Origin of the sequence: Nocardioides agariphilus (assembly GCF_015352445.1) — a bacterium.
In the GTDB taxonomy this organism is placed as follows: domain Bacteria; phylum Actinomycetota; class Actinomycetes; order Propionibacteriales; family Nocardioidaceae; genus Nocardioides; species Nocardioides agariphilus.
In genome coordinates this window covers 55,108-111,714 of the sequence record NZ_JADKPO010000014.1, presented here as the reverse complement: position 1 = coordinate 111,714, position 56,607 = coordinate 55,108, and the positions used below count along the sequence as shown (strand labels likewise).

The 56,607-nt window shown below is 70.0% G+C and carries 57 protein-coding genes, 1 tRNA gene and 1 pseudogene (2 of these 59 cut by a window edge); 40 read left to right on the top strand and 19 right to left on the bottom strand.

Translation table 11 applies throughout. The features are described from left to right. The 5 genes from ISU10_RS12225 to ISU10_RS12205 all read right to left on the bottom strand — a co-directional run. A protein-coding gene (locus tag ISU10_RS12225; protein ID WP_194696669.1) for a peptidoglycan D,D-transpeptidase FtsI family protein crosses the window boundary here: on the bottom strand, positions 1-937 show its 5' portion. Its footprint begins 536 nt before the window's first position; the window shows 937 of its 1,473 coding nt (coding positions 1-937); the start codon lies at positions 935-937; its stop codon lies off the left edge, out of view. 229 nt (positions 938-1,166) lie between these two features. Then, complete coding sequence (locus ISU10_RS12220) at positions 1,167-2,555, bottom strand: FtsW/RodA/SpoVE family cell cycle protein (RefSeq protein ID WP_194696668.1); 1,389 nt, start codon at positions 2,553-2,555, stop codon at positions 1,167-1,169. Further along, positions 2,552-3,877 carry a PP2C family protein-serine/threonine phosphatase gene (locus ISU10_RS12215; RefSeq protein ID WP_194696667.1) on the bottom strand — a complete coding sequence of 442 codons (1,326 nt, stop codon included), beginning with the start codon at positions 3,875-3,877 and terminating at the stop codon, positions 2,552-2,554. Before ISU10_RS12215 ends, ISU10_RS12220 begins: the two co-directional genes overlap by 4 nt. 3 nt (positions 3,878-3,880) lie before the next feature. Beyond that, positions 3,881-4,354: an FHA domain-containing protein FhaB/FipA gene (locus ISU10_RS12210; RefSeq protein ID WP_194696666.1), complete on the bottom strand. Its 474-nt coding sequence runs from the start codon at positions 4,352-4,354 to the stop codon at positions 3,881-3,883. Further along, positions 4,347-5,081, bottom strand: a complete 735-nt coding sequence (locus ISU10_RS12205) for an FHA domain-containing protein (RefSeq protein WP_194696665.1) — start codon at positions 5,079-5,081, stop codon at positions 4,347-4,349. Before ISU10_RS12205 ends, ISU10_RS12210 begins: the two co-directional genes overlap by 8 nt. A gap of 234 nt (positions 5,082-5,315) precedes the next feature. On the opposite strand from ISU10_RS12205, the gene ISU10_RS12200 reads away from it, so the two are divergent. The 8 genes from ISU10_RS12200 (at position 5,316) to ISU10_RS12170 (ending at position 10,013) form a co-directional block, all read left to right on the top strand. After that, positions 5,316-5,399, top strand: a tRNA-Leu gene (locus ISU10_RS12200). 508 nt (positions 5,400-5,907) lie between these two features. Further along, a complete protein-coding gene (locus ISU10_RS23575) occupies positions 5,908-6,036 on the top strand; it encodes a hypothetical protein (RefSeq protein WP_267239152.1) in 129 nt (42 codons plus the stop codon). A 163-nt stretch (positions 6,037-6,199) separates the two neighbouring features. Beyond that, positions 6,200-7,177 (top strand): hypothetical protein, encoded by a 978-nt coding sequence (locus tag ISU10_RS12195; RefSeq protein ID WP_194696664.1) that lies wholly within the window; start codon positions 6,200-6,202, stop codon positions 7,175-7,177. Between the two features lie 217 nt (positions 7,178-7,394). Continuing rightward, a complete protein-coding gene (locus ISU10_RS12190) occupies positions 7,395-8,027 on the top strand; it encodes a hypothetical protein (RefSeq protein ID WP_194696663.1) in 633 nt (210 codons plus the stop codon). A gap of 333 nt (positions 8,028-8,360) precedes the next feature. After that, positions 8,361-8,774: a RelB antitoxin-like protein gene (locus ISU10_RS12185; RefSeq protein WP_194696662.1), complete on the top strand. Its 414-nt coding sequence runs from the start codon at positions 8,361-8,363 to the stop codon at positions 8,772-8,774. 7 nt (positions 8,775-8,781) lie between these two features. Beyond that, entirely contained in the window at positions 8,782-9,213 is a 432-nt protein-coding gene (locus tag ISU10_RS12180) for a cytotoxic translational repressor of toxin-antitoxin stability system (RefSeq protein ID WP_194696661.1), read from the top strand. A gap of 165 nt (positions 9,214-9,378) precedes the next feature. Further along, positions 9,379-9,606 carry a hypothetical protein gene (locus tag ISU10_RS12175; protein ID WP_194696701.1) on the top strand — a complete coding sequence of 76 codons (228 nt, stop codon included), beginning with the start codon at positions 9,379-9,381 and terminating at the stop codon, positions 9,604-9,606. 5 nt (positions 9,607-9,611) lie between these two features. Then, entirely contained in the window at positions 9,612-10,013 is a 402-nt protein-coding gene (locus ISU10_RS12170) for a type II toxin-antitoxin system VapC family toxin (RefSeq protein ID WP_370865260.1), read from the top strand. Positions 10,014-10,033: 20 nt separating this feature from the next. Here ISU10_RS12170 and ISU10_RS12165 read toward each other — a convergent pair whose 3' ends face one another. After that, positions 10,034-10,561, bottom strand: a complete 528-nt coding sequence (locus tag ISU10_RS12165; protein WP_194696660.1) for a carboxypeptidase-like regulatory domain-containing protein — start codon at positions 10,559-10,561, stop codon at positions 10,034-10,036. A gap of 309 nt (positions 10,562-10,870) precedes the next feature. Here ISU10_RS12165 and ISU10_RS12160 point away from each other — a divergent pair, with 309 nt between their 5' ends. Beyond that, entirely contained in the window at positions 10,871-11,071 is a 201-nt protein-coding gene (locus ISU10_RS12160) for a hypothetical protein (RefSeq protein ID WP_194696659.1), read from the top strand. Between the two features lie 32 nt (positions 11,072-11,103). Here ISU10_RS12160 and ISU10_RS12155 read toward each other — a convergent pair whose 3' ends face one another. Both ISU10_RS12155 and heR read right to left on the bottom strand, forming a co-directional pair. After that, a complete protein-coding gene (locus ISU10_RS12155; RefSeq protein ID WP_228500666.1) occupies positions 11,104-11,613 on the bottom strand; it encodes a SigE family RNA polymerase sigma factor in 510 nt (169 codons plus the stop codon). A gap of 93 nt (positions 11,614-11,706) precedes the next feature. Then, complete coding sequence (gene heR / locus ISU10_RS12150) at positions 11,707-12,477, bottom strand: heliorhodopsin HeR (RefSeq protein WP_194696658.1); 771 nt, start codon at positions 12,475-12,477, stop codon at positions 11,707-11,709. Between the two features lie 194 nt (positions 12,478-12,671). Between heR and ISU10_RS12145 the strand changes: the two genes are divergently transcribed. Then, the gene (locus tag ISU10_RS12145; protein WP_194696657.1) at positions 12,672-13,634 is read left to right on the top strand and encodes a TerC family protein; all 963 of its coding nucleotides are present in this window, start codon (positions 12,672-12,674) and stop codon (positions 13,632-13,634) included. Between the two features lie 39 nt (positions 13,635-13,673). Here ISU10_RS12145 and ISU10_RS12140 read toward each other — a convergent pair whose 3' ends face one another. After that, entirely contained in the window at positions 13,674-13,973 is a 300-nt protein-coding gene (locus ISU10_RS12140; RefSeq protein ID WP_370865257.1) for a helix-turn-helix transcriptional regulator, read from the bottom strand. A gap of 129 nt (positions 13,974-14,102) precedes the next feature. Between ISU10_RS12140 and ISU10_RS12135 the strand changes: the two genes are divergently transcribed. The 4 genes from ISU10_RS12135 to ISU10_RS12120 are packed head-to-tail and all read left to right on the top strand — an operon-like array spanning position 14,103 to position 16,904. Beyond that, complete coding sequence (locus ISU10_RS12135) at positions 14,103-14,972, top strand: ABC transporter ATP-binding protein (RefSeq protein WP_194696655.1); 870 nt, start codon at positions 14,103-14,105, stop codon at positions 14,970-14,972. Further along, positions 14,969-15,832 carry a hypothetical protein gene (locus ISU10_RS12130; RefSeq protein ID WP_194696654.1) on the top strand — a complete coding sequence of 288 codons (864 nt, stop codon included), beginning with the start codon at positions 14,969-14,971 and terminating at the stop codon, positions 15,830-15,832. The genes ISU10_RS12135 and ISU10_RS12130 overlap by 4 nt, the downstream gene beginning before the upstream one ends. 54 nt (positions 15,833-15,886) lie before the next feature. After that, positions 15,887-16,243, top strand: a complete 357-nt coding sequence (locus ISU10_RS12125; RefSeq protein ID WP_194696653.1) for a hypothetical protein — start codon at positions 15,887-15,889, stop codon at positions 16,241-16,243. Continuing rightward, positions 16,233-16,904, top strand: a complete 672-nt coding sequence (locus ISU10_RS12120; RefSeq protein ID WP_194696652.1) for a hypothetical protein — start codon at positions 16,233-16,235, stop codon at positions 16,902-16,904. The genes ISU10_RS12125 and ISU10_RS12120 overlap by 11 nt, the downstream gene beginning before the upstream one ends. Here ISU10_RS12120 and ISU10_RS12115 read toward each other — a convergent pair. Both ISU10_RS12115 and ISU10_RS12110 read right to left on the bottom strand, forming a co-directional pair. Beyond that, positions 16,830-18,164, bottom strand: coding sequence for a HAMP domain-containing sensor histidine kinase (locus ISU10_RS12115; protein ID WP_194696651.1), 1,335 nt, complete (start codon positions 18,162-18,164; stop codon positions 16,830-16,832). The two genes, ISU10_RS12120 and ISU10_RS12115, sit on opposite strands and share 75 nt — an antisense overlap. Before the next feature lie 3 nt (positions 18,165-18,167). Further along, positions 18,168-18,845 carry a response regulator transcription factor gene (locus ISU10_RS12110; RefSeq protein WP_194696650.1) on the bottom strand — a complete coding sequence of 226 codons (678 nt, stop codon included), beginning with the start codon at positions 18,843-18,845 and terminating at the stop codon, positions 18,168-18,170. Between the two features lie 112 nt (positions 18,846-18,957). On the opposite strand from ISU10_RS12110, the gene ISU10_RS12105 reads away from it, so the two are divergent. After that, positions 18,958-19,299 (top strand): PepSY domain-containing protein, encoded by a 342-nt coding sequence (locus ISU10_RS12105; RefSeq protein WP_194696649.1) that lies wholly within the window; start codon positions 18,958-18,960, stop codon positions 19,297-19,299. On the opposite strand, the gene ISU10_RS12100 is transcribed toward ISU10_RS12105, so the two are convergent. Further along, positions 19,233-20,396 carry a hypothetical protein gene (locus tag ISU10_RS12100; RefSeq protein WP_194696648.1) on the bottom strand — a complete coding sequence of 388 codons (1,164 nt, stop codon included), beginning with the start codon at positions 20,394-20,396 and terminating at the stop codon, positions 19,233-19,235. The two genes, ISU10_RS12105 and ISU10_RS12100, sit on opposite strands and share 67 nt — an antisense overlap. Then, the gene (locus ISU10_RS12095; RefSeq protein WP_194696647.1) at positions 20,393-21,043 is read right to left on the bottom strand and encodes a hypothetical protein; all 651 of its coding nucleotides are present in this window, start codon (positions 21,041-21,043) and stop codon (positions 20,393-20,395) included. The genes ISU10_RS12100 and ISU10_RS12095 overlap by 4 nt, the downstream gene beginning before the upstream one ends. 83 nt (positions 21,044-21,126) lie before the next feature. On the opposite strand from ISU10_RS12095, the gene ISU10_RS23840 reads away from it, so the two are divergent. The 11 genes and pseudogenes from ISU10_RS23840 to ISU10_RS24125 all read left to right on the top strand — a co-directional run. Further along, a complete protein-coding gene (locus ISU10_RS23840; protein ID WP_194696646.1) occupies positions 21,127-22,617 on the top strand; it encodes a LuxR C-terminal-related transcriptional regulator in 1,491 nt (496 codons plus the stop codon). Positions 22,618-22,710: 93 nt separating this feature from the next. Continuing rightward, positions 22,711-23,928, top strand: coding sequence for an ATP-grasp domain-containing protein (locus tag ISU10_RS12085; protein ID WP_194696645.1), 1,218 nt, complete (start codon positions 22,711-22,713; stop codon positions 23,926-23,928). A gap of 3 nt (positions 23,929-23,931) precedes the next feature. Beyond that, the gene (locus tag ISU10_RS12080) at positions 23,932-24,843 is read left to right on the top strand and encodes a Type 1 glutamine amidotransferase-like domain-containing protein (RefSeq protein WP_194696644.1); all 912 of its coding nucleotides are present in this window, start codon (positions 23,932-23,934) and stop codon (positions 24,841-24,843) included. Positions 24,844-24,904: 61 nt separating this feature from the next. Next, complete coding sequence (locus ISU10_RS12075; protein WP_194696643.1) at positions 24,905-26,065, top strand: alpha/beta hydrolase-fold protein; 1,161 nt, start codon at positions 24,905-24,907, stop codon at positions 26,063-26,065. A 19-nt stretch (positions 26,066-26,084) separates the two neighbouring features. Further along, complete coding sequence (locus ISU10_RS12070; protein ID WP_194696642.1) at positions 26,085-26,810, top strand: esterase family protein; 726 nt, start codon at positions 26,085-26,087, stop codon at positions 26,808-26,810. Further along, positions 26,807-28,096: a M20/M25/M40 family metallo-hydrolase gene (locus ISU10_RS12065; RefSeq protein WP_370865254.1), complete on the top strand. Its 1,290-nt coding sequence runs from the start codon at positions 26,807-26,809 to the stop codon at positions 28,094-28,096. Before ISU10_RS12070 ends, ISU10_RS12065 begins: the two co-directional genes overlap by 4 nt. Next, a complete protein-coding gene (locus ISU10_RS12060; protein WP_194696641.1) occupies positions 28,093-29,010 on the top strand; it encodes a putative periplasmic lipoprotein in 918 nt (305 codons plus the stop codon). The genes ISU10_RS12065 and ISU10_RS12060 overlap by 4 nt, the downstream gene beginning before the upstream one ends. Before the next feature lies 1 nt (position 29,011). Then, positions 29,012-29,671, top strand: a complete 660-nt coding sequence (locus tag ISU10_RS12055; RefSeq protein WP_194696640.1) for a hypothetical protein — start codon at positions 29,012-29,014, stop codon at positions 29,669-29,671. 180 nt (positions 29,672-29,851) lie between these two features. Then, positions 29,852-30,880: a hypothetical protein gene (locus tag ISU10_RS12050; RefSeq protein WP_194696639.1), complete on the top strand. Its 1,029-nt coding sequence runs from the start codon at positions 29,852-29,854 to the stop codon at positions 30,878-30,880. A gap of 146 nt (positions 30,881-31,026) precedes the next feature. Continuing rightward, positions 31,027-32,418 carry an NAD-dependent malic enzyme gene (locus ISU10_RS12045; RefSeq protein WP_194696638.1) on the top strand — a complete coding sequence of 464 codons (1,392 nt, stop codon included), beginning with the start codon at positions 31,027-31,029 and terminating at the stop codon, positions 32,416-32,418. Beyond that, positions 32,415-32,669 (top strand): annotated as a pseudogene (locus ISU10_RS24125) (glutathione peroxidase); the annotation flags it as partial. The gene ISU10_RS12045 and the pseudogene ISU10_RS24125, both read left to right, overlap by 4 nt. 43 nt (positions 32,670-32,712) lie before the next feature. Here ISU10_RS24125 and ppgK read toward each other — a convergent pair. After that, positions 32,713-33,480: a polyphosphate--glucose phosphotransferase gene (gene ppgK, locus ISU10_RS12035; protein ID WP_194696637.1), complete on the bottom strand. Its 768-nt coding sequence runs from the start codon at positions 33,478-33,480 to the stop codon at positions 32,713-32,715. Positions 33,481-33,579: 99 nt separating this feature from the next. On the opposite strand from ppgK, the gene ISU10_RS12030 reads away from it, so the two are divergent. Further along, positions 33,580-34,110, top strand: a complete 531-nt coding sequence (locus ISU10_RS12030; protein WP_194696636.1) for a DUF4232 domain-containing protein — start codon at positions 33,580-33,582, stop codon at positions 34,108-34,110. Positions 34,111-34,238: 128 nt separating this feature from the next. On the opposite strand, the gene ISU10_RS12025 is transcribed toward ISU10_RS12030, so the two are convergent. Continuing rightward, the gene (locus tag ISU10_RS12025) at positions 34,239-34,433 is read right to left on the bottom strand and encodes a hypothetical protein (RefSeq protein WP_194696635.1); all 195 of its coding nucleotides are present in this window, start codon (positions 34,431-34,433) and stop codon (positions 34,239-34,241) included. Positions 34,434-34,491: 58 nt separating this feature from the next. Here ISU10_RS12025 and ISU10_RS12020 point away from each other — a divergent pair, with 58 nt between their 5' ends. The 4 genes from ISU10_RS12020 (at position 34,492) to ISU10_RS12005 (ending at position 39,050) form a co-directional block, all read left to right on the top strand. After that, a complete protein-coding gene (locus ISU10_RS12020; protein WP_370865251.1) occupies positions 34,492-35,256 on the top strand; it encodes a maleylpyruvate isomerase family mycothiol-dependent enzyme in 765 nt (254 codons plus the stop codon). A gap of 116 nt (positions 35,257-35,372) precedes the next feature. Further along, on the top strand, positions 35,373-36,950 hold the full coding sequence (locus ISU10_RS12015) for a vWA domain-containing protein (RefSeq protein ID WP_194696634.1): 1,578 nt from the start codon (positions 35,373-35,375) through the stop codon (positions 36,948-36,950). A 55-nt stretch (positions 36,951-37,005) separates the two neighbouring features. Further along, positions 37,006-38,418, top strand: a complete 1,413-nt coding sequence (locus tag ISU10_RS23835) for a fatty acid desaturase (protein ID WP_194696633.1) — start codon at positions 37,006-37,008, stop codon at positions 38,416-38,418. Between the two features lie 71 nt (positions 38,419-38,489). Next, positions 38,490-39,050 (top strand): TetR/AcrR family transcriptional regulator, encoded by a 561-nt coding sequence (locus tag ISU10_RS12005; protein ID WP_370865250.1) that lies wholly within the window; start codon positions 38,490-38,492, stop codon positions 39,048-39,050. Positions 39,051-39,103: 53 nt separating this feature from the next. Here ISU10_RS12005 and ISU10_RS12000 read toward each other — a convergent pair whose 3' ends face one another. Next, on the bottom strand, positions 39,104-39,733 hold the full coding sequence (locus ISU10_RS12000) for a maltokinase N-terminal cap-like domain-containing protein (RefSeq protein WP_194696632.1): 630 nt from the start codon (positions 39,731-39,733) through the stop codon (positions 39,104-39,106). A 37-nt stretch (positions 39,734-39,770) separates the two neighbouring features. On the opposite strand from ISU10_RS12000, the gene ISU10_RS11995 reads away from it, so the two are divergent. From ISU10_RS11995 to ISU10_RS11975, 5 genes are all read left to right on the top strand, one after another. After that, entirely contained in the window at positions 39,771-41,204 is a 1,434-nt protein-coding gene (locus ISU10_RS11995) for an MFS transporter (RefSeq protein ID WP_370865248.1), read from the top strand. 63 nt (positions 41,205-41,267) lie between these two features. Beyond that, on the top strand, positions 41,268-42,473 hold the full coding sequence (locus ISU10_RS11990; RefSeq protein WP_194696631.1) for a M15 family metallopeptidase: 1,206 nt from the start codon (positions 41,268-41,270) through the stop codon (positions 42,471-42,473). A 27-nt stretch (positions 42,474-42,500) separates the two neighbouring features. Next, complete coding sequence (locus tag ISU10_RS11985) at positions 42,501-43,514, top strand: NADPH:quinone oxidoreductase family protein (RefSeq protein WP_194696630.1); 1,014 nt, start codon at positions 42,501-42,503, stop codon at positions 43,512-43,514. 11 nt (positions 43,515-43,525) lie between these two features. Then, a complete protein-coding gene (locus ISU10_RS11980; RefSeq protein ID WP_370865246.1) occupies positions 43,526-45,472 on the top strand; it encodes a M13 family metallopeptidase in 1,947 nt (648 codons plus the stop codon). A 228-nt stretch (positions 45,473-45,700) separates the two neighbouring features. Continuing rightward, a complete protein-coding gene (locus ISU10_RS11975) occupies positions 45,701-47,818 on the top strand; it encodes a RecQ family ATP-dependent DNA helicase (RefSeq protein ID WP_194696629.1) in 2,118 nt (705 codons plus the stop codon). Between the two features lie 61 nt (positions 47,819-47,879). Here ISU10_RS11975 and ISU10_RS11970 read toward each other — a convergent pair whose 3' ends face one another. Next, positions 47,880-49,448: a DHA2 family efflux MFS transporter permease subunit gene (locus ISU10_RS11970; protein WP_370865244.1), complete on the bottom strand. Its 1,569-nt coding sequence runs from the start codon at positions 49,446-49,448 to the stop codon at positions 47,880-47,882. A 281-nt stretch (positions 49,449-49,729) separates the two neighbouring features. Between ISU10_RS11970 and ISU10_RS11965 the strand changes: the two genes are divergently transcribed. Then, a complete protein-coding gene (locus ISU10_RS11965) occupies positions 49,730-52,441 on the top strand; it encodes a DEAD/DEAH box helicase (protein WP_370865242.1) in 2,712 nt (903 codons plus the stop codon). A 5-nt stretch (positions 52,442-52,446) separates the two neighbouring features. Further along, entirely contained in the window at positions 52,447-53,148 is a 702-nt protein-coding gene (locus tag ISU10_RS11960) for an SWIM zinc finger family protein (protein ID WP_194696691.1), read from the top strand. Positions 53,149-53,171: 23 nt separating this feature from the next. Here the strand turns inward: ISU10_RS11960 and ISU10_RS11955 are convergent, their stop codons facing one another. After that, positions 53,172-53,927: a peptidoglycan-binding protein gene (locus ISU10_RS11955; RefSeq protein WP_194696628.1), complete on the bottom strand. Its 756-nt coding sequence runs from the start codon at positions 53,925-53,927 to the stop codon at positions 53,172-53,174. A 32-nt stretch (positions 53,928-53,959) separates the two neighbouring features. Beyond that, positions 53,960-54,517, bottom strand: a complete 558-nt coding sequence (locus ISU10_RS11950; protein ID WP_370865240.1) for an SACE_7040 family transcriptional regulator — start codon at positions 54,515-54,517, stop codon at positions 53,960-53,962. Positions 54,518-54,576: 59 nt separating this feature from the next. Here ISU10_RS11950 and ISU10_RS11945 point away from each other — a divergent pair, with 59 nt between their 5' ends. After that, positions 54,577-56,148, top strand: a complete 1,572-nt coding sequence (locus ISU10_RS11945; protein WP_194696626.1) for a carboxyl transferase domain-containing protein — start codon at positions 54,577-54,579, stop codon at positions 56,146-56,148. Positions 56,149-56,153: 5 nt separating this feature from the next. Continuing rightward, positions 56,154-56,607, top strand: the 5' portion of a protein-coding gene (locus ISU10_RS11940; protein WP_370865238.1) for an acetyl/propionyl/methylcrotonyl-CoA carboxylase subunit alpha. The gene runs 1,493 nt beyond the window's last position; the window shows 454 of its 1,947 coding nt (coding positions 1-454); the start codon lies at positions 56,154-56,156; the stop codon falls past the right edge of the window.

Genomic DNA, 56,607 nt, shown 5'->3' with positions numbered 1-56,607 from the left:
GGTAGTGCTCGTTGAAGCCGAACGCCTCGGCCTGCTTCTGCATCGCCTCGGCACCGACCTCGATGGCCAGCTGGGCGAAGGTGGTGTTGCACGACCACTCCATCGCCACCTCGAACGGGATCCGCTTGGGGTTGCACTGGCTGCGGCCCTCGTTGTCGACCAGGCCGGTCTCGCCGCTGGTCAGCGGCAGCTGGTAGGTCGCCCCGGCCGGCACCATCGACGACGCGTCGTAGTTGCCGCTCTCGATCGCGGCGGCGGCGGTGACGAGCTTGAACGTCGAGCCCGGAGGCAGCGTGGTCTGGATCGCGCGGTTGAGCAGCGGCTTGGCCGGGTCCTGGTTGAGGCGGTCGTAGTTCTCCGAGACCGACGCGAAGTCGTGGGAGGCCAGCACGTTGGGGTCGTAGGTCGGCAGCGAGACGTTGGCCAGGATCTGACCGGTGGTCGGGTTGATCGCGACCACGGCGCCCTGCACGTCCTCGCCCAGCGCGCGCAGTCCGTCGTAGGCCGCCTTCTGCGCCTTGGGGTCGAGGGTCAGCGAGACCCGTCCGCCCTTGGTGTTGTTGCCGTTGACCAGGTCGACCAGCCTTGTGACGAACAGCCGCGAGTCGTCGCCGGAGAGTACGTCGTTCTGGGTCTGCTCGATGCCGGTCTGGGAGTAGTAGGAGAACCAGCCGGTCACGGGCGCGTAGCGAAACGGCGTCGGGTAGGTGCGCTGGAACTTGTACGCGTCGTCGGACTTCACGCTCAGCGCGACCGTCTCGCCGTCGACCAGGATCGGCCCGCGCTCGCGCGAGAACGCCTCCTGGATGATCCGCCGGTTGCGGCCGTCCTTGTTGAGCGCGTCGGCCTGCCAGTACTGCAGGTACGTCGCGTTGGCCATCAGCGCGATGAACAGGAGCATGCAGAACAGCGAGATGGTGCGGATCGGCTTGTTCATGCCAGACCCCACCCGTTGGTCTCGAGACCCCGCTCGTTGGTCGAGGAAGGCGCGCTGGCGAGACCCCGCACGTTGGTCGAGGAAGGCGCGCTAGCGCCTGTCTCGAGACCCCGCACGCTGGTCGAGGAAGGCGCGCTAGCGCCTGTCTCGAGACCCGGTGAGGGGTCAGCGGTCCTGTGCAGAGGTCTCGAGACGGTCGCTGCGCGACCTCCTCGACCAACAGCAGGCGTCATGCCATCTTCACCACCTGGGTGGCCTCCTGGTCGGCGTCGTCCTCGGTGGACAGCGTCGGCGCGGGCCGGCGGGCGTAGTCGGAGATGCGCAGCAACAAGGCGATCAGTACCCAGTTCGCGACCAGTGACGAGCCGCCGTAGGAGAGGAAGGGAGTGGTCAGGCCGGTCAGCGGGATCAGGCGGGTCACGCCGCCGATGACGACGAACACCTGGAGCGCGACGACGCCGGCCAGGCCGACGGCGACCAGCTTGCCGAACCCGTCACGGCAGATCAGCGAGGCTCGCAGCGCGCGTTCGACGATCAGGCCGTAGAGCAGGATCACCGCGATCACGCCGGTCAGCCCCAGCTCCTCGCCGAGCGCCCCCATGATGAAGTCGGACTCCGCGCGCGGGATGCGCTCGGGCATCCCCAGCCCGAGGCCGCGTCCGAGCAGGCCGCCCCACCCCATCCCGAACATCGACTCCACGAGCTGGAAGCTGGTGGCCCCCTGCGCGTCGGAGTAGTAGTCGAACGGGTGCAGCCAGGTGTCGACCCGCACGCGCACGTGGGGCTCGAACCGGTAGGCCATCAGGGCGCCGCCGATGAACAGGCCGGTGCCGAGCACCAGCCAGCCGGCGCGCTCGGTGGAGACGTAGAGCATGATCAGGAACAGCCCGAAGAACAGCAGGCTCGAGCCCAGGTCGGTCTGGAAGACCAGGATCCCGAGACTGACCAGCCACATCAGCAGGATCGGTCCCAGGTCGCGCCCGCGCGGCAGGTCGACGAAGAGGACCCGGCGCCCGGCCAGGGCCAGCGCGTCGCGGTGCAGCACCAGGTAGCCGGCGAAGGTGACCACCAACAGCAGCTTGGCGATCTCACCGGGCTGGAAGCTGAACGGGCCGAGGTGGATCCAGATCCGGGCGCCGTTGATCTCGGTGCCCAGCCCGGGAACCATCGGCAGGAGCAGCAAGATGATGGCGAGCAGTCCGCTGGTGTAGGTGAACCGCTGCAGCACCCGGTGGTCGCGCAGCACCAGGAGCGCGATCACGAACAGCGCGACGCCCAGGCTCATCCAGGTCAGCTGTTGGCGGGCGAACGTCGTGTCCTCGGCGAGGTCGAGCCGGTAGATGACCGCGAGGCCCAAGCCGTTGAGGGCGGCCACGACCGGCAGCAGGACCGGGTCGGCGTACGGCGCCACGAACCGCACCACCAGATGGGCGATGACGACCAGCGCGGCCAGCCAGCCGCCGTAGGTGATCAGGTCGGTGGGTACCTCGCCGTCGACACCCAGACCCACCGCGGCGTAGGCGCCCACGCCGACGGCCAGGGCGAGCACCAGCAAGAACAGCTCCGCGCCCCGCCTGCGGCGGTGCACGAACTCCATGATCATCCCCGCCTGGCTCATGGCGTCTCCGTGGGAGCGCCGGTCCCGGCGGTCGAGTCGGTCTGGTCGGTCGAGCTTGTCGAGACCCCCTCGTCGACCGACTGGTTGGCAGCGAGGCGGTCGACGGCGCGCTTGGCGTCGGCGAGGCTGGAGGCGTCGATGCCCTCGCGGACCGTCGAGGCGTCGTAGTCGGAGAGCCGGTCGAGGCTGACGTTGGTGGTCTCGTAGGGACGCGAGAGACTCACGCCCGGCAGGTCGGCGTTGAGGCCGCGGAAGATCGTGACGGAGCCGTCGTGCTCGCCGACGTAGTACTGCTGCTGGCTCCAGGAGTAGGCGGCAGCGCCACCCATCCAGACCACGCCGAGGACCGCCACGCCGGCGAGCACGCGGCGGGTGACGACGTAGCGGCGCGGTGGGCGCGGCGCGTAGCGCGCCTCCTCGGGGTCGACGGGGTCCGACTCGATCGCGTAGGGCAGCGAGTCGGGGATCTCGGCGCGCACCGGCTCGAGCTCGCCGGTGTCGCCGCTGCGGTGTCCGCGGAACAGGTGCGGCCTGGTCGGCACCACGCGCCTCTTGAGATCCGCCGCCGCGCCGACCAGCAGCGGCGTCTGGTCGAGCAGCTCGACGTCTTCGCCCACAACGTCGGCCACCAGGCACGTGACGTTGTCGGTGGTGCCGGCATCGAGGCTGGCGCGCACCAGCTCGACGGCCGCGTAGTCGGGCGTGCCCATGGAGAGGATGTCGGCGAGCCGCCCGTCGTTGAGCACTCCGCTCGCGCCGTCGCTGCACAGCAGCACGCGGTCGCCGGGCTCGAGCTCGACGTCGAAGAGGTCGGCGTCGATGTCGTGCACGCCGTCGACCGCGCGCAGGATCAGGTTGCGGTGCGGGTGGGTGCGGGACTCCTCCTCGGTGATGCGCCCCTCGTCGATGAGGCTCTGCACGAAGGTGTGGTCCTTGGTGAGCTGGCGGATCGCGTCACCACGGAAGAGGTAGGCCCGGCTGTCGCCGACGTGGCCGAAGGTCAGCCTTTCCCCGTCGAAGAGCGCCATGGTGGCGGTGGTGCTGGTGCCGCTCAGCGACGGGTCGTCATCGACCAGCTCGGCGATGCGGTCGTTGGCACGATGCAGCGCGCCGGCGACGGCGGTCCTCATCTCACCGTTGGGCTTGGCGTCGAGCTTGCGCAGCTGGCCGATCGCGGTGCTCGAGGCCAGGTCGCCCCGGACCGCACCGCCGACCCCGTCGCAGACCGCGAGCATCCAGGGTCCGGCGTACCCGGAGTCCTGGTTGTCCTTGCGCACCCGGCCCACGTCGGAGATCGCGGCGTAGCGCAGACGGAACGTCATCGGCTACTTCCTCAGCTCGATCACCGTCTTGCCGACCCGCACCTGGGTGCCGATGGTGAGCGTGGTCGGCTGGGTGATGCGGGCGTTGCCGATGTAGGTGCCGTTGGTGGAGCCGAGGTCCTCGACGAACCACTGGTCGCCGGACGCGGCGATGCGCGCATGTCGCGTGGACACGTAGTCGTCGTCGAGACGGATCGCGGCGTCCGGCCCGCGGCCGATCAGGATCGGCGCCGCCGAGAGCTCGGCGCGCTCTCCCAAGTTGTCGCCGTCGACGACCAGCACGTGGGTCGGTGCGCCGCGCCGCGCCCTGGCCGGCTTGGGCGGCCGCTGCTCGCGCTTGGCGGCGGCCTGCCGCGCACCCTCGGGCATCCGCGCGCCGAACATGTCGGAGCGGATGACCGACAGCGCCGAGAGCACGAAGATCCAGAGGATCGCCAGGTAGGCCAGGCGGATCAGGAACAACGTCAGCTCAGACACCCGTGGCCCCCGGGTAGTGCGGATCCTCGTCGTCGACCACGCGCACGTTGATGGTCGTCGCGCCGATCTTGACGCGGCTGCCGTCGTGCACGTGCGTGCGCTGGATGCGGTGGCCGTCGACCAGCATCCCGTTGGTCGAGCCGAGGTCGCCGACCTCGATGTCGATCTCGCCGTCACGGTTGAACACCAAGAACTCGATGTGCCGCCTGCTGACCCCCGGGTCGTTGATGCGTACGTCGGCCTCGGTGCCACGCCCGATCACCAGCCCCGGTGGCATCAGCGGGTGCTCGGTGCCGTTGACCTCGATCAGCGCGCGCGGCCGGCGCGACCGGGTGAGGTTGCTGTTGCTGGTCACCGACGCCTGGGCGCGGCTCTTGATCCGGAACCGGCCCGTGGACAGGTCCTCGGCGCTCTCGAACCCGATCGTCACCGGCCCGGGAAACACGTAGTGCTGCTGCTGGGCGTGCTCCATGAGCTGGTCGGTGAGGTCCTTGACCAGGGTGGAGTCGTACGGCGAGAGGCGGTCGAAGTCGGTCGAGGCCAGCTCGACGTGGAAGTCGTTGGGCACTGCTCGCCGCTGGCGGCTCAGGATCTGCGCGTTGTTGTCGCACTCGCGCTCGAGGGCCGCGGCGATCTCCACCGGCTGCACCGCGCTACGGAAGACGCGGGCGAACGCGCCGTACACGACGTTCTCGAGCCGTTGCTCGAACCGTTGCAGGCCGCCCACATCCGCCTCCTTCCCGGCACGCTGACACAGATACGTCGACCGGCCCGAACGCGTGCCGGGCCTTCGTCGATCGTAGCGAGAGCGAATCTGCTGGTTGAGGAGGTCGCGCAGCGACCGTCTCGAAACCATGGCTGGACTTGTGGGGAGCTTGAGTGTCACCTGGTGACACCCAGACTCCCCGTACTGCCGGTTTGGGCGGTCCTCGCGCGCTGGGATACCCTCGGCCTGCTTCTCGCGCGAGTGGCGGAATAGGCAGACGCGCACGGTTCAGGTCCGTGTGTCCGAAAGGACGTGGGGGTTCAACTCCCCCCTCGCGCACCGCAGCCCCAGGTCTTCTGACCTGGGGCTTTGTGTTTGAGGCCTGCTCCGTGCCCGGCTCATGTGCCGAAATATGTGCTGAGCCTCGGGCGATGTCGTCACCAAATCGCTCCTCGCCGATGCCGCCGGCCCTCGGAGGGCACGCTCAACGCCAGGCTTAGCGGTGCTGTGGTGCAGTTCCATCCCGGTGCCCTGGCGCTTCGCTCCCATCAACACGGCGCTTTCGGCAATGTGCGACGCGAGCACGCTGAACTCTGGAGCCCGGATGCGCTCCGCCGCGCGCCGGGACAGACAAGCAAGTTGGCGGGCAGGTAGAGGTGAGGTCAGTCCGAAAGTGATCGCATTCGTCGTTCGTCCCGTTCGGGCGCAACTTGGGGACGGTGACGTAGTGCAGTCGAGTCGGCGAGTCCAGGAGCGGTCATGATCCCTTCGCGATTCGGAAGCGTTCGTCGTCATCGCGCACGCCGCCGCCGGACGCTACGAATGGACGTTCGACATCCCTGTACTGGTGGACGGGGAGACGTTCCACCTTCGAGGCGACGACCACGGCCGACCGTTCGTCCTGGTTGGCCGTGACGAGCTGGAGAGCATGTGGTGGGACTTCGGGCGGCAGGAGTGGCGCACTCCCGAGTGGTGACCCAACGGGACATCACAAGCCACCTACCTAGAAAGAGTGAGTTGAGCGCATGGGAGGTGGCGCTTGGTGATAGTTCGGAGAAACGCGATAGTTCGCTGAAAGAGCGTAGATTTAGGTAGTGCCGTAGTATTAGAGCGTGGACACAGTACAACTCGAGAGGTTGATGGCTGACGCCCTGGGTGCCCGGGTCGACGTGCGCGTCAGGGAAGCTGGAGACCAGCGAGGTCGATTTACGGCCACGATCCAATCGGTGCCTGTCGAAGTCGAGTGGCTCGGCGTCGGATGGCCACGGCAGGTGCGCGAGCTGCTTGACCGGCCCGATCGCCCCGACCTCGTCGTCGCTCCCGAGTTCTCACCGGGAGCACGCAAGCTCCTCAACCAGGCCCGGATGTCGTGGATCGACCTGACAGCGGCAGCCAACATCGGTCTGCCAGGCCTGCTCATCATCGTGGAGTCTGAGCGCGGCACACGAATGCCGCGGGCCAACTTGGGCTGGACAGCGGGGGCGCTTTCTGTGTGCGAGGGGCTGTTGGTCGGTGCAGGGGGCACGGTGGCGGAGCTTGTCGACGCCACTGGGCTTGCCCCCTCGACGGTCGCAACCGCGCTCAAGTTCCTGCACGGCGAGCACCTGCTCACTGCCGAGGCAGCGCGGGGGCGAAATGCGCGACGAACAGTCGTCGACAGAGACCAGCTTCTCGATACCTATGCCGCTGCGGCGGCGCGACTGCGGAGCCCCGAGTCGATCCGCGTCGGCGTCCTGTGGCGGAGTCCAGCCCGAGGGGCTCATGAACTGGGCAGTCGCCTCGAAGCCAACGGTGTGGCTTGGGCCACGACGGGAGCGCTTGCGGCGGACGTGCTGGCGCCATACCTCACCGAGGTGGACCCGTGGGAGATCTATGTCGATGGTGGCTCTCTCGCAGAACTACGGCAGATCGCTCGTGAGGTCGGGTTGGAGGAGGCGAGTGGAGGCCGCTTGCTGCTGCGGCCGTTTCCCACGCCTGCGAAGGACGCGCTCAGCGCGGAAGTCGGTGGCCAACGGGTGGCAGCCTGGCCACGCGTGTTCTCCGACCTTCGGATGATCGGCGTCAGGGGCGAGGAGGCTGCCGAGCATCTTCGCGAACGGATGGGAACAGGTGAATGAGCGAGGACCTGGAACGAACTGGCCGCGCCAGGCGGGCTGCGGAGCTCGCCCTGGTTCGTGTGTGCAGCCATTACGGGGAGCGACCCAACTTCGTCCTGCTCGGGGGCCTCGTGCCAGCAATGCTGTGCTCCGACAGTGCACGTCTCCACGCCGGCACGACGGACGTTGACGTCCAGGTGACCTTGAGATTGCTGGGGGTGCTGAGCACGCCCGGCGCTTGGAGATCGCCCTGAAGAACGCCGACTTTCGCGTCGACTCCGAGAGGGTCTGGCGCTGGGAGACGGTGCAAGGCGGCGGCTACAAGGCGGTCATCAAGTTCGAGCTGCTCGCCGACCTCGACGACCAGCCGCAAAGCGCCAACGTCCACTTCGAGCAGACCGACAATCTCGGTGCCGTCAACCTGCGGGGCACGGGCTACGCCAGCAAGGACTACGCACCTCGGACGCTGGTCGCCTATGACCAGGGCGCGAGGGTCACCGCCGAGGTCAACGTAACCGGCCTCGCCGGGTTCCTGCTCGCAAAGACCGCTGCTGCCAACGGACGGCACAAGGCGAAGGACTACTACGACATCGCCTTCGTCCTGCTGCACCACAACGAGATCTTCGACGAATCGCGACCGCTCGATCCCGCCGACGTCGTACTTCAGCGCCTCGGAGTGCCCGTTGAGCTGCGCACAGCCGTCGAGGACCTTGCAGCGAACTTCTCCGATGACCGCGCCCAAGGCGTCCAGGCGTACGTGGAGCAGCTCCTGATCAACAACCCCGACCTCGACGCGGCGACCGCCGCCACCGATGCGCGACTCGCCGTCGCTGCCTTCACGGGAACCATGCTCAACGCCATTGCCGGCTGACCCGCCGCGGCCACTCCCATGTGCTAACTCATGTGCTCCCGGCCATGTAGGTCGGCGTATCCCAAAGATGTCGTTTGGGTCCGACGCGCACCTCACGCTGAGTTTGAGCGTGAAATCGGGGTCTCAGCACGTTGCGATCCGGTCAGGAATCGCCGAACCGACGATGGTGGGATAACTGCGCGGAAGCCAAGAGTGTCCGCTGGCACGCCAAGGCGCGACGGACCTGGTCCCATCGTCGGCCTGGCCCCACGGTGGAGCGGAAGCAGTTTGGTCAAACCGCGTCCGTGTGTACGCTGTGTACACGTAAGCACGATCGCACGGGAGACGCACACCATGGCCACCGCAACCATCCACTATGGCAGCGCCCGCGAGGCGCGCGAGCACTTCAAGGACCTGCTTGACGCTGCTGACGAGGGCCGTCCAGCCACCGTCACCCGTGACGCGCGCCGTGTTGCTGCCGTCGACGCCGACCGCCTGGTGTACTTCCTGACCCGTCTGCACCCCTCAGGGGCCCGAGCCGTGGCAGAAGGCGATGGCTGGTCCATCTACCTGCCCGGTACTCCGGTCGCGGCCGACGGAGCCACGGTCGAGGAGGCCGTCGAGGAGATGATCGACGCTCTGCGTGACTATGCCGAGGCTTGGATCGAACGCCTGCGGCTGGCGCCGAACCACGCCGACAACTGGGGCCTGGTGCAGATCATCACACTCGCCTCGGATGACCAGTTGCGCAACTGGCTGCTCGCCTGATTCCCGCGTGCCCGAGAAGCGACCGCCCGCGACCCGTGTCGACCACGAACTCTTCTGCACCACCGAAGGATGGACCGAGCGCAAGCGCGCCACGGGCAAGCGCGGCTCCCATCACGTGAACTACGAGCTCGCGCTCCCTGACGGTTCGGTCCTCTACACGCGGATCAGCCACCCCGTAGACCGGACCGACTATGGCCCTGGCATCTGGGCCCACATCCTGCGCGACCAGCTGTACGTCACGGCCGAGGAGTTCTGGGACTGCGTCCATCACCAGGCTGTGCCCAATCGGGGACATATCCCAGAGGTCACGGAGGCGATCCCGCTGGGAGTGATCCGGGCGCTCACGAGGGAAGCGCGCGTCCCGGAATCCGAGGTGCACGCCATGACCAAAGCCGAGGCCATCGCCCGGCTCAGCGAGTTCTACACCACGGGACGCTGAAGACGCACGGACCGGGCCAAGCAGGCCGTCCGGGTCAGTGGCGACGTCGAGGAGTTCGATGTCGTGCGTGGACGAGTACCGGCGGAGCGGGTCATGCTCTTGAGGGTTGCGTCCGGTCACCTAAGTCCGCTGATGGAAGGATCGCCTTGTTGGTAGGATCGGTTGGTGACCAGCCAACGGGCTTTCGAGAAGGTCAGTCTCACGATCGAGTCTGACGTGCTTCACCGCGTCCGCGATCGGGTGGAGCCAGGAAAGGTCTCGGCGTACGCGACTCTGGCCCTTCGGCGGCAGCTCGAGCGGGACGGCCTCGATGACCTGATCGGCGAACTGGTCGAGGTCAACGGACCCCTCGACACCGACGCCGTCGCTCGGTACGTCGACGAGTGGCGCTGAGCCGGGTGGCACGAGTCCTCATCCTCGACTCTGAAGCGGTCTCGGCTCTCGTGGACAAGCGCAAGGGGGTGGCCGAGCGACTGGCCGCGGCACAGCAGGCCGATCACCGGGTGCTGATCCCCGCGGTGGTTCTCGCCGAGGTCGCGACCGGCGCACCAACCGATGCCGCGATCTGGCACGTCCTGGGAAAGATCCCCACCGTCGACCTTCCCGACAGTGTGGCGATGCGAGCCGGCGCTCTGCGCACCAGGGCCGAGAACGTCCGACGCAAGAAGCGCGACCTCACCGTGGACGCCATCGTGGCTGCTACCGCGGTCGAGCTGGCCCCGTCGGTCGTGATCACAGCCGACAAGGCCGACCTGGAGTTCCTCGTCGACGGGTTCGACGTCAAGGTCTCGACAGTCTGAGGCCGTTTCGAGAGGCGCTCCTACATCATCTGGCAGAACACGTCCACAGTGACCGTTTCGCCGGCGCCGACGGTCACCGTCCGGCCGGCCGAGCAGGCGTCGAAGTCGCCGGCCCTGCTGCCGTAGCCCGGGGACGTCGCCAACACGCGGTAGGCGCCAGGCGGCAGATAGATCTCCCACCGCCCGTCGTCACCGGCTCCGACCGTCTGGTCGACTGAGTCGTCGGCGTTCACGACATGCACGATCCCGGGGTGCGCCACCGAGGTGCCCGGTGCGGGGCCGCCGACCCACTGGAGCTGCCCCGTCAGTGTTGCCGAGGATGCCACCGCCCCGTGGTCGTACACCACGACCGTGCTGCCGCGCCGCGCAGGCGTTCCGATCTCGGGATCGGTGGTGACAGGCTGCCACTGGCCCACGGGGGCGCCGTGCTTGCGCACGACGTGGAAGCCGGCGGCTCTCAGGGCGGTGATCTCGCTGGTGACGGTGGGGGTGCCCGCTCCGCCGTAGGGCTCGCCCGACGGGACAGCGAGCCAGCCGCTCGGCAACATGGTCCGGGAAGCGTCGAGTGACTGTTGAGTGAGACCGCGGGATCCTCCGGTTCCGGCCAGTTGCGCCGTGAATCGGCCGGCGGGGTTGCCCTCCACATCGACGCTAGGTTGCTCTGGGGGTGATCCTCCATCCGGACTCTGCATCGGAGGACAGCCAACGGCCACCTGCCACTGCGTGATGGTCACATAGGGCACTGTCGGTCCCTGGCAATAGATACCCGGCACCACTGGCCAACCTTGTGGGACGGCGACGACGGTGCGGCCGACACCAACCCACTTCATCCCGGCCGGAGGTGCGGGCAGAGCCGATTGACCATCACCGTTGGACTGCTCAACGGGCGGGATGGCGTGCTCGCTGGGCCGCAGGCTTGCCGCGACGGTTCCCACGACGAGAAGACTGGCGAACGCGGCACCCACGACGGCTATGCGGCGGCGCCGCCGCCGAGCCGTATGCCCGCGGCGGAGCAGGTCATCGATGGGGGGCTGGGAGTCCGGTACGTGGTCAGCTGAGCGACTGAGGAGGTCGGAGAGGGTCTGCTCGCTCATGGGCGTCCTTCCTGAAGCATCGCCAGGTCGGGGTCTTCGGCAAGTTCGGCCAACGCCCGTGACAAACGGCTCTTGACCGTGCCGCGAGCGACTCCAGTGGCGGCGGCGATCTGCTGTTCGGTGAAGTGGAGGTAATAGCGGAGGACGACTGCTTGCCGCTGCGGCTCAGAGAGTCGACCGAGCGCGCGTCTGAGCGCATCCGCGTCGTCAACGCGTGCCGTACCGTCCGCTGTTGCTCGTTCGGGCAGGGCAATGGTTGCGCGCTCTCCCCACCAGCGTCGACGGCGACTCTGGCGCAAGAGGTTGAGCTGGAGTCGCGCGACATATGCCTCTCGGTCGGCAGCCCGCTCGACGTGGCTCCACTTCAGGTAGCACCGCAGAAGCGTCTGTTGTGCGAGGTCCTCGGCCTCGATGACGTCGCAGCCGAGCAGAACGCCAGCGCGCACAAGAGAGCGCCAGCGCGCGGCGGCGTAGTCACTGAACTCGGCGTCGTGGTCCATCACCATCACTACGCAGATGATCCAACGGGCGCCATCGGTTCCAGGCCGAAGCGCGGCGGTGACTCGGGCCGCGCTCCGCCCCGCCCTGCTCGCGTCCGTTCAGGTGGCGAGGGTGCCGGCGAACACCTGCCAGGCCAGAGCCGACTTCGCCACCAGGCTCAGCACGATGTAGACACGCTCGCCGAACAGGTAGTCGGCCCAGCGTCCCCGGGCGCGGTACTGCAGCCACTGGTTGAGCGCGAAGACGTTGAAGAAGACGAACAGGGACACGAAGATCCCGTAGACGAATCCCGGTGCCTCAGCGTCAGAGGTCGACCCGGGCGAGAACAGGTAGATGCCGATGGCGAGCCACGGGACGATTCCCGCGAGGCAGCCGAAGACGAAGGGCAGCCATCCGCCACTGCCAGGCTGCTCGTAGTTCTCCTGCAGCCAGCCGAAGAGGATCATCGAGGCGTTGACGCCGAACAGTGCGACGAGGGCCGCGACGTCGGAGATGCCGGTCAGCTGGGCGATGAGCACGATCATCAACGACGCCGACAACGAGTACTCGACCCAGCGGGCGGGGTTGCGGCTGCGGCTGAGATCGGCGAGGTAGCGCCGCCACCACAGGGTGCAGACCACGGCGTGAGCCAGCGCCGACAGGAGGAGGAAGCCCGCAACGGCCGCGCCTGTCGGGATCTCGAACAGCTTGGCCGGGTCCGCTGGCACGGTGCCGGGTGGGCCCGTCAGGTACGTGGCGGTCACCGGCAGTGCGAACGAGGTGGCCAGGACCAGGACGGCGATCGCCTGCGCGAGATGCACCGCGCCCGCCAGCGCGTTGTCGCGGCGTAGCCGGGTCGCACGAGTCTCGACACTCGCCTCACTGCTCATGGAGGCATCCCTCTCGTTGACATACGAAGTACTCTTCGTGAATACTGTAGCGCACGAGGGGAGTACCCCACCCACGGCGACTTCGTCAGTTCGGTTGGACGGTTCCAACCCGGAGCGCCGGCCGCTCCACAGCTGGCAGCGGCGGGGGAGACCTCCAAGCAGGCCCGTCACCGGGCCGGTTGGAGGTTCGAACGATGGATGTTCCCCTGTGGGCCTGGGCCGCGGTCCTGGCAGTCATTCTCGCGATGCTGGCTGTGGACCTCCTCGCCCACCGCACCGCCCACGTGGTCTCGGTCAAAGAGGCGACAGCGTGGTCCGCGCTGTGGGTCACCCTCGGCCTCGGGTTCGGGGCCGTGGTGTGGTGGGCCTACGGTGCCGAGGCCGGCGGCGAGTACTTCGCCGGCTACCTGATCGAGAAGAGCCTCGCGGTCGACAACGTCTTCGTCTTCGCACTGATCTTCAGCTACTTCGCGGTCCCGCGTGAGTACCAGCACCGCGTGCTGTTCTACGGGGTGCTCGGGGCGCTGGTGTTCCGAGCGCTCTTCATCGCCGGTGGCTCGGTGCTCATCAGCAGCTTCGCCTGGATCCTGTACGTCTTCGGGGCGTTCCTGGTCGTCACCGGGTGGAAGATGTTCGCCCATCGCAACGACGAGATGGACCTGTCACGCAATCGCCTCCTGGCCTGGGCCACGAGGCGGGTCCCGTCCACCGAGCACTACGACGGGCAGAAGTTCTGGGTCAAGCGCGCCGGGAGGTGGGTGGCCACCCCGCTGTTCTTCGTCCTGGTCACGGTCGAGACGACCGACATCATCTTTGCCGTCGACTCCATCCCCGCGATCTTCGCGGTCACCCAGGAGCCGTTCCTGGTCTTCACCAGCAACGCCTTCGCCATCCTCGGGCTGCGGGCCATGTACTTCCTGCTCGCCGACCTCATCGATCGTTTCGTGTACCTCAAGGCCGGCCTCGCGGCCATCTTGGTCTTCGTCGGCGTCAAGATGCTCCTGCTCGACGTGTACAAGGTTCCGATCTGGCTCTCGCTGACCGCGATCAGCGTGTGCCTCACGTTGGCGGTCGGTCTGAGTCTGCGTCGTACCCGTGGGCTCCGCGAACGGCCTGGACAGGCAGCCGCCCGACCGACGGAGGCGGAGCGCCGATGAAAGCATCCACGAGACCAAGACCCCTGGAGCGGAGGTGGCTCACCCCCGGTCGGCGCCGCCCCTGGGCCCGTTCACCAGCTCGAGGAACGGGCCCAGGGTGAGGCCGGCCTCGAGGTGATGGCGGAAGTGGGCGCCCGCGACCACGCGGTAGCGGTTGCGGCGTCCCGTCTTGGACTTGTGCAGGTATCCCTCGTCCACCAGGTCGTGCACGATCTGTTGCACGGCCCGCTCGGTGATCCCCACGGCCTCGGCGACGTCGCGCATGCGGGCCTCGGGATCGCGAGCCAACGACACGAGGACGTGGCCGTGGTTGGACAAGAAGGTCCACTCCCGGCTCACAGGAAGCATGCTACGTGAGTCGCAGTTCGTGAGAACGATCGCGCTGGACGCGCGGCGTAGCCGGCCTCCTCGCCGCTCGGGCTTGACACCGATTGGTCAGGTGACCTTGCCCGAGGGGGGAGCAGTCGGTTGAGTACGTCCAGTGACATGGACTACCGGCGACTCTCCCGGTCGCACTCCTCGATCGAGCGGCCGGAGCCCTATCAGACCTTCAACCTCCTGAGCGGGGAGGAGGACGTCATGGAGGTGCGGGTCTCGGGACTGCGATCGACCTATCGGGGCCGCAGCTGGACTCTTGAGGTGGAGCGTCTCCAGCTGACCGACGGGGTCACTGCCCTGGTGGGCGTCAACGGGGCCGGCAAGTCGACCCTCATGCGACACCTGGCGGGCGCTCTGCGCCCTGCCGTGGGGAGGGTTCACGTCTCCGGTAGCGACATCTATGGTCACGGTCGCGCCGCGGGCCTGCGCCAGGTCGGCTACCTGCCGCAGGAGTACAGCCTGCCCCGAGAACTTCGCGTGCAGACGAGTGTCACGTACGCCGCGTGGATGCGTGGCGTGGGTCGTCGAGAGTCGAAGGCACTCGCCGGGGCAGCGCTGGAGGCGGTCGGCCTGTCGGCGCGAGCCAGGCATCGGGTCCACACGCTGTCGGGCGGCATGCTGCGGCGGTTGAGCCTGGCGCAAGCGATGGTGGGCGAGCCGGGGTTCCTGCTCCTGGACGAGCCGACGACCGGCCTGGACCCCGAGCAGCGCGCGGCCATGCGTGACCTGGTGGCGGCTGTGCCCGATGGCCGCGTCGCCTTGGTGAGCAGCCACGTGATGGAGGACGTCCACACCCTGGCCCGCAACATCCTCGTGCTCGAGGACGGAGCCGTCATCTGGCACGGGGGTATCCAGGACTTCTGCGAGCGGTTCGGTGGGCCGGACCGTTCGGCCGAGGTGGCCTTCTTGACTCTGCTGTCCCAGCACCGCGCGGGGCGACGCCCGAGGTCACCGAAGTGAGCCCCACCTTGACGGCGTGGGTCGGGTCGCGGCGGGCGTTGACGGCCGGGTGGGCGAGTCTCCTGGTCACCGGGGTCGCCGCGCTGTTCAACCGCGGTCTGGAATGGGCCGGTTCGTGGCGACAGGCCATCGACTGGGGCACCGGCACCACCGTCTTGGTGGGGCCGGTGGCGGCGGGCCTGGCCTGCTGGACCTACGCCCGGATGCGCGACAGCGGGTTCCACCACGTCGCCTCGTCGTCGTCTCGAGGCTTCGCGGCCTGGGTGGCACCGTTGCTGTGGCACTGGTGGCAGGCCTCAGTGGTGGTGCTCGCGTCCGTTGCCCTGGCCGGCTGTGTCGTCATCCTGCACGGGGTTCCCGCCGTGCCGACGAGCCTGGGGATCGCGGTCGAGGCGGTGGCCGTGCTCGCCGCCCAGGTCTCTCTCGGAGCGGCCCTGGGCGTCATGACGGGCCGGACGTGGGCGGCGCCCCTCGCTGCGGTGGGCGTGTGCCTGCTCGGCGTCACCTCGACGTGGGGCCTGATCCCGGGGATCTTCGACACCGGCGGCGTGACGGGATCCCTGGCGGGCGAGGTGTTCAACGTGCGGGTGCTGGTCCTGTCGGGGATCGCGGCGGCGGGCATCGCGGCGGCGGCGTTGTGGGCGGTGACCTCCGTCCTGGCCCGGCGGCCGCGGCTCATGACGAGCCTGATCGCGGCCGCGATCGTCTCGGGCTCCTGGGGATACGTCGTCCTCGGCTCGGGCGATGACAGGTACCAGCTCGCATCAGGACCGATCACGATGACGTGCTCGGGCGCGGCACCCCGGGTGTGCGTCGCCGCCGACACACCTCAGCCACGAGACGACGCAGCCCGCCAGTGAGCCCGCCTTGCCCCGGCACTGACCGACCTGGGGCTGCCGCTGGCCGCGCGCTACGTGCAGGCCCTGCCCGGCGTCGTACCCCCGACGGGCGCTGGGGTCCTGGTCCTGGTCGGCGACGAGGAGACCACCGACCGGGTGTCCGCCGCGTCGGCCGCTCGAGCGCTGGCCTCCCCGGCCTGGTGCCCGGAGCTCAGCTCCGACGCCGCGGACGAGGCAGCGCTGGCGGCTCGCTACACCCTCGCCCGTTGGATCCTGCAGCGATCGGGCGTCGACACGTGGGCGGCCGGGAGCGTGGCTGGCCGGTGGGCTGTCTCGACGGCGTCCGAGCAGTGGGTGCGAGTGACGTACCTGGCGCTGGCCGCGTGCCGGATCGAGGAGCTGGCCCCACCGTCACACGTGGATGTGCGATGACGACGCCGGGGCCACGGTGAGGGCGGTGGCGCAGGTGTGGGGCCTGCCACGGCTCGCCGCCACCGTCGTCGTCATGGCGGCGCTCGTCGTGGTCCTCGGCGACGAGGACACCTGGCAGGTGCCGCTGATCTCCCTGCCCGTGGACGTCCTCGCGATCGCCGCGGCCTTGTCCGGAGCGTTGTTGTCCGGGGTTCTGACAGATCGGTGCGCCGACCTGTCGCTGAGCTCACCACGCCGGCTCGTGGCCCACGACCTGGTCCGATACGCGGCGCTGGTGGCAGGCGCTCTCGCTGTTCCACTGCTGGTGGGGGTCACGACCGCTCCCGATGCGGGCACGGTGTCGGCCTTCGTCTGGCTGGCGGGGCTCGCCGCGTGCGTGGCGCCCGTGGCCGGCGAACTCGTGTGGGCGCCAGCACTGTTGGCCGGCTACGCCTGGCTCCAGGTGCACACCGACCACCCGGAGCTGTTGGGGTGGATGGACGGCCGTACGACGGTGCTCTCGGTTCTCCTGGCCGGCGCCATCTACGCCATCGGCAGCGCGCTGCGGCGCCGGCGCGCGCGGAGGGACGGCCTGGCCCGAGCCACCTCAGGGCAGGGCGTTCTCGCACGGGAGCACCAGCCGGAAGCGCGCGCCGGGCCCGGAGCCGACCAGGCTGAGTGAACCGCCGTGGCGCTCGGCGATGGTCCGGGCGATGGACAGTCCAAGGCCGGTGCCTCGAGTGCTGCGAGAGGGGTCACCGCGGTGGAAGCGCGCGAAGACGGCCTCCTCCTGCCCCGCAGGCACGCCCTGTCCGTCGTCGGCGACCTCCACCACGACCTCGCTGCCCGACGCGGAGGCCGACAGGTCGATGCGGGTCGCGGCATGGGCGACGGCGTTCTCGACGAGGTTGCGCACCAGGCGGCGCAGCAGCTCGGGGTCGCCGATGACCGGTGCGGCAGAGACGCCCGAGGTGTCGATCACCGGCCCGCCGAGTCGTCGTACGCGCGTCGCCTCCTCGAGCACGATGTCCTCCAGGTCGAGCGGTTGCCGGGTCAGGGGGCGCTCGTCGCCGGTCACCACGAACAGCAGGTCGCCGACCAGGGAGTCCATCTCGTCGACGTGGCGTAGGAGGTCCCGGTGCAGCGTGGCCTGGTCGACGGCCGCCGGGTTCTCCATCGCCAGCTCGAGCTGGGTGCGTTGGGCGGTCAGCGGGCTGCGCAGGTCGTGCGAGACGTCGGCGACGAACGCGCGTTGCCGGTCGGCTGCGTCCTCGAGTCGTCCGAGCATCCGGTTCATGGTCGCGGCCAGCCGCCCGACCTCGTCGCCGCGACGTCGGCCCCCTACCCGCCGCGACAGGTCCGAGTCGGAGATGGTGTCGACCTCGGCGCGGATGCGGTCGAGGCGACGCAGCGCGCCACCCATCAGCACCCAGGACGTGGCGACGGTGAGCAGCCACACCAGGGGTACGCCGACGCGAAGGGCCGCCCGGATGTCGGCGGTGGCCTCCTCCACGGACTCGAGGCTGGTGCCGACGTAGACACGTACGCGGCCACCGCCGGCGGATGGTCCGGTCGAGGTCCAGACGCGGTAGTGCTCCGTCTCGTCGTCATCGGGCCCGGTCAGTTCCTCCACACGGAGGCCTCCGGTCATGGGCTCGTCGGTGATCGGGCCAGCGCCCCGGGCGTTGGCCGAGGCCGCCAGCACCCGGCCGTCGTAGGTGACGACCTGGGCCACCGAGTCGTCAGAAACGTTGACCAGTACCTCCGGCAACGAGCCCGACTCGGAGAGGGTGAGGAGGTCCGTGACGCGAGAGCGCGACAGGTCGTCGGTGTTGGCCACCAGGCGGTGGTGCAGCACCACGTCGAGCGTGACGGCGCCCCCGACGAGCAGGACGGCCACGACCGTGGCCACGAGAAGGGTCGTGCGGGTGCGCAGGCTCACGGCTCAACCACCATCGGGGTCGAGGCGGTAGCCGACCAGCCGCACGGTCTGCAGCGCGGTGCGCCCGAACGGCTCGTCGATGCGCTGCCGCAGCTGCCGCACGAACACCTCGACGATGTTGGGGTCGCCCTCGAAGGAGAAGTCCCAGACGTGCTCGAGGATCGTCGACTTGGGGAGCACCTCACCCGCGCGCCGCATCAGGAACTCCAGCAGCGAGAACTGTCGCGGCGTCAGCGCGATCTGATGCTCGCCACGCCACACGCGGTGCTCGGCGGGGTCCAAGCCGAGGTCGCCGACGGTCAGGACCGCTGGCCGCTCCGCTCCGCCGCGCCGCAGCAGGGCCCGGATGCGCGCCATCAGCACCACGAACGAGAACGGCTTGGCCAAGAAGTCGTCAGCGCCGGCGTCCAGCGCCCGCGCCTCCTCGGCGGGACCGGAGCGGGCCGTGAGCATCAGGATCGGCACCCAGTTGCCCGCCTTGCGCAGCCGCGCACACAGCTCGTCGCCCGCGATCCCGGGCAGCATCACGTCGAGCACGAGCGCGTCGTACTGGTTCTCGCTGGCCAACCACTCCCCGTCGGTCCCTGTCAGCGCCACGTCGACGGCGTACCCCTCGTCCTCCAGCCCACGCCTGACCGCCCGAGCCACGTGCTTGTCGTCCTCGACCACCAGGATCCGCACGTGGCCAGGGTCCCACCGTCCGCTGAATCCCCGCTGAAGGTCCGCGGAGGACGTTGGTGACCGATCGTGACGCTTCAGGCTGGCTTAAGTTGCGTCGGGGCAGGGTGGTGACATGACGAAGCGGACGGTGGCAGTGGGGGGCGGGATCGCGGTGGCGGCCGCACTCGTAGGTGGGGGCGTGGCCGTGGCGGGCGGGGTCGAGCCCGGGGAGCGGGGCAGCCTCGACTACACCCAGGCGCAGGCGGACCGGGCCACGGAGGCCGCCCTCGCGGCGACCCATGGTGGCAAGGCGAACAGCGTCGAGCTCGACGACGAGAACGGCGCTGTCTGGGAGGTCGAGGTCACCAGGACCGACGGTATGACGGTCGACGTACGCCTCGACGCCGACTACGCGGTCGTGGTGATCGAGGGTGACTCCGAGGACGAGCCGGGTGAGACCGGCGGCGATGACTGAGCCGGATGTCGGTGCGGCACCGCCGCGGCGATCATGAACACCGCGAGCAGGGCCCAGTAGAGCACCGCGGCCCAGGCACCGTGCGGGTCGTCGAGGCCCATGGAGGGCCCGCCCACCGCTTCGGCCGTGAGCGCCCAGGCGGGGATGGCTGACAAGGCGACCACGGCGCAGACGACCCGCACGGCGACCGGGCCGCGCCCGGCGATCGCGTACCCGCCGAGCATGCACATCGCTGGCACTGCGACGGCGGCGAGCCCGATCCCTCCGTCGGGGTTGAGGAGGATCTGCGGACTGCTGACCAGGATCGCGGCGAACAGCATGGGTGACCAGACCAACCAGCGCCGGTGTCGCACACCGCCCCGCCACCGCCGCCACTCGGCCAGCGCCAGCAGTGCGCCGATGACCGTGCCCGGTAGCAGGACCCACACGAACGTCCCGACGGCGTCGACGCCGGCCTCCTCGCCGGCGACCTCCCACATGAACGCCCGCAGAGACGCTGCCCAGGCGTAGCCCGCGAGGCCCCCGATCGCCGCGGCGTGCCAGGCCCGCGGCACCAGTACCCTGCGCTCGCCGCGCTGCGGGATGGCGGATGCGAGGCAGAGCAGGGCGACGAGCGAGGCGGCGTACGTGCCGACCCAGAGTCCATGCGCCTCCCCGAGCGGGTACTGGTCGGAGGCCATCACCAGCATCCCCAGCACCAGCAGCGTGGCCAAGGCGCCGCAGGCACGACGCCCCCACGGCCGACCCCGCCCGGAGAGGGCGTAGCCGCCCGCGATGCCTGCCGTCGCGACGCCCAGAGCGCCGCCACCGATGCCCTCCTCGACGAGCTGACGGAGGATCGTGGGGTCCAGCAGCGCCGATCCGAACAGCAGGGGAGAGGCCGCGAGCCAACCACTCCTCGGCATGCCGGCCCGACGTCGGTGATCGGCCAGTCCGAACAGACCGCCGACCACCGTGCCCGGCAGCAGCACCAGTGCGAACGTCCCGTACCAGTGGAACGTCGACCCTTCGGACGCGGCCATCTGGATCATCCAGCCGCGCAGGCCGGCGGCCCACGCCAGGCCGCCGACCGCGCCGACGAGCACGAGCCGTCTCATGCGCGCGTGCGTCCCCCTGGCTCACGCGCGATGACAAGACCCAGCCAGGCAAAGCCCAGCAGCCACACGCCGATCGCGATGCGGCCGGCGACCATCGGCCCGAACACCGCCGGGAACATCACCACGAACACGTACACCCCGAGCCCCAGCAGCAGCCAGCGCGCCGGGCCGTCGAAGAGGCTGGTGCGCAGCGCCCCCCAGCCGGCCACGAGTGGTCCCACGCCCAGCAGGATCATCGGCACGCTGTACAGCCCACCGATGAGCGAGCCCGTGGAGTCGGTCATGAGCGAGTCGCGAGCGGCGATGGCCACCAGCTCCATCACGGTCAGCAGCACCTGGCCGACCAAGGCGATCCTGCCGCCGATGACGAGCGTGCGGGAGCTGTGCCGACGCGCGAGCACCAGCACGGCCAGGAACAGCGGCAGCATCGCGACGTGCTGCACGGCGAAGAACACCTGGGCGACCGTGTACGCCGTCGCGTCCAAGGGGTAGCTGAACCGCTCGTCGCCCACCTGCGGCTCCCAGGCGATGAGGACGACCGCACTGGCCGCGCCCACGACGGAGGCGACGGCCCCGACGAGCCCGTAGCTGCGTAGGCGTGAGGACTCGGACGAGGTCGCGGCGGCTGGTACGGCTGCACTGGTCATGCGGGGAACGCTAGGAACGACCGCGCGGACGGCGCATCGGAGGAAACACTCAACTTCGACCACTCAGACCTAGAGTCGGACCCGTGGCCAGCGCGGGCGAGCTCCTCGAGCAGGCGCGCGACCTCTACCGCCGCGGAGCCGTGGCCGATGCCCTGGCGGCGTGCGAGCAGGCGGCCGGTGAGGCACGTGCCGCTGGCGATCTCGCGACGGTGGCGGACGCTGCCACGCTCATCCGGGTCGGTCACGGTGCGGCCGTGGCAGCTCGAGTGCACGAGCTGTGCGTCGACGCCCTCGCGCTGCTCGGCGAGTCCGACCCGGTGCGCACCGCGCGGGTGCGGGCCCAGCTCGTCGCGACCAGCAACCCGTTCGGGGCGCCCGAACCCTTGGACCTCCCGCCCGAGAGCGACGACCCGGAGGCCGCCTTCCTGCGCCTGCAGGCCTGGCACTCAGCACGCTTCGCCATCGAGCACCTTCCCGAACGACTGACCGTCGCCGACGAGGCGGTCGATCTCGGACGGCGTACGGGAACGGCCGAGTACGCCGCGTGGGGACGGCGCTGGCGCATGGACGCCTACGTCGTGCTCGGCGACCGCATCGACCTGATGGCCGAGCTCACCTCCTTGCGTCCGCTCGTCGCGCGACTGAAGCGACCGGCCTGGTCGGCGTACCTGCTCCTGGTCGACGCCTCGCAGCGACTTCTCGAGGGCAGGTACGACGACACGCTGCGCCTGATCGATGACGCGGTGGCCGCGGACCCCGACGGCGAGGCGAGGTTCTTCCACCTTGTGTTCAGCTCGGCCGTTGCAGCGCAGACAGGTCGGGACCTGGACACGCAGACGGCGGCCGTCCTGCGGGCGACCGACGAGCTCCCCTACCTGGCCGGGGGCTGGGTCTGCCAGATGCTCATGGCGGGTGGGCACCGCGAGAGGGCGGAGGTTCTCTGGCGCGGCATCGCTCCGCATGTGCGGCGGTTCCCGGAGCGCGCGCCCGAGTGGGTGATCGCCACCGTCGGCAACGCCGAGGTGTGCGCGTGGCTCGGCGACGACGAGACCGCACGGGTGCTCTACGAGCAGCTCGCCCCGTACTCCGGGCTGCATGCGATCGGCCTCGCCTCGACGCCGTACGACGGCCCGGTCGACCTCGCGCTCGGCCGGCTCGCTGCGACGTACGGCCAGGCGGAGAGGGCCCAGGCCCACCTGCTGTCGGCGCTGCGGGCCTGCGAGGCGATGCACGCTGCCCCGTGGCAGGCCGCCGTGCTCGGCGAGCTCGCGCTGCTGGGCGACGCGGCCGCCGGGTCGCGCGCCAGGACTCTCGCGACCCGCCTCGGGATGGCCCCGTTGCTCGCCAGGCTGCCGACCGGGCCGGCCGTCGCCGACACCGGACCCCTGACGCGTCGCGAGAGCGAGATCGCCGCGCTCGTCGCCGAAGGGCTCAGCAACGCGGCCATCGCCGCGCGGCTCACCCTCTCGGAGCGGACCGTCGAGAACCACGTCAGCCACGTCCTGGCGAAGCTCGACCTGACCTCGCGCGCCGGCATCGCCACCTGGCACGCGCGCCGCCTGCTGGGAGGTTGAGGTGCGAGCTTGCGAGGCTCGTGGCCGGGGCGGATTCCGGCGCTCCTCGCACCTCAACCACCGAACCGAGGTCCCTTCACTACAGTGACAAAGATGAACATCGCCTTCGTCGAGCCGGCGTTCCCGCAGAACCAGCGGCGCTTCGTGGCCGCTCTCGCAGGCGTGGGTGCTCACGTGATCGGGGTGGGCGAGTCCTCCGAGCACGAGCTGGGCGACGACCTGCGCGGGCAGATGGCGGCCTACTACCAGGTGGGCAACGTCACCGACGTGCACCAGCTCAACGAGGCCGTCGAGTGGGCGCAGCGGCTGATGTGGGTCGACCGTCTCGAGGCGACCATCGAGTCGCACCAGATGGCGGCTGCTGAGGTACGCGAAGCCCGCGGCATCCCCGGCACCAGCCTGCGCACCACGTGGCTGTGCCGCGACAAGCCGTCGATGAAGGACGCGCTGCGCAAGGCCGGCGTACCCACGGCCGCGTCGACCGCGGCCGACAGTGCCACCGAGGTGAGTGCCTTCGCCGAGGCGATCGGCTTCCCGCTGATCCTCAAGCCGCGCAGCGGCGCCGGTGCCCAGGGCACCGTCAGGGTCGACTCGATGGCCGATCTCGACCGGGCTCTGGGGGACTACGCCGGCTCGAGCTCGATCGCCGTCGAGGAGTACGTCGAGGGGCACGAGGGCTTCTACGACACCATCGCCCTCGACGGGCAGGTCGTCCACGACTGGGCCACGCACTACTACCCCAACGTGCTCGAGGCGATGCGGCACCGCTGGATCAGCCCGCAGTTCATCACCACCAACCGGCTGACCGACTCACCGTTCTACGACGAGGTGCGCGAGATGGGGCACCGCGTCATCGAGGCGCTCGGCATCGAGACCTCGGCGACCCACATGGAGTGGTTCTACGGACCCAAGGGCCTGAGGTTCTCCGAGATCGGCTGTCGTCCGCCGGGCGTCGGTGCCTGGGACCTCTACTCGGCCTCCAACGACGTCGACGTCTATCGCGAGTGGGCGCACGTCTTGGTGCACGGCGGACCGGAGCACCAGATGACCCGCAAGTACGCCGCTGGGATCGTCGCCCTGCGCCCCGAGGCCGACGGCAACATCCGTGGCTACAGCGGGCTCGACGACGTCAACTCCCGCTTCGGCGAGTGGATCATCGATGCCCACCTACCCGACATCGGCACCTCCACCCAGCCGATCGAGGCCGGCTACATGGCCAACGCGTGGGTGCGGCTGCGCCACCCCGACTACGACACGGCCCGGTCGATGCTCGACGACATCGGGCGCACCGTGCACGTGCACGCCGGCTGACACGTGCCTACCTTCCTCCTGGGCCCGCAGCGCTTCTTGACCACCGCGGGCACCGTCGTACGCTCCGTCGCTCCCGAAGGTCCGGTGGCCACGGTCACCGCGGGCTGGCAGGACCGCGAGACCGCCGACGAGGAGCTCCACGAGGTGATGGACGGCCGCAGCCGCAACCTGCAGCTGTACCGACGGCTGACCGAGGTCATCGAGACCGACGACCACTTCGCTCGCGAGGCCCTGGCCCACCGCGACGCGATGGACGAGCTGGCCGGCATCTACTCGGTGCGACTCCAGCGTGCCCTCGAAAGCGCCTACGTCGTCGCCCGCCGTCCCACGCGTGAGGACATCGCCGAGTCCGCGTTCGCCGATGCCATCCGCGGAGTCCGCGACATCGACGCGTGGTACCTGCGGTCGGTCGACCAGCTCTACGGCGAGCTCCAGGCCGCCGCCCCTCCCGAGGCCAGCGAGCCCATCGCCCGCAACCGGGCCGAGGTGGCCGAGCTGCTGAGGGACGCGACGGTCCTCGCGATAGCCGGTGGTCACGTCGGGATCCTGCTGCGCTGCCTGCGGTTGTTCGAGGCCGTACCCCGCGAGGTGCCGGTGGTTGCCTGGTCGGCCGGGGCGATGGCGATGACCGACCGCGTGGTGCTCTACAACGACAACGGACCGCAGGGTGTGCGAGGCGCCGAGGTCTGGGACCGGGGGGCCGCCCGGGTGCACGACGTGGTCGCGATGCCGCACGCACGTCGTCGTCTCAAGCTCGACGACCCGGTCCACGCGAAGGCCTTCGTACGCCGGTTCGCGCCGGCCGCGTGCCTGCTGCTGGACGACGGCACCCAGGTCGAGATCAGCGCGGACGGGCGTGTGCCCGATGATGCGCGGGTGCTGACGGAGACGGGCGCCCGCGAGGGTGCGGCGTGATGCGAGTGGTCACGAACGCCATCCCAGAGGCCTCGAATCCTTGCCTGTGGGACCGGTCGCGATGACCCGCGCCGCCACCAAGCTCGCCATCAACCGGCTGCTGGACCGCAAGCCGCTCGACGACGCTGCGATCGACAGGTTCATCGAACGGCACGGAGCGCCGATCATCGAGGGCTCGCGCGCGACGTTCCTGTGGCGGGGTCACGCCGACGAGGTCTCGGTGCGCCACCGCGTGGTCGGCCTGCCGGACCCCTTGCGCCTGCGGAGGGTCAAGGACGCCGACCTCTGGTACGTCAGCACCGAGATCCCCGAGGGCTCTCGCATCGAGTACCAGTTCGAGGTCACCCACGACGGGCACACGGAGTCGTTCCTCAACGACCCGCTGAACCCGAAGCTCGCGCACGGACCGTTCGGCGCGAGCTCGGTGTGCGCGGCCGCCGGCTACCACGTGCCGGACTGGACGCTCCACGACCCGGAGGCGCGGCCCGGCGAGATCGTCGAGCGCACCATCACCAGCAAGGCGCTACGCCGGCAGGTGAGCTTCCACGTCTACCTGCCGGCGCGCTTTCGCCGGGTGGTCCGCTACCCGCTGCTCGTGGTCCACGACGGCCTCGACTACCTGACCTATGCCTCGGCCAAGACGGTCCTCGACAACCTGATCCATCGCAACGAGGTCGCCGAGATGGTCGTCGCGTTCGTCCCGCCGGTGGGTGACCGGCTGGTCGAGTACGCCAACAACGCACCCCACGCCCGGTTCATCGCGCGTGAGCTGGTGCCCGAGCTGACTGCCGAGCTGCCGTTGGTCGACAGTCCCGTGGGCCGCACGCTGATGGGCTCGTCGTTCGGCGGGGTCGCCTCGGTGTCGACGGCCGCCCGCTATCCCGACGTGTTCGGCTCGCTGCTGCTCGAGTCGCCGTCGCTGGTGTTCACCGACATCGGCCAGGACCACGGCGGGGGACCGGTCTTCGACCCCGTCGTCCGGTTCGTCAACCGCTACCGAGCACGCCCCCGGCGCATCGCTGACCGCATCTACCTGACCTGCGGCGTCTACGAGCCGCTGATCACCCCCAACCGCTCGATGGAGACGGTGTTTCGTCAAGCAGGCATGGAAGTTCGCTACGTCGAGGCGCGCGACGGCCACAACTGGGAGAACTGGCGCGACCGCCTGCGCGACGGCCTGGCCTGGCTGCACCCCGGTGACCAGAAGTTCGTCTACGAGTAGTCGCGGTAGAAAGACCCCCATGGACAAGGCAGTCGAGCGCTGGCGATCCGACCGGATGCACCAGGACATCACCTTGGCGCGCTGGGGCCACTTCGGCGTCCCGGTGCTGGTGTTCCCGACAGCGGGCGGCGACGCCGAGGAGGTCGAGCGCCACCACCTCGTCAGCCACCTCGGCAGCCTCGTCGACGACGGTCGCATCAAGGTCTACTCGTGCGACTCCGTGGCGGGTCGCGCGATGACGCAGGACGACGGGGACGCGGCGTACCGCTGCTGGCTGTTCAACCAGTTCCAGCAGGCCGTCGCCCACGAGGTGGTGCCGGCGATCCAGGCCGACACGGGTGGAACAGCAGGCGGCGTCATCGTCGCGGGCGCCTCGATCGGTGCGTTCAACGCCTTGGCCATGGTGTGCCGCTTCCCCGACCTGTTCCGTGCTGCCATCTGCATGAGTGGCACCTACGACATCGAGGGTTTCATCGGCGGCTTCAACGACGATCTCTACTTCTGCTCGCCGCTCCACTTCCTGCCGGATCTCGAGGGGCCCGCCCTCGACCTGCTGCGGCAGCGTTTCGTCATGCTGGCCACGGGTTCGGGCAAGTGGGAGGACGTCGGGGAGTCCTGGCGGGCCGCGGAGGTCCTCGGCGCCAAGGGCATCCCCAACCGGGTCGACGACTGGGGTCCCGACTACGACCACGACTGGCCGACCTGGTGGCAGATGCTGCCGGAGTACCTGGAGCAGCTGACGTGACCTTCGAGGACCTTGCCCACCTCGTCGCGCTGCCCTCGGTCGCTGATGGTGCACATGAGGTGGCTCTCTCGGCGACCGCCGACGAGGTGGTGCGGCTGTTCTCGCAGGCTGGGGTCGACGACGTACGCCGGGTGCCCACCGACGATGGCACCGATACGGTGCTCGGCCACTCGCCGGGCCCGGAGGGGGCACCGACCGTGCTGCTCTACTCCCACTACGACGTGCAGCCGGCCGACCCGGCCGAGTGGACGTCGTCGCCGTGGGAGCTCACCGAGCGAGACGGCCGTCTCTACGGGCGGGGCGCGGCCGACTGCAAGGGCAACCTGGTGATGCTGCTGACCGCGCTGCGCTCGCTACCGAAACCGTGGCCGGTCGGCGTGCGCATCGTGTGCGAGGGCTCGGAGGAGATGTCGAAGGGTGGCCTCGGTCGTCTGGTCGGCACCGACCCCGGCCTCTTCGCCGCCGACGTGATGCTGGTCGCCGACTCCGGCAACATCGAGCGCGGTGTGCCGACGGTGACCACGAGCCTGCGCGGCACGGGCTCGGTCCTGGTGACCGTGCGGACCATGGCCTCGCCGGGGCACTCCGGGTCCTATGGCGGCGCGGCACCCGACGCTCTGGCCGCCCTGATCGCCATGTTGGCGACGCTCCGCGACCAGGCCGGCGACACGACCGTGACGGGTCTCGACAACAGTGGCCGCTGGGCGGGCGCCGACTATCCCGAGGACCGGTTCGCCGGCGACGCGCGAGTGCTTCCCGGCGTACGCCTGCTGGGTTCCGGCTCGGTGGCCGACTCCGTGTGGGCACGTCCGGCCGCGACCGTGCTCGCGATCGATGCGCCGTCGATCGCCGACGCGACCGCGGCGGTCCAACACGAGGCTCGGGCGCTGGTGGGGCTCCGCGTCCCGCCGAGCCAGGACGCGGCGCGGGCCCAGCGACTGCTCGTCGCCCACCTCGAAGGCGCCGCGCCCTGGGGTGCCCAGGTCACCGTCGAGCCGAGGACGCTGGGGCAGGGTTGGGCGCTGACCGGGCGCGGCCGCGGGTACGACGCTCTCGCGCACGCCATGCGCACCAGCTTCGGCGCGGACCTGGTCGAGGCCGGGCAGGGCGGGGCCATCCCGCTGTGCAACGAGCTCCAGACCGCCCATCCCGAGGCGGAGATCCTGCTGATCGGCGTGGAGGAGCCGGCCTGCCACATCCACGCGGCCGACGAGAGCCTCGACCCGGAGGAGTTCCGGCGTACGGCCCAGGCCGTTGCCCTGATGCTGCAAGAGTTGGGCTCGTGAGACGTCCTCTCGTCGGGCTGGTGGTGGCCCTGCTCGCGCTGAGCGGCTGCGCGTCCGACAGCTCCGGCACCAGCGGTGCGGCGTCCGGCCCGACGACGGCTCCCTCGTCGCCGACCAAGACCCTGACGCTGGCGCCTCCCTCGCCCCGACAGCTGAGCGGAACGCTCACCGCCGAGCTCCAGCAGTCCAGCCGCGACGTCGCGCTGGGCCGCTTCCAGGTCTGGATCACCAACGGTCTCGAGCACGACATCTCGCCCAAGCGGATCGTCTACCACGACGTGCAGCTGTCGCGTCCGGTCATCGGCGGTCGGCTGCGGCAGATCCCCTCGGGCTCCTACCGCGGGTTCACCCTCGACCTGATCGAGCCGGACTGCTCGGCCGAGCGGGCCGAGGCGACCGTGTCGGTCACCTTCGGTGAGCAGACCGAGACCATCCCCGTCGATGACGAGACGGGGGTCGTCGAGCGCTGGTCCCACGAGCGCTGCGACGAGATCGCCATCGCGCGGATCGCCAAGCTGGAGTGGACGCCCGGCATCAAGATCGAGGGCACGGGCACCGATGCGATCGCGATGTTCCGGCTGACCGCGACACCGACCGGCAAGGGCGGTTCGATCACCGTGGACACCGTCGGTGGCACGCCCCTGTTCACCTCCGCCGACGGTGACTTCTGGACGGTCGGCCGCACCGTCGAGGGCAGCGGGCCGCCGGTGACGATGCAGCTGCCGGCCCAGCCCGCGAGGTGCGACGCCCATGCCTTCGGCTCGGCGACCGGCGGCACCACGTTCTTCGTCAACATCACCATTCATGGAACCGGCGAAGCCGCACGCAAGGCCCAGATCCGGCTGGCCATGTCCCCGGCCGTGACGGCCGAGACGTTCGCGTATGCCGCCGAGGCCTGCCAGTGGGAGGAGTGAGGTGAGCCCGTTCGCCACGGCGCGGCGCAGGCGGCTGCTGTTCGTCGTGGTGATCGTGGCCCTGCTGTTCTTCCCGCTCCTCTCCTCGCTCGGCACCCGCGCGCTCGTCGAACGCTCCGGCACCGACGTGACAGCGACCGTCGTGGAGACACCGCGCAAGGGCGACGCCTACCTGGTGGGCTTCCGCCTGCCCCGGGCGATCGACCCCGACCAGCATCTCTACTCGGCCGAGGTCGACCACCCGACGTACGACAAGGCCGCCGAGACCAAGCAGATCACCGTGCGGGTGCTGAAGGACCGGCCTTCCGTCCACCGCGTCGAGGGCGAGATCCGCAGCAACACGCAGTACGTCGTGATGGGCGTCGGCATCCTGCTCGTGCTGGCGGTCGGGCTCTGGTGGGCGCGAACCGGCCGTCGCCGCCCGACGGTCCGCATCCGCGCCGCCGGGCCGGTCGAACCCGCCGATGCCGCCGACGTCGGAACCCTGGAGCGCGATGCCGGTGCCGACGTCTACGAGGCCGTCGGCACCGTCGTGTCCGCCGACGACGCCCAGGTGGTCCTCGAGCTCGGCCAGCGCCACGTTGTCGTCACCCTCTCCGGCCACCCCAACCCCGTCCCCCATGGCTCCCCCGCCCGCGCTCGCGGCCCCGTCATCGGCTGACCGGCGTTCTGGGTCGCTGTTGATGGTTTACCCGGCCGGCCGGGGAATCTCTGACTCGTGACCCGTCCGGCTGCCTGAAACGGCCCACGAGGCAGCCGTACGGGTCGCAAGTCGTGGTTGTCCACAGGCAGTACGGCGCGGGCCGACGTCGACGCCGACCAACGGGCAGAGTTCACCGGCGTGAGTACGTGGTCGACGAAGGCACCGGTCGTGCGGGTGTCGGCACCGGTGCGCGTCGACCGAAGCGGTGCCACGGGACCGACGAAGGGCCAGGCGGAGGGGCCGTTGTGGCGGCGTACCTCGAGCGGCTTCTACGTGCCAGCCCACGTGAGTGACGAGCTCGTCGAGCAGCGCATCGTCGAGCAGGGCTCCCGCCTTCGAGAGGGGGCGGTGACCGGGTGGGCGGCGCTCCGGCTGCTACGGGGTGGGTACTTCGACGGGCTCGCCAGCGACGGACGAACCAGTCTTCCCGTGCAGGTCGCCGCCAACGGCGACCGACTGCGCTCCGAGGACGGCCTGGCCGTCCATCGGGTGGAGATCGACGAGGAGGACGTCGTGATCCGGTACGGCGTGAGGTGCGCCGCACCCGAACGCGCGCTGTTCGACGCGGTGAGGTGGTCGGAGGACCTTGTGGAGAGGGTGACGGCCATCGACATGGCCGCTGCTGCCGAGATCAGCTCGCCCGCACGACTACGGGCCTTCGCGCTCGCGCATCGTGGGACCCGCGGGCGGATGCTCGTGCTCGAGGCGCTCTCGTGGGCCAGCGAACGCGCGGAGTCACCCCAGGAGGTACGGCTCCGGATGATCTGGCGGCGGCGGTTCAGCGCGACCAGGCCAGAGGTCAACCGAGTGATTCTCGACGACGCCGGACGCCGACTGGGCAAGCCCGACCTCGTCGACCCGGATCTGGAGATGGGGGCCGAGTTCGACGGCGCCGAACATCGGGCCCGGGCCCGCCACCGGCGCGATGTACGTCGCCTCGACGACTTCTTGCGTGCTGGACTCGAGATCGCGGTCTTCGTCGGGGCGGACCTCGACGATGAGGACCTCGTCGTCGACCGGTTGCAGGCGACGAGGGCGCGCGCGGGCAGAGTCCCGCGGCGTTGGAAGCTCGCCCCGCCCGGTCGCTCCCTCGATGAGCGCCTCGACGAGAGAGACCGCATGATCGCGTTTCACGAGACGTCTCCGGGCCACACCACGTACTTGTGACCCTGGAGGCTGCCGTGGACGGCACTCTCGGCGGCCTGGAGGGTCACAAGTGGCGGGATCCCCGGATGTCCGGGGATTCCGTCATGTCCGCGACCACAACGACCGCTACTTGCCCGTAACCGACGAACGGGGACAGGCTGGCGGACATGTCGGCCACCCCCTCGTCGTACTCGATCACCATGCGGTTGCACACCGCGCCGGACCATGGCGTGGTGGGGCGCGTAGCGACGGCCATCGCGCGCGAGGGCGGGATCGTCACCGCGATCGACGTGGCCGACTCCAGCCATGACCGGCTGGTCGTGGACGTCACCTGCAGCGCGGCCGACGCGACCCACTCCGAGCAGGTGGTGGAGTGCGTGCGGGCGGTCGAGGGTGTGGAGGTCTACAAGGTCAGCGACCGTACGTTCTTGCTGCACCTCGGCGGCAAGATCGCGGTGACCTCCAAGGTCCCCCTCCGGACCCGCGATGACCTGAGCATGGCCTACACCCCGGGCGTCGGACGGGTCAGCATGGCGCTGGCCGAGCACCCCGAGGACATCCCGCGCCTGACCATCAAGGGCAACACGGTCGCGGTGGTCACCGACGGCAGTGCCGTACTCGGTCTCGGCAACATCGGCCCCGGCGCAGCCCTGCCCGTCATGGAGGGCAAGGCCGCCCTTTTCAAGAGGTTCGCCGACATCGACGCCTGGCCCATCTGCCTGGCCAGCCAGGACACCGACGAGATCGTGCGGGCGGTCGAGATGATCGCGCCCGGCTTCGGCGGCATCAACCTCGAGGACATCGCCGCCCCCCGCTGCTTCGAGATCGAGGCGCGGCTGCGGGCCAGCCTGGACATCCCGGTCTTCCACGACGACCAGCACGGTACGGCGATCGTGGTGATGGCCGCGCTCACCAACGCGTTGCGAGTGGTCGACAAGTTGCTCGCCGACGTGCGCGTGGTCGTCGCGGGAGCCGGAGCCGCCGGCACCGCCATCGTCACCTTGATGCTCGCGGCCGGCATCAAGGACATCGTGGTCTGGGACCGCGAGGGCTGCCTGTCCTCCGACGACACCAGCCTGCCGCTGGCCAAGGCGAGCCTGGCCGCGCGTACCAACCCCCGCAAGGTCCGCGGCGACCTCCACGACGGCCTCAAGGGCGCGGACGTGTTCGTGGGCGTGAGCGCGCCCAACGTGCTCGACCCCGAGTGGATCAAGGACATGGCACCCGAGGCCGTGGTCTTCGCACTCGCCAACCCTGACCCCGAGGTCGACCCGGCCGAGGCCGACAAGTACGCCGCCGTCGTCGCCAGCGGACGCTCCGACTACCCCAACCAGATCAACAACGTGCTGGCCTTCCCTGGCGTCTTCCGCGGCCTGCTCGACGCCCGCGCCAAGGAGATCACCCTCGACATGCTGCTGCGCGCGGCCGATGCGATCGCCCACGTCGTCACCGACACGGAGATCAACCCCAACTTCATCATCCCGAGCGTCTTCAACCCGGCCGTGCCCAAGGCCGTCGCGACAGCCATCCGGGAGGGAGTGGCAGACTCGCGCAAGTGACCTCTCTGGGTGATTTCAAGGCCACGTCCATCGACGGCTCCGAGGTGGACCTCTCGACCTACGACGGCCAGGTATTGCTCGTGGTCAACGTGGCCTCGCAGTGCGGTCGCACCCCGCAGTACGCCGGACTCCAGGAGCTCCACGAGATCTTCGGCGACCAGGGGCTCACCGTGCTGGGCTTCCCATGCGACCAGTTCGGCAACCAGGAGCCCGGGACCGAGGCCGAGATCGCGCAGTTCTGCGAGACGTCCTACGGCGTGAGCTCGTCGACGACATCGAGAAGGGGCTGGCGGGCTAACGCTCGTCCTGTGCCTCAACGGCCCACAAGGCCGCACCGACGATCCCGGCCCGGTTCTGCAGCTTCGCCGGGACGATCTCGGTCTCGATGTCGACCAGGTGGAGGAACTGGTCGGAGTCCTTGCTGACCCCGCCGCCCACCACGATCAGGTCGGGGGAGAACAGCCGCTCGACCGTGCGGTAGTAGACCGTCAGCCGCTCGGCCCACTCGGGGTAGCTCAACCCCTCGTTCTCCTTGACCGAGCTGGCCGCCCGGCTCTCGGCGTCGTACCCGTCGATCTCGAGGTGGCCGAGCTCGGAGTTGGGCACCAGCACACCGTCATAGACGATCGCGGAGCCGATGCCCGTGCCGAGGGTGGTCACGATGACCAGGCCATGGCGGCCCTTCGCCGCGCCGTAGCGCACCTCGGCGAGCCCCGCGGCGTCCGCGTCGTTGACCACGTGGACGTCGCGGCCCGTGGCCTTGGTGAACAGCGCGTCGGCGTCGGTGCCGATCCAGGCCTGGTCGATGTTGGCGGCGGAGCTCACCACGCCGTGACGTACGACGGCCGGCACTGTGACGCCGACCGCACCGCGCGAGTCGGGGAACCGGCCCAGGAGCTCGACGAAGACCTCGGCGACCGCCTCGGGAGTGGAGGGCTTCGGCGTCTTGATCTTGACCCGGTCGGCCGCGAAGTCGCCGACGGTGAGGTCGACGGGCGCCCCCTTGATGCCGGAGCCGCCGAAGTCGATGCCGAACGGCGGGTCGGTCTCCTGGGAATCCACACCCTCAATCTTTCGCACCTGCGACAACCGAAGCAACCGAGGCCGCGTCACAGTGGATGGATCCCGCCAGTGACGCGGGATCGAGGGAGGAAGACCATCATGAAGCTCAACCTGTCCCGCGGCCTCGCGGCCGCAGGGATCCTCACCGCCAGCCTGACGGTCGTCGGCTCCGCCCTGGCCGCTGCGCCGTCGGGGGGCGCGTACCTCGCCCAGAGTCAGGCACTGCAGGCCCCGTCATGCCGGCCGACCGACCTCTACGTCGTCAAGGGCCGACTCGAGGGCGCCGCCGGCAACCGCTACCTGACCGTCAAGATCACCAACGTCGGCGACGCCCCCTGCACGACCGGAGTCGTCACGCGGGCCGCGTTCCGCGACTGGTCCGGCGTACTCGGCTCCAAGGGCGCGCTCAGCTCCGGTGGCGCGGCCATCAGCCTGGACCAGGGGCGGACGGTGCGCACCACGATCCACTGGACCGACCCGGGTCCGGTGCCTGCCGCCGCGTGCGACAAGGCCACGGCCACCCTGGTCACCTTGCGGCTGCCGAGCCTCGCGCACACCTGGCGGCTGCCGTTGAGGGCGCAGGTCTGCACGACGCCGGACTACGCGCCAGATTCCAAACCGTTGCACTGACGAGGATCGATCTTCACCTTCCGCGCATTCCGGGCTGACGGTGGGTTGACCTACCGTTCAGGACAGGGCCTCGGGGCCCTTGTGCTGTTGTCGGTGGACATGCGAGCGGAGCGAGCCAACGGTAGAGCTCAGAAGACGAGAGGGACGACCAGGACGAGCTTGCGGTCGTAGGTGCCGTCGTTGTCGTCGTCGTGGAAGGACGTGCGGACCCGCGCTCCGCACGTGCCGTCCTTCGCTCCTCCGCTCGGTCGTTCCTCCCTCGCTCCGTCGACTGCAGGACGGCACGGCGCGGCGGACGAAACCCCTGCCGGTTGGCCTGCCATCCGGTAGCACCTTGAAACCCGGGAGCATCGCGGCCGTCCACGTGAGAGGGTTCGCGGCGTGCCCACCAGCCTGACGATCGACCAGCATCTCGGCGCACTGCGCGACGCGGTGTCGGCGTTCGCGCGCCATGCCGATCGGGCGGGGCTCGACGTACCCGTGCCGACCTGCCCTGAGTGGACCGTACGCCGCCTGATCGGCCACCAGGGGATGGTGCACCGGTGGGCGACGGCCAACCTGCGCGGCCAGAGCATCGAGATCGACGCGACCGAGCGCGCAGGTCGGCGAGCGTCCAGTCCCGTCGACTGGCTGCGCGACGGCGCGCTGCACCTGGTGGCGGCCATCACCGATGCGCCCGACGACGTGCACACGATCGTGTTCCTCAACGACGCCCCGGCCCCGCGGGAGTTCTGGGCCCGACGTCAGTGTCACGAGACCACGATCCACGCGGTCGACGCGCTCTCGGCCGAGCTCGGCCGCTACCCCAGGTCCGGCGACACCTGGATCGACCCGGCGGTGGCGGTCGACGGGATCGACGAACTGCTGCGCGGGTTCATGACCCGCAACAAGAGCCGGCTGCGCAGCGAGGAGCCGATCACGATCGGCGTGCTGGCCGACGAAGCACCGTCCGGGTGGCTGGTGGAGGTGAGCCCGGCACCCGCCGTCGTCACGCTGGGCGCGCGCGACGAGGTCGCCGAGCGGGCCGACGTACGCCTGTCGGGACCCGCAGTCGCGGTCTACCTGACGTTGTGGAACCGGTCCGACGAGCTCGACCTCGACGATCCCGCGCGCGAGCCCTGGAGGGCCGCCGGCATCCAGTGGTGACCACTCGAGACCCCCTCGACGTCCGGACGGTCACGGTGCGGGCACGGGCTGGTCACGATCCGGCGCCGGGGCCTGATTCGAGGAACGAGCCTCGGTAAAGCCTCGTCGGTGGGGCCATGACGCCCATCGTGCAGCGCATCCGGGTCCTGTCCGTCGTGGTCGCCCTCTCCGCGGCGACCCTCACGGCTTGCGGGGGAGGTGGTGACGACACAACGGGAGATGCGCAGGCCGGCGGACCGGAGAGCTACTACGACAACTACGACCAGAGGGAGAGCGGCCAGTGCTGCCAGCCCCCGGATCCTGGTGACCCCGGACTGCTCGAGGACGACACCTTCGTCGACGCCGGCATGAGTGGGTACGTCGACGCGGCCCAGGACCCCGAGTCCACCTTCGCCCTCGACGTCGACAACGGCTCGTTCCGGATCGCGCAGACCTTGGTCGCCCAAGGCATGCGTCCGCCGCCGGCATCGGTGCGCTCCGAGGAGTGGGTCAACGCGCTGCCCTACGACGACCCGGCGCCGACCGAGTCGGACCTGGCGCTACGCACCGAGACCGCGATGGCCCCGTCCCTGCGCGACGGCACGCAGGAGGTACGGGTGGCCGTGACCGCACGGCAGCTACCGGCCGAGAGCCGGCCCAGCGTGAACCTCACCCTGGTCATCGACCGCTCGGGAAGCATGGACATCGGCAGCCGGCTCGGGCTGGTGAAGAGCTCGATCGCCATGCTGGCCGGCTCCCTGCGGCCCGACGACACGGTCTCGGTGGTCGCCTTCGACCAGAACGTGGACCTGGTGCTGCCGCCCACCCGCGTAGCGGAGCACGAGGCGATCCTGGCGTCGATCGACCGCCTCTACCCCGGCGGCAGCACCAACCTCGCCGACGGTCTCCGGCTCGGCTACCAGCAGGCGCGCTCGGCCTACCGTCCCGGCGGCATCAACGTGGTCATCCTCTGCTCCGACGGTGTCGCGAACGTCGGCATGACCGGGCCCGAGGGCATCACCGCACAGATCGCCGAGGAGGGCCGCAACGGCATCCACCTGGTCACCGTGGGCTACGGGATGGGCAACTACAACGACCATCTGATGGAGCAGCTGGCCGACCAGGGCGACGGCTTCTACCGCTACGTCGACACCTACGAGGAGGCCCAGCACCTCTACGTCGACGAGCTGACCTCGCTGCTGACCCCGATCGCCGACGACGCGCGCTCGCAGGTCACCTTCGACCCCGAGAAGGTCGAGTCCTACCGGCTGGTCGGCTACGACAACCGTGCCATGGACGACCAGTCGTTCGACGACCTCGGTGCCGACGCCGGCGAGCTCGGCGCCGGCCACCGGGCGACGGCGCTCTACGAGGTGCGGCTGGCTCCCGGCGTCGAGTCCGGCGAGCAGATCGGCACGGCGCGGGTGAAGTGGGTCTCGGCGATCACGGGTGCTCCCGGTCACGCCGAGGCAGCGGTGCGTGCCGCCGTACCCGGCCTGCCGCCGAGTGCGTCGTTCCAGCTCGCCACGGCCGCCGCGGACCTCGCCGAGCTGGTCAAGCTGGGCGGCTACGGGAGTGCCTACGAGCAGCTGCGCTCCACGTCGTACGGCGAGCTGCGCCAGCGGGTGATCGTCTTGGCGCGCCGCGGTGTCCCTGGCGCCGACCAGCTCGCGGCGCTCATCGACGGGTGCGAACGGGGCACTCCCGGCTACTGATCTCTTGCCTCACGGGTTGACAAATCATATGGTTTTGTAAACCACGGAGGTGACGATGAGTGCGAGCAGCACGATCCCAGCGGGTTCCACGGCCACGTGGAAGGACAAGAAGCGCTACCTGTGGCTGATCGGGCTGGTGGTGCCGTCGCTGGCGTTCATCGGCTCCGGCATGTGGTCGCTGACCGGCTGGGGCGTGTGGTTCTGGATCGGCCCGATCGTGATCCTGGTGATCGTGCCGGCCATCGACCTGTTCGCCGGTCTCGACCGCTCCAACCCGCCCGACGACCTCATCGAGGCGCTGGAGAAGGACCGCTACTACCGCTGGATCACCTACCTGTTCCTGCCCATCCAGTACGCCGGGTTCGTGGCCGCGATGTGGCTGGTCGCGCACGGAGACCTGTCGGTCGTGGACAAGGTCGGCCTGGCGGTCTCGATCGGCTGCATCGGGGGCATCGGCATCAACACCGCGCACGAGCTCGGCCACAAGAAGGAGGCCAACGAGCGCTGGCTGTCGAAGATCGCCTTGGCCCAGAGCTTCTACGGCCACTTCTACATCGAGCACAACCGCGGTCACCACGTGCGGGTCGCGACGCCCGAGGACCCGGCGTCAGCGCGCGTGGGTGAGAGCTTCTACCAGTTCTGGCCGCGCACGGTCTGGGGGTCCCTGGGGTCGGCGTGGAACCTGGAGAAGAAGCGGATCGCCCGCCGCAAGCAGCACCCGTTCCGGCTGTCCAACAACGTGCTCAACGCCTGGCTGATGTCGGCGGTGCTGTGGGGTGGGCTGATCGCGTGGCTCGGCGTCGGCATCACGCCGTACCTGCTGATCCAGGCGGTCGTGGGCTTCTCGCTGCTCGAGGTCGTCAACTACATGGAGCACTACGGGATGCTGCGCCAGAAGGTCGGCATCGGCGAGCGGCAGCGCTACGAGCGCGTGGACCCCTCGCACTCGTGGAACTCCAACAACATCGCCACCAACGTGCTGCTCTACCACCTGCAGCGGCACAGCGACCACCACGCCAACCCGACCCGGCGCTACCAGTCCCTGCGCGACTACGAGGAGAGCCCCGTCCTGCCGACCGGGTACGCCGGCATGATCGTGCTCGCCATCGTGCCTGCGGTCTGGCGTCGGGTGATGGACCCGCGGGTCCTGCGCCACTTCGACGGCGACCTGTCGCGCGCCAACCTCAGCCCCCGCAAGCGCGACCGCATCCTCGCGCGTCACTCGGTGGTCGAGCCCGTCGCGACCACGCCTGTCGACGAGGTCTCGACGGACTCGACCGACGAGAGCGAGGTCCTCGCGGCCCGCTGCCCTGGTTGCAGCTACACCTACGACGTGGTGACCGGGGACGAGCGCGAGGGGTTCGCGGCCGGCACGGCGTGGGCGGACGTGCCGGACTCGTGGTGCTGCCCCGACTGCGGCGTCCGAGAGAAGGTGGACTTCGTGGCCGTGGAGCGCGCTTCCGCGTGAAGGTGGTCGAGCTGGTCGAGGCCACGGTTGGTGGCACGACCCCCTCGGCGCCGGCCTTCTAGGGTGGTCGCGTGAGCACCCACGACCGGATCGTCGCGGCAGCCGCCGAGCTGACGACCGAGTCGGGCTGGGCGGGGATCACGATGAGCAAGCTGGCCGACCGGGTGGGCGTGAGTCGGCAGACGGTCTACAACGAGATCGGCTCCAAGCCCCAGCTCGCCGAGGAGATGGTGCTGCGTGAGCTGGCGCTCTTCCTGGCCGAGGTCGAGCGGGCCTTCGACGACCATCCCGACGACCTGGTCTCCGCGATCCGCGGAGCCTGTCGGGGCGTGCTCGAGATCGCCCGGGACAACCGGCTGCTCAAAGCGGTCGTCTCGGCCACCCATGGCGCCGACACCGAGCTGCTGCCCTTCTTGACCACCCACTCCGAACCCCTGCTCGAGACGGCCAAGGCCGTCGTGCGGGCCCGCGTGTCGGCGTACGACGTCTCCCTCCCGGACCACCGCCTCGACGCCGCCATCGACCTCATCGTCCGCGTCGTCCTCAGCCACGTCATGCAGCCCTCGGCCAGTCCCGAGGCCACCGCCGACGACATCGCCTGGCTCACCTCACAAGCGCTCCAGGCGGGGTAGTCCCGTGCAGTTGACGGGTGAAATGGGCGTTCTGACCCGTCAACCGCACGGGACTACGCCGACGAGCGCGCAGCCGCCACCACGACCGGGGCGTGGTCGCCCCACTGGGCCGTCAGGGTCTGGTCGCCCTCGACGGGGGTGCCGATGACGCGGGACAGCACGAGCTCGAGGTCCCCCGCGCGGGTGATCGTCGGGTCACCGGCGTCGAGGAGAGCGACTGACGACACGCGTACGCCGGCGCTCGCCGTACCGCTGCCACTCACCCGGCACGTCGGGTCGAACCGCACGATCTCGCCGTCCTGCTCCATGGTCAGCTCGGCTTGGTGCCCGCCGGTGAGGATGGCGCTGAGGATCGCCGAGACGGCCACGGGGTCGGCGCATCCGTCGTAAACCCAGCGCGGGCCGAGCACGGAGTGGTCGGTGGTGCCGATCAGGTGCTCCTCGGCGCCCTCGAGGGGCGCCCCTCGGTAGCTCATCGGGATCAGGTACGTCGGCGCGGACGACCCGTCCTCCGGCCCCAGCAGGAAGCACTCGATGCCGACCTCGCCGTCGGGGTCGTCGAAGCGGAAGGCGGCATGCGGCTTGCGGGCCAGGTCGCCGTCGAACCAGGACCGGCTCGGCAGCCAGCCCTTCATCAGGTCGCGCTTGCCCGGGGTGATGGTGGCGTCGTGGAGGATGGCCATGTCGGTCAACCTAGGCCGCAACCCATCCTGCGGACAGGTGAGCGAACGCCATATGAGCCAGACATCCGGCCAGGTCGCCTTCGGGAGCGCGACCGGCAAGGCGATCGTCGCCGCGGCGGTGCTCGGATCGGGGATGACGCTGCTCGACGGCACCGTCGTCAACGTGGCGCTGCGCACCATCGGCGAGGACCTCGACGCGAGCCTGGCCGAGCTGCAGTGGATCAACAACGGCTACCTGTTGACGATGTCGGCGCTGATCCTGCTCGGCGGGTCGTTGGGGGACCGCTACGGCAGGCGGCGGGTCTTCGTGATCGGCTCCATCGGTTTCGCCGCCGCGTCGCTGCTGTGCGGTGTCGCGCCCAACGCGACGTTCATGATCGGGGCCCGCATCCTCCAGGGCATCGGCGCGGCCCTGCTGACACCGGGCAGCCTGGCCATGATCCAGGGCGCCTTCGAGCCCGGCAGCAGAGCGCGCGCGATCGGCGCGTGGTCCGGCCTCGGCTCCATCGCTGCTGCGGTGGGCCCGTTCGTCGGTGGTGCCCTCGTCGACTACGCGTCCTGGCGGTGGATCTTCCTGATCAACCTGCCGCTGGCCGCCATGACGGTGGTGATCGCCCAGCGGTCGGTGCCGGAGACCCGCGACCCCGCTGCGCCCGACAGGTTCGACGTGTCGGGTGCTGTGCTGGCGGCCGTCGCGCTGGGCGGCGTCACCTACGCCCTCATCGAGTGGGGCGGGGCGCTCGCACCCGTTGCCGGCGTACTCGGCGTGGTCACCGCCGTCGGCTTCCTGGTGGTCGAGCGCCGTGGGCGGCAGCCGATGATGCCGCTGGTCATGTTCGCCGACCGCACCTTCAGCGCGGCCAACGCGATGACCTTCCTGGTGTACGCCGCACTCGGCGCGGTCTTGTTCTTCCTGGTCCTCCAGCTCCAGACCGTCGGCGGCTTCACCGCGCTGGAGGCAGGCACGGCGACCCTGCCGATCGTGCTTTGCATGGTCTTCCTGGCCTCGCGAGGCGGCGCCCTCGGGCAGCGGATCGGGCCGCGGATCCCGATGACCGTCGGCCCGATCGTGATGGGCCTGTCCTCGCTGTTGCTCCTGAGGGCCGGTCGCGACGTCAACTACTGGCTCGACGTACTTCCCGGCCTGACGCTGTTCGGGCTGGGCCTGGCGCTGATGGTCGCGCCGCTGACCGCCACCGTGCTGGCCGCCGCCCCTGACCAGCACGCCGGCATCGCCAGCGGAGTCAACAACGCCGTGGCCCGGGCCGGTTCGCTGCTGGCGGTGGCGGCACTGCCGGTCATGGTGGGGCTGGGCGGCGACGACTACGCCGACCCCGCGGTCTTCGACGGCGCCTTCCGGTCGGCGACGATGATCTGCGCCGGCCTGCTCGTCCTCGGCGGCGTCGTGTCGTGGTTCACGATCCCGGGGTCGTTCGAGGAGGCCGCCGACCCCGATTCGTCAGCGCTCTAGCGGGTCCGCTCAGCGAAGCGGTCTCTGACGAATCGGGGTTGGCGACGCACCTACCCTGGTTCGGTGAACGGGGGAGCACGACGCGCGCTGGCCTTCGCGGCCGCCGCGTTGCTCGCCTCCGGTCTGGCCTCCTGCGTTGACGACCACAGCAGCCGTACGACGGACCCGCCCGCCACGGCACCGGCCACGCAGACCGCCGTCAGCGATCCCACTCCGACGCAGGATCCCGGCCCCAGCGTGGGGCCGCGCACCGAGGCGCTGCGCAACGCCGACATCCTGGTGTTCAGCAAGGAGACGCTGACCGACGAGATGGTCGCGCGGATCCGCAAGGTCCACGGCGTGCGCAGCGTCGAGCGCCTCTCGATGGCCCAGGTGAGCGTCGAGAACCGGGCCATCAACATCGCTGCGGTCGACCCCGCGACGTACCGCCTCTACACGCCCGAGGAGAGCGCCAACCTCCAGGAGCAGTGGCAGCGGGTGGCCGAGGGGCAGCTCGCGCTCGTGAAGGGGCTCAAGCGGTTGGTGCCCGACGACGGGCGGCTCCAGCTCGGCAGCGCGGCGGATGCTCCGCGCGTCGTGGTCGGCGCGTATGCGCCGCAGTTCCCGCAGATCCAGGCCGTGGTGAGCCAGGAGATCGGTGAGCAGCTGGGCATGGAGCCGGACAACGCGCTCATCGTGGCGGCGTACCCCCGCCAGGCCCCCGAGGCGCTGCGCAAGCCGATCGCCAGGATCGTCGGCCACGCGGCCTCGGTGCAGCGCGTCGACATCGCCGCGCGGCTCGGCCTCGACATCCACGCCCGGCAGACGGCCTACCTCGTCGGCTCGGTCGGCGATGCCGTCGGCATCTACAACTACAGGGTGCTGCCGGGCGGACGCCTGATCCAGCCGGAGGCGTCGTGGGTGCGTTCGCACATCAGCACCCAGGAGGTGCCGATCCTGGGCTCGGTCACCTGCAACTCCCTGATCTTCCCCCAGCTGCGGGCGGCTCTGCAGGAGATCGTGGACGACGGGCTGGCCGGCCAGATCCACCCGGACGAGTACGCCGGCTGCTACTACCCGCGGTTCATCGCCGGCTCGACGACGCTGTCCAACCACGCCTTCGGGCTGGCGCTCGACCTCAACGCGCGCGGCAACCAACGCGGCACCGTGGGCGAGATGGACCGCCGGGTCGTCGCCATCTTCGAGCAGTGGGGCTTCACCTGGGGCGGTCACTGGCACTACACCGACCCGATGCACTTCGAGGCCAACGCCATCGTCAACCCGGGGTAGTCGCGCGACCGGGGGCATGATCAGCCCATGCGTGCTGCCCAGGTCGTGACGACCACCGGACCGGCGGACGTCGTCGTCCGCGACGTCGAGGAGCCGGTGCCCGGCGAGCACGACGTGCTGATCGACGTACACGCCTTCGGCGTCTCGTTCCCTGATGTCCTGCTCAGCAAGGGGCTGTACCAGCTGCGGCCCGAGCCGCCGTTCACGATCGGGATCGACGTTGCGGGCACGGTCGTCAGCGGACCCGTCGATGGTTCGGGGTTCGAACCCGGCCAGCGGGTGGCGGCCGCGGTGCCGTACGGCGGCGGTGGCGAGCGCGCCGTTGCGCCGGCGGCGTGGACGTTCGCGCTGCCCGACAACGTGTCCTACCAGACGGGTGCCGCGATCCCGATGAACGTGCTCACCGCGCACTTCGCGCTCCTCGACCGCGCCGGGCTGCGGGAGGGCGAGACGGTGCTGGTGCACGGTGCGGCGGGCGGGGTCGGTACGGCGGTGCTCCAGGTGGCCAAGGGCTTGCGGGCGCAGACCATCGCGGTGACCTCGACGCCGGAGAAGGCTGCGTACGCGCGGCAGGCCGGAGCCGACCACGCGGTGCTGGCCGCTGGCTTCAAGGAGGCCGTGCTCGAGCTGACCAACGGGCGCGGTGTGGACATCGTGGTCGACGTCGTCGGTGGCGAGGTCTTCCTCGACTCCCTGCGGCTGCTCGCCCCGTTCGGCCGGCTGCTCGTCGTCGGGTTCGCGGCCGGGCAGGGCATCCCCGAGGTGAAGGTCAACCGTCTGCTCCTCAACAACATCGACGTGCGCGGCGTGAACTGGGGCGGGTACGCCATGGCGTCCTCCGACTACATGCAGCGTCAGTGGGCGGCACTGCGGCCACTGCTCGAGTCGGGGGTCGTCAGCCCGCCCATCGGCTCGACGTACGCCTTCGACGACGTCGCCCGGGCACTCCTCGACATCGACGAGCGCCGCGGTCTCGGCAAGTCGGTCGTGCTGGTCAAGGGAGGCGGCCCACGACGATCCAGCGCTCGGCCCGGCGTCTAGGCTCTCCCGTCGTGAGCATCCTGGACGACGCCCGCGCGGGCATGAATCTCGACATCAGGCCGCAGGACGACCTGTTCGGCCACGTCAACGGCCGTTGGCTCGACGAGGAGGACATCCCGAGCGACCGGTCGAGCTGGGGTCCGTTCGTCCAGCTGGCAGACGACGCCGAGAAGCAGGTCCACCAGATCATCGAGGAGCTGACCGAGCGCGGCGGCGACGACGAGGACTCCAAGAAGATCGCAGCGCTCTACGCGTCGTTCATGGACGAGGCCACGATCGACGCACTCGGCCTCAAGCCGCTGCGACCGGTGCTCGACGCGGCGGCATCCCTGCGCGACGTACGCGACATGGCCGGCTTCCTCGGCGAGTTCGAGAGCAGCGGCGGCAGCGGGCTCTTCCGCTCCTACGTCGACAACGACGACCGCAACGCCGAGCGCTACATCGTCTACTTCCTGCAAGGCGGACTGGGGCTCCCCGACGAGACCTACTACCGCGACGAGAAGTTCGCCGAGATCCGCGAGAAGTACGTCGCACACCTGGCCACCATGTTCGGCCTGGCCGGTGTCGACGACGCCGATGGTCGCGCGGCCGCGGTCCTGCGCCTGGAGACCCGTCTGGCCGAGGGTCACTGGGAGCGCGCCGAGACGCGCGATGTGATCAAGACCTACAACCTCAAGACCTTCGCCGAGCTGGGCGAGCTGTGCCCGGCGTTCGACTGGGACGGGTGGGTGCGCAACCTGGGCGGCTCGCGCGACACCCTGTTCGAGGTGTGCGTGCGGCAGCCGTCCTACCTCGAGCACCTCTCCACGGTGCTCACCGAGACCGCGATGGAGGACTGGCGCAGCTACGTGCTGGCCAAGGTGATCCGGTCGGCCGCGCCGTACCTCCCGGATGACTTCGTGCAGGCCAACTTCGACTTCTTCGGACGCACCCTCGGCGGCACCCCGGAGCTCCGGGCTCGCTGGAAGCGCGGCGTCTCCATGGTCGAGGGCGCGATGGGCGAGGCCGTCGGCCGCGAGTACGTCGAGCGGCACTTCCCCCCGCGCAGCAAGGCGCTGATGGACGACCTGGTCGCCAACCTCGTCGAGGCCTACCGGCGCTCCATCGCCGGCCTCGGCTGGATGAGCGAGGAGACCAAGCAGCGGGCCTTCGACAAGCTCGACCGGTTCCAGCCCAAGATCGGCTACCCGGTGAAGTGGCGGGACTACTCGCGGCTGAAGTTCTACCCCGGTGAGCTGCTCCGCAACGCCACCGCCGCAGCGTCCTTCGAGACCGCGCGACAGCTGGCCAAGATCGGTGCGCCCGTCGACAAGGACGAGTGGCTGATGCTGCCGCAGCAGGTCAACGCCTACTACAACCCCGGCACCAACGAGATCTGCTTTCCGGCCGGCATCTTGCAGAAGCCGTTCTTCTCGCCCGACGCCGATCCCGCCGAGAACTACGGCGGCATCGGCGCGGTGATCGGCCACGAGATCGGCCACGGCTTCGACGACCAGGGCTCGCAGTACGACGGCACCGGCAACCTCAACGACTGGTGGACCGCCGAGGACAAGTCGGCCTTCGAGGTGAAGTCCCAGGCGCTGATCGCGCAGTACGACGGGTTCGAGCCGCGCGCCCTGCCAGGCGAGCACGTCAACGGGGCCCTGACCGTCGGCGAGAACATCGGCGACCTCGGTGGCCTGGCGATCGCCTACCAGGCCTACCTGATCTCGCGCGAGGACGACTCTTCTGATGTCACGGTCGAGGACCGGCAACGGGTGTTCTTGAACTGGGCGTACTGCTGGCGCACCAAGCGCCGCAAGGAGACCGCGCTGCAGTACCTCACCATCGACCCCCACAGCCCGCCGGAGTTCAGGGCCAACATCGTGCGCAACCTCGACGAGTTCCACTCCGCCTTCCAGACCGTCCCCACCGACGGCCTCTGGCTGGACCCCGAGGCCCGCGTCCGCATCTGGTAGCGGTGTTCGCTGGTTGAGGAATGCGCGGCGAGCGGTGTTCGCTGGTTGAGGAAGGCGCGGCGAGCGGTGTTCGCTGGTTGAGGAAGGCGCGCTAGCGCCTGTCTCGAAACCAGACGATGTTCCTCGGTTCCGGGGGCTTCGAGATGGTTGCTGCGTAACCTCCTCAACCAGCAGGCGGCTTGTGGAGAGCGAATCCGCCCTGTCGTCGCCCGCTGATAGACAGGGGGCATGCCCGCTCCCACCGCGACCGACACCCGACCCGAGGTGAGGCAGCGCGCCGAGGCACACCTGCGGGCGCTGGTCGGTCGAGATGACGCCGTCCTCTACGACGACCAGTGGGCCGCCATCTCGGCGCTGGCCGTCGACAAGCGGCGAGCCCTCGTCGTGCAGCGCACCGGATGGGGCAAGTCCGCGGTCTACTTCGTGGCGACGCTGCTGCTGCGTGCCGAGGGTGCCGGGCCGACCGTCATCGTCTCGCCACTGCTCGCCCTGATGCGCAACCAGATCGCCGCCGCGCAGCGCGCCGGCATCCGTGCGGTGACGATCAACTCCACCAACATCGAGGAGTGGGAGCCGGTCCACGAGCAGATCCGCGCGGGCGAGGTCGACGTGCTCCTCGTCTCGCCCGAGCGGCTCAACAACCCGGGGTTCCGCGACCAGGTGCTGCCGCGTCTGGCGGCCACCTGCGGCCTGCTCGTCATCGACGAGGCTCACTGCATCTCCGACTGGGGTCACGACTTCCGGCCCGACTACCGCCGCATCCGCACGCTCCTTGGCGATCTGCCCGACGGCGTACCCGTGCTGGCGACGACCGCGACGGCCAACGCGCGGGTCACCGCCGACGTCGCCGAGCAGCTCGGCCACGACGTCCTCGTGCTGCGCGGATCCCTGGACCGCGAGTCCCTGCGCCTCGGCGTGATGCGCCTCAAGACGGCCGAGCAGCGCCTGGCCTGGCTGGCCGACCACCTTGCTGAGCAGCCCGGCTCCGGCATCGTCTACTGCCTGACCGTGGCCGCCACCCAGGAGGTCGCCGACTACCTGCGCTCGCGCGGGCACGACGTCCACGCCTACTCCGGCCAGACCGACACGGCCGAGCGACTCGAGCTCGAGTCGCGGTTGGCTGCGGGCGACGTCAAGGCGTTGGTGGCCACCAGCGCCCTCGGCATGGGCTTCGACGCGACGCTCGGGTTCGTGGTCAACCTGGGCGCCCCGCAGTCGCCGGTGGCCTACTACCAGCAGGTCGGCCGTGCCGGACGCGGCACCGACGACGCGACGGTGGTGCTGCTGCCTGCCACCGAGGACCGCGACATCTGGGCCTACTTCGCCTCCTTGGCCTTCCCGCGCGAGGAGCTGGTCCGACAGACCCTCGACGTGCTCGCCGCCGAGGGCCGGCCGATGTCGACGGCGGCCATCGAGACCCGGGTCGAGCTGTCCCGCACGCGCCTGGAGACCATGCTCAAGGTGCTCGATGTCGACGGCGCCGTACGCCGGGTCGGCGGCGGCTGGGTCTCCACCGGCGAGGCGTGGCCCTACGACGCGGAGCGCTACGCCCGGGTCCGCGAGGCCCGCGAGCGTGAGCAGCAGGCGATGCTCGACTACATCGCGACCGACGACTGCCGCATGCACTACCTGCGTGCCCAGCTCGACGACCCCGAGGCAGCGCGCTGCGGTCGGTGCGACAACTGCGGCGGCCTGACGCTGTCGACCAGCCTGTCCGAGGCAGCGGTCGACGCGGCCAGCGAGCGGTTGGCCCGCCCGGGCGTGCCCGTGGCCCCGCGCAAGATGTGGCCCACCGGGCTGGCCGCGCTCGGCCTCGACGTCAAGGGCCGCATCGCCGAGGGCGCCGAAGAGGGTCGAGCCGTTGCCCGCCTCACCGACCTCGGACACGGCGCCGCACTGCGGGCCCTGTTCCGCGCCGACGCCGACGACGGGCCGGTGCCGCTGCCCTTGCTCAAGGCGGTCATCGACGTGCTCGACGACTGGCGCCCGCGCGTGTCGGCGATCGTGGCCGTCGAGTCGGCTACCCGGCCGACGCTGGTCGGTGACCTGGTCGCGGGGCTCTCCCGCTATCTCCAGGTGCCCGTCGTGGGCAGCTACGCGATCGTCGACCCCGCCATCGGGCCCGGCCGAGGCCAGGCCAACTCGGCACAGCGCGTGGGGGCGGTCTCGCGGCGCTACGCGTGGCGACCGGCCGCTGACGCTCCGCCTGACGTCCTCGACGGCGCGGAGGTCCTGCTCGTCGACGACCAGTGCGTCACCGGTTGGACCCTCACCCTCGCGGCGCGCGACCTACGGGCGACCGGCGCGGCCGCCATACACCCGCTGGTGCTGGCGACGACCGGTTGAGCTGGGTGCGCGGTCCGGTCACCGGGTCTCGAGGCGCGGTGACCGGACCATGCGGCGCCCCTCAGTGCATCACGACAGGAGGCGCGGCGTCGCCTGCCTCGTCGTCGGTGAGGTGCGACTCCTCGTGCTTTCGGGGCAGCAGGAAGGCCGGGACCATCGTCAGGACCACGAGCACCCACGCCACCCAGAAGGTGTCGGCGAAGGCGGCTGCGGCGTCCTTGAGCCCGGCAGCCACGGCGGCCGCCCCGCCCACCTGGTCGATCAGGTCGGGGTCGAGGGTTGCGGCCATGGCGGGCCGCGCCAGGTCTGAGCCGTTGAGCTGGGCGGTGAGGATCACCGAGATCACCGCGACGCCCACCGAGCTGCCGATCTGCTGGTTGATGTTGAGCAGCGTCGAGCCGCGAGCGACCTCGTGGGACCGGAGGGTCTTCAGGGCCGAGGTGAACAGCGGCATCATCGTGCCGCCCATGCCCAGCCCGAGGACGAAGAGCTCGGCGATCAGCAGGGTGTAGGACGTGTCCTCGGTGACCTGGGTCAGCCCGAACATGCCGATGATGATCACGACCAGACCGAAGGGCACGATCCGGCCCACGGGCAGCCGGTCGCTGAGCGTGCCGGCGATCGGCATCGTCAGCATCGCGCCGAGTCCCTGGGGTGCCACGAGCAGGCCGGCCATCAGGGCCGACTCGCCGCGGATCTGCTGGAAGTAGGTCGGCACCAGCAGCAGGCCGCCGAAGAACGCGGCCACGAACAAGAACATCGTGATGATCGAGACCGTCAGGTTGCGGTTCTTGAACAGCCGCAGGTCGATCAGGGGGTGCTCGGGCCGGAAGGCGTGGAACACGAACGCGATCACCAGCACCAGGCCGACGATGCCCGTCACCCACACCCGCGTGTAGCCGTAGACGCCCTGGGCCGCGCCCGGGATCGAGGACACGCCGTAGAGGAACAGGGCCAGGCCCGGCGACATCAGGGCCATGCCGAGGAAGTCGAAGGACTCCGAAGGCTGGGGCGCGTCCTTCTCGAGGACGATCCAGGCGTAGATGATCGCGGCGATGCCGAGCGGCACGTTGATCAGGAAGATCCAGTGCCAGCTGGCGTGCTCGATCAGCCAACCGCCGATGATCGGGCCCAGGATCGGGCCGAGCAGCATCGGGATGCCCAGGATCGCCATCAGGCGGCCCATCCGGTGCGGCCCCGCAGCCTTGGTCATGATCGTCATGCCGAGCGGCATCAGCATGCCGCCGCCGAGGCCCTGGATGACGCGGAAGGTGATCAGCATCTCGATCGACGACGCCGCTGCGCACAGCGCCGAGCCGAGCGTGAACAAGCCGATCGCGATCAGGTAGAGACGCTTGGTGCCGAACCTGTCGGCGGCCCAGCCGGTCATCGGGATGACCGTCGCGAGCGCCAGGGTGTATCCCGTGACCGTCCACGCGACCGTGGAGTAGAGCAGCGGGTGGTCGACACCCGTGAACACCGTCTGGAATGTCGGCAGCGCGACGTTGACGACCGTGATGTCGAGGATCGTCATGATCGCCCCGAGGACCACGACGCCGGCGACCTTGAGCACGGCACCATCGATGTGGTCGGGGTATTCGGGAGCCGCGGGAGTGGAGGCTTGAGTCACGGGTTCGAGCGTAGGCCCGAGCACCGACCCTCCTGCAACCGGATTCACTCTCCGGTCACTGCTGGGGCGGTACTCCCGTGCAGTTGACGGGTCTAGGGCGCCGAATGACCCGCCAACCGCACGGGAGTACCCCGCCACGCGCGCCGGAGTACGCCCCCACGCACGCCGGAGTACGCCGCCAACGCACACCGGAGTGACCCGCCAACCGCAGGGGAGTACGCCGCCACGCACACCGGATGATGCAGACCCGGGTGTCGGGGGTGGCGGTTACCGTCTCGGGAGTGAGCACGTACGTCGCGCCGGTGAGTGGGCCGGCGACGGTGCACGTGGCGGATCCGCCGCGCGAGTCGAGGGTGGAGTTCACGGGGGGTGCCGCGACGGTCTCGCTGCCGGTGCGAGAGGCCCTGCCCGTACTCACCCGAGCGCGACGGCGGGGCACTCCCCACCCGTCGGTGGCGCTGCTGGCCGAGGCGGGCGTGCTGGCGTTGCGGCTGGTCGGTGCGGGGAGGTTCGGACCCGGCGACGGGCGCTGGCTGCCCGAGCCGCTCGAGCCCGACGAGGAGGCCCGCATCCACCGGCTGGCCCACGAGTCGTCGTACGACGGGTGGTCGCCCGAGGAGGCCGAGCAGGCCGTCCGGCACTTGGTGGCGGCCGTGGTCGACGCGCTGCCTCGTGGCACGCCGACACTGCCCACGCGGCCAGCCGAGTTCAAGACGCGACTCGACGCCGGCCTCCTCACCCGCCGCAGCCGGGTGCGACTCCCGGCGCTGGTCACCATCTCGCTGCGCGTCGAGGCCGACGAGGAGGAGCTGGTCGCGGGCTCGGTGCGACTGGTGCTCCAGGTCCACGACGAGCTCGACCCGCTGCACCTGTGCGCGGCCGCGCTGCTGTGGACCGGCAGCACCGACGAGCACGGGTTCGACGAGCGGGCTCGCGTGCACGCGGCGATCGCGCTCCGCGCGGCGGCCCAGGCCTGGCCCGTGCTCGACCGGCTGCTCGAGCTGCGGGTGCCCGACGAGATCACCCTCGACACCGACGATCTGGTCTCGCTCCTCGACGAGGGCGTGGCCGCGTTGCGCAAGGTCGGCGTCGACGTGCTGTGGCCGCGCAGCCTCGGGCGCGACCTGACGGCCCGCGCCACGCTGGAGCACCACGGCGCCGGCGGTGTCATGAGGAGCACCGACAAGAGCGGCGACAACCCGCTGATGACCGGGCTCTTCGGTCCCGACGCGATGTTCGCCTTCAAGTGGCAGCTCGCGCTGCACGGCGAGCCGCTCAGCGACCACGAGATGAGGCAGCTGGCCCAGGCCGCGAGCCCGGTGCTGAAGCTGCGCGGCGCCTGGACCGTCGTCGACCCGGCCGTGGCCCGCAAGGCCAAGAAGCGACTGATCCGCACCATCACCCCGGTGCAAGCAGTGGCCGCGGCGCTGACCGGGGCGATCGAGGTCGGCGACGACGAGGAGGAGGTGGTCGTCGGCGCGAGCCTGCTCGACGTACGCCGCCGCCTGCTCGGCGCCGCCACCAGCGAGCCCGTGCCCACCCCGAAGGCGCTCAACGCCACGCTGCGCGACTACCAACGACACGGCCTGACGTGGCTGGACCACCTGACGTCCTTGGGACTCGGGTGCTGCCTGGCCGACGACATGGGTCTGGGCAAGACGATCACGGTGATCGCCCTCCACCTCCACCGGATCGTCACCGCAGGCGACACCCGGCCCACTCTCGTGGTCTGCCCGGCCTCGCTGCTGGGCAACTGGGAGGCCGAGATCGAGCGGTTCGCACCTGGCACTCCCGTGCACCGCTTTCACGGCGGCGGCCGGTCCCTGGCGGGAGTGGAGGGTGGCTTCGTCCTGACGACCTACGGCACCCTGCGCAGCGACCACGGCTCGACGGCGAACGAGAGCACGAGACTGCGCGAGCTCGATTGGGGGCTGGTCGTCGCCGATGAGGCCCAACACGTCAAGAACGCCACCTCGGCCGCCGCTCGCGCGCTGCGAGCCATCCCCGGCACGGCGCGCGTGGCCCTGACCGGCACCCCCGTCGAGAACAACCTGACCGAGCTGTGGGCGATCCTCGACTGGGCGATCCCGGGGCTGCTCGGCAGCCGCAACGCGTTCCGCAAGGTGTGGGCGGCGCCGATCGAGTCCGGTGCCCACGAGGAGAAGACCCGGCAGTTCGCCGACCTGGTGAGCCCGTTCGTGCTCCGGCGCCGCAAGTCCGACCCCGGCATCGCACCCGAGCTGCCGCCCAAGACCGAGACCGACCACCCGCTCGGGCTGACCCGCGAGCAGACGGTGCTCTACGAGGCGTTCGTGCGCGACACCATGGAGCGCATCGAGCGTGCCGACGAGGACTCCCGACGGGGGCTCGTGCTCGCGCTCCTCACCGGGCTCAAGCAGATCTGCAACCACCCCGCGCAGTTCCTCAAGCAGTCCGGAGCCGTCCGTCTGGGAGGCCGCTCCCACAAGCTGGACCTGCTCGACGAGCTGCTCGCCACGATCCTGGCCGAGGGCGGCGCGGCCTTGGTCTTCACCCAGTACGTCGCGATGGCCCGGCTGCTCGAAGACCACCTGTCCCGCGTCGGCATCACCCACCAGCTCCTGCACGGCGGCGTGCCCCCGCGGGCTCGCGATGCGATGGTGCGGACCTTCCAGGCGGGCGAGGTGCCGGTCTTCCTGCTGTCCCTGAAGGCCGGCGGCACCGGCCTCAACCTGACCCGCGCCGACCACGTCATCCATGTCGACCGCTGGTGGAACCCCGCCGTCGAGGACCAGGCGACCGACCGGGCCTATCGCATCGGCCAGGACAAACCGGTCCAGGTGCACCGGATGATCACGCGCGGCACGATCGAGGAACGCATCGCCGAGCTGCTCGCCCGCAAGCGTTCGCTCGCCGACGCCGTGCTGAGTCGCGGCGAGACCGCCCTGACCGAGCTGGCCGACGACGAGCTGCGCGAGCTGGTCACGCTGCGCAGCCCGAGCGAGGACTGGTGAGCGCGATGCCCGACGTACGACCGCCGGTGCGCGCGACCCATCCTCGCCTGCGGCCCCGGCGCGGAGCCGCTCGGGCGACCACCTGGTGGGGCAAGGCATGGGTGCGGGCCTGCGAGGAGTCGGCGTACGGCGAGGCGGATCTCAAGGCAGCCCGCGCGCTGGCTCGCGCAGGTGCGGTCGGTGCGATCACGGTGACCGAGGGTCGGTTCCTCGCGGCCGTCGAGGACGGCGACGAGCTGTGGTCGACCAGCACCGGCCTGCCCCTGCTCGAGGAGCGCGACCGCTCGGCGTTCGTCGAGGCGGTCGCCGCCGAGGCCGGCCGCCTGCCAGCGCTCCTGGCGGGCGAGCTGCCGCACGCGCTGGTCGAGCACGCCGAGGAGTCGGGCGTCGAGCTGTTGCCGTTCGGTGGCGAGCTGGAGGCGTCGTGCACGTGCGCGGCCTGGATCGACCCGTGCTCCCACGCGCTCGCGGCCGCCTACCAGGTGGGCTGGCTCGCCGACGCCGACCCGTTCGTCCTGCTCGCCTTGCGAGGCCTGCCTCGCGAGGACCTGCTGGCTCGCCTGCACGCCCGCGAGGGCCGACGCGCCCCGTCATCCACGCAGGGCGACGAGCCGGACGAGGTCGCCCTCGCCCTCGACGCCGCCGCCCGCGCCCGCCGCATCCTCGAGCTGTTGAAGCAAGAGGCCGACATCGAGCACTTGTTGTAGGGGTTTCGAGACGCGCCCGCCTCTCAATAGTCCTGGGCCACGCAGGCCCGGTCTCGAAGCATCCGCCAGGTCTGGAGGTCGACCGACCCGGGGGGATCGGTGTCGAGGGCGTTGAGCTCTTGGAGCTCTCTCACGCTCCGGCTGGTGACGCTGTCGTAGTGGCCGTTGATGACGACCGCGGTGTTGACGTCGATGTCGATCAACAGGCGCTGCAGGGCGCGGATGTAGATGCCGTCTCGGGTGGTGGCCCTCATGCCGACGGCGAGCTGGGGGAAGTTGTCCTCGTTGAGCTGCAGCACGCACAGGCATTCGACGTGGTTGCGGGCTCCCGGCCGCAACGTGCTGACCGCGGCCGTCGGGTGGTCCACGCTCATCCGTAGGGCGCAGGGTTCGCTGGGGTCGTCGAAGGGGCCGAGGTAGGCGACGTACGTCGGCGGGAACTTGTCCTCTGCTCCGTAGACCGTGTCGCAGGAGTTGGCGGTCTCGAGGTACTTGACGCCGCCGTCCGGGTTGGCGGACTTGGCGTTGTCGAGGAAGCCGCGGGTCTCGCCGAAGCCGACGACCAGGATGGTCTTGTTGGCGTTGCAGTCGAGGTTGACGAGTGGGACGCCCGCGCCCAGAGGATCGCCGGGAGCGCTGGTCGTGGACCCGCTGGACGGGTCCTTCCTGGCATCGGCGCCCCCTGGCGCGCCGGTGGTGAGGCCCACGACGACGCCCGCGGTCACTCCCACGAGCGCCGACACGAGGAGCGCGATCGTCCCCCGGGCGTCCCAGCGCATGCTGGTGAGAGTAGTTGGCGGACCGGTGTGGTTCAGACGTCCAGCGAGCGCAGTGCCATCTCACGCAGCAGCGGGCGCATGGCGTCGTCGGGCAGCAGCCTGCTGTGGGGGGTGGAGTTGATCAGCCCGAAGGTCGCGTGGGCGATCGACCGTGCCTGGTCGAGGGTGAGCCCGCGTCGAAGGCGACGCAGCTGCGCGGCCCAGAGATCGACGTACTCGCGCTGGAGACTGCGGACGCGTTCGCGGGCCGGCGCGGGCAGCGAGCGCCAGTCGCGGTCTTGGACCACGATCAGTGACGGCTGGGCCAGCGCGAAGTCCACGTGCCAGTCGACCAGGGCCCTCAGCGCGTCTGCGGCGTTGCCCGCTCGGTCCACGCGCTGCTGTCCTTCGGCGAGCAGGCGCTCGCTGATGGCGATGAGCATCTCGGCCAAGACGGCGTCCTTGGAGTCGAAGTGCTTGTAGAGCGCCGGCCCGCTGATGCCCACCGCCTTGCCCAGGTCGCCCACGGAGACCCCGTGGAAGCCGCGCTCGGCGAACAGCCGGGCGGCCACCTCGAGGATCTGCTCGCGACGGTCGGCGGGGCGGTCCACCCGCACAGGTTAGCGAGCATTAACTGGCGAGGCTGGTTAATGAGCGTTAACCTAGCCGGGTGCCTGGAACCACGGGACTCCACGAGCTGGTCGCCGAGCTCCGCGAGCGCCTCGCCGTCGTGCGACAGGGCGGCTCGGAGTCCGCTCGCAGCAAGCACCTCGACCGCGGCAAGCTGCTGGTCCGCGACCGCGTCGACCGCCTGCTCGACCCCGGCAGCCCGTTCCTCGAGCTCAGTCCGCTGGCGGCGTTCGGGATGTACGGCGCGTCTGCTGAGGACCTGTACGCCGTCCCCGCCGCCAGCATCGTCACCGGCATCGGCCGCATCGAGGGCCGCGAGTGCGTCGTGGTCGCCAACGACGCGACGGTCAAGGGCGGCACCTACTACCCGATGACGGTGAAGAAGCACCTCCGCGCGCAGCAGGTCGCCGCGGACAACCTGCTGCCGTGCGTCTACCTCGTCGACTCCGGCGGCGCGTTCTTGCCGATGCAGGACGAGGTGTTCCCCGACAAGGAGCACTTCGGCCGGATCTTCTTCAACCAGGCCAACCTGTCGGCTCGCGGGATCCCCCAGATCGCCTCGGTCATGGGGTCCTGCACCGCCGGCGGTGCCTACGTCCCAGCGATGTCCGACGAGTCGGTCATCGTCAAGGACCAGGGCACGATCTTCCTCGGCGGGCCGCCCCTGGTGAAGGCCGCCACCGGCGAGGTCGTCACGGCCGAGGAGCTCGGCGGCGGCGACGTACACGCCCGGAGGTCCGGCGTCGTCGACCACCTCGCCGAGGACGACGCCCACGCGCTGGCGATCGTGCGGTCCATCGTCGGCACATTGCCCCGGCACGCTGGTTTCGAGACAGGACTTCGTCCTTCCTCAACCAGCACCGAGGTCGAGGAGCCGCACGAGGACCCCGGAACCCTGGCCGACGTCGTACCGACCGACACCCGCACGCCCTACGACGTGCGCGAGGTGATCCGGCGGATCGTGGACGGCAGCAGGTTCCACGAGTTCAAGCAGCTGTACGGCGAGACGCTGGTGACCGGGTTCGCACACATCTGGGGGCACCAGGTCGGGATCGTGGCCAACAACGGGATCCTGTTCAGCGAGTCCTCGCTGAAGGGCGCGCACTTCATCGAGCTGTGCAACCAGCGCGGCATCCCGATCGTGTTCTTGCAGAACATCACCGGCTTCATGGTCGGCCGCGAGTACGAGAACCGCGGCATCGCCCGCGACGGAGCCAAGCTGGTCACCGCCGTCGCCTGCTCGGTCGTGCCGAAGTTCACGGTCGTCATCGGGGGATCGTTCGGTGCCGGCAACTACGGCATGTGCGGCCGCGCCTACGACCCGCGTTTCCTGTGGATGTGGCCCAACGCCCGGATCTCGGTGATGGGTGGCGAGCAGGCGGCGTCCGTGCTGGCCGAGGTGCGGGGCCCCGACAAGGACGACACCGAGGAGTTCAAGGCGGGCATCCGCGACCAGTACGAGAGCCAAGGCTCGCCGTACTACTCCACCGCCCGCCTGTGGGACGACGGCATCATCGACCCGGCCGACACGCGCCGCGTGCTCGGCATGGGGCTCGCCGTCGCCGCGCACGCCCCGATCCCCGCGCCGTCCTTCGGCGTCTTCCGGATGTGAGCGAGGTGGCCCGACCGATCACTACCGTCCTCGTCGCCAACCGCGGCGAGATCGCGCTGCGCGTCATCCGCGCCTGCCGCGAGACCGGCCGCCGCAGCGTGGCGATCTACACGGCTACCGACCGCGACGCTCCGCACGCGCGCGCGGCCGACGACGCGATCGAGGTCGGCAGCTACCTCGACATCGAGGCGGTGGTCGCAGCCGCACAGCAGGCACGAGCCGATGCCGTGCACCCCGGCTACGGCTTCCTCTCGGAGCGGGCGGCCTTCGCCGCGGCGCTGGAGCAGGCCGAGATCCGGCTCGTCGGGCCGTCCGCCCGGGTGATGGACAAGATGGGCCGCAAGGACGCCGCACGCGACATCGCCGTACGCGCCGGCGTGCCGGTGGTGCCGTCATTCGAGCTCGCGGGTTTCGAGACAGGCGCTAGCGCGCCTTCCTCAACCAGCGAGGTGGCGTTTC

Bases quoted from the DNA above. Each gene is read 5' to 3' on its own strand.
- ISU10_RS12030 (WP_194696636.1), top strand. From the start codon at position 33,580: ATGAAGCTCAACCTGTCCCGCGGCCTCGCGGCCGCAGGGATCCTCACC.
- ISU10_RS11955 (WP_194696628.1), bottom strand. From the start codon at position 53,927: ATGCGCTGGGACGCCCGGGGGACGATCGCGCTCCTCGTGTCGGCGCTC.
- ISU10_RS12015 (WP_194696634.1), top strand. From the start codon at position 35,373: ATGACGCCCATCGTGCAGCGCATCCGGGTCCTGTCCGTCGTGGTCGCC.
- ISU10_RS12100 (WP_194696648.1), bottom strand. From the start codon at position 20,396: ATGAGACGGCTCGTGCTCGTCGGCGCGGTCGGCGGCCTGGCGTGGGCC.
- ISU10_RS12145 (WP_194696657.1), top strand. From the start codon at position 12,672: ATGGATGTTCCCCTGTGGGCCTGGGCCGCGGTCCTGGCAGTCATTCTC.
- ISU10_RS12045 (WP_194696638.1), top strand. From the start codon at position 31,027: ATGTCGGCCACCCCCTCGTCGTACTCGATCACCATGCGGTTGCACACC.
- ISU10_RS12215 (WP_194696667.1), bottom strand. From the start codon at position 3,877: ATGACGTTCCGTCTGCGCTACGCCGCGATCTCCGACGTGGGCCGGGTG.
- ISU10_RS12120 (WP_194696652.1), top strand. From the start codon at position 16,233: ATGTGCGATGACGACGCCGGGGCCACGGTGAGGGCGGTGGCGCAGGTG.
- ISU10_RS12000 (WP_194696632.1), bottom strand. From the start codon at position 39,733: ATGGCCATCCTCCACGACGCCACCATCACCCCGGGCAAGCGCGACCTG.
- ISU10_RS11975 (WP_194696629.1), top strand. From the start codon at position 45,701: ATGCCCGCTCCCACCGCGACCGACACCCGACCCGAGGTGAGGCAGCGC.
- ISU10_RS12105 (WP_194696649.1), top strand. From the start codon at position 18,958: ATGACGAAGCGGACGGTGGCAGTGGGGGGCGGGATCGCGGTGGCGGCC.
- ISU10_RS12095 (WP_194696647.1), bottom strand. From the start codon at position 21,043: ATGACCAGTGCAGCCGTACCAGCCGCCGCGACCTCGTCCGAGTCCTCA.
- ISU10_RS12185 (WP_194696662.1), top strand. From the start codon at position 8,361: ATGGCCACCGCAACCATCCACTATGGCAGCGCCCGCGAGGCGCGCGAG.
- ISU10_RS12070 (WP_194696642.1), top strand. From the start codon at position 26,085: ATGGACAAGGCAGTCGAGCGCTGGCGATCCGACCGGATGCACCAGGAC.
- ISU10_RS12155 (WP_228500666.1), bottom strand. From the start codon at position 11,613: ATGGTGATGGACCACGACGCCGAGTTCAGTGACTACGCCGCCGCGCGC.
- ISU10_RS12075 (WP_194696643.1), top strand. From the start codon at position 24,905: ATGACCCGCGCCGCCACCAAGCTCGCCATCAACCGGCTGCTGGACCGC.
- ISU10_RS12165 (WP_194696660.1), bottom strand. From the start codon at position 10,561: ATGTTGCCGAGCGGCTGGCTCGCTGTCCCGTCGGGCGAGCCCTACGGC.
- ISU10_RS12025 (WP_194696635.1), bottom strand. From the start codon at position 34,433: ATGGCAGGCCAACCGGCAGGGGTTTCGTCCGCCGCGCCGTGCCGTCCT.
- ISU10_RS11985 (WP_194696630.1), top strand. From the start codon at position 42,501: ATGCGTGCTGCCCAGGTCGTGACGACCACCGGACCGGCGGACGTCGTC.
- ISU10_RS11960 (WP_194696691.1), top strand. From the start codon at position 52,447: ATGCCCGACGTACGACCGCCGGTGCGCGCGACCCATCCTCGCCTGCGG.
- ISU10_RS12220 (WP_194696668.1), bottom strand. From the start codon at position 2,555: ATGAGCCAGGCGGGGATGATCATGGAGTTCGTGCACCGCCGCAGGCGG.
- ISU10_RS12195 (WP_194696664.1), top strand. From the start codon at position 6,200: ATGGCTGACGCCCTGGGTGCCCGGGTCGACGTGCGCGTCAGGGAAGCT.
- ISU10_RS12085 (WP_194696645.1), top strand. From the start codon at position 22,711: ATGAACATCGCCTTCGTCGAGCCGGCGTTCCCGCAGAACCAGCGGCGC.
- heR (WP_194696658.1), bottom strand. From the start codon at position 12,477: ATGAGCAGTGAGGCGAGTGTCGAGACTCGTGCGACCCGGCTACGCCGC.
- ISU10_RS23835 (WP_194696633.1), top strand. From the start codon at position 37,006: ATGAGTGCGAGCAGCACGATCCCAGCGGGTTCCACGGCCACGTGGAAG.